Raw genomic sequence first — 57,330 nt, 5'->3', positions numbered from 1 at the left:
GCCCCGAACCAGACCACTAGATTGGTCGGATCGCCGTGACGCCGCAGCCGCGCAATCGCGTAGATCAGCGCGAGCACCGCGCCGAGGACGATGGTGAACTCCAGCACCGGCAGCGTCCAGTTCTCCAATGCGAAAGGATTTCGCACCTCGACGAGTCCACCGGCCTCCTGACAGGAAAAGCCGAGTGCCTTCGCGAGCTGGTCGAAGGTGGGTGCGCAATGATCGGACATCAGTCCCCCTGCCGCGCTGCGATGGTATCGGCGGTATACCAGTGCGATACGTCGTAGCCCGCGTCATAGCGCTCGAACCACACATCGGCGAGTGCGGGCAACTTCTCGTGATGCGGATTGTGCCTGGGCAACTGACTGCGGATGATGCCAACCATCGCGATCAGTTGTTCGCCGAGTCGTAGATCGTCGAATGCGCGCGACATCGGGCCGTTATCTGCGACGGGCAGCCGCAACAACTTCCGCAGCCGCTGTTTGCCGCGGTGCGTCGCGAACATCGCAAGTGCATCGATGCGCCGATCCTCCACCGGCACATGCTTGTTGAAGCCTGCGCAGGCCACCTTGATGACCTTCATGACGTGCCGGAAGATCGACGGGGCCATGCGCATCCGGTAGACGTCGCTGCCGACAACGGAATCGAAGATGATCAGCGCCGAACTCCGATGTTCGACTTCCTCGACGAAGTGCCAGATGAACAGCGACGCGACCCGGTCGTCTCCCGGCTGGAACAGGGTCGAATCGTTGTCGAGCATCAGTTTGAACACCGGGGTGAAGGTGGCCTCCAGGTCGGCGGTGTAGGCGAGCCGATATTCCAGGGAGGTCTGCACCGTGAGGCGGTCGAATTCCCCGATCACTTCATTGAGGGTCTCCTGGAGCCCCGGATATCTCCTGATCAGACCGTTGGCGTGCTGGCGGTGGGCGGTCGAATGCTGCCCCTCCTGGCGCACGAACGCGTCCGCCTCCTCGGCGACCGCGGGATCGGTGATCCGCGGCATGGCCTCGCGAATCATATTGACGATCATCTTCTCGAAGCCGATCGCCAGGAATGACACCGCATTGGCCATGGACGAGAAGGCCGGATTCGCTTCGTTCCACAGGAACGGTACGTCGTAGTCCGCGAATGCGAATCGCATCTTTCGGACTTGTAGATCGGTCACTTGGCTGCACCTCGTGTTTCGAAAAGATCTGGTAGCCGCGCTCACCGGAGCCTCGGATGCGCTGATCATACACAGAACTGCCGGAGTGTATGATAACAATCGCTGCTATTGCCTCGAGCTGGTAAAACGGCGATGGGAGCGCCCTGTGATAGCGTCGAATCCCGGATCCGAAGGGGTCGATTTCGCACGCGACGGACATCGTTCGAGCCGAGGAAGCGAGCAGTGGCAGGAAGGCGCGGGTGGGGCGGGAGTCCACCGAACAGCGATGAAGAAGCGTCCCGTCGAATAGTCGCCGCCGCAGTCGATCTGATCGGACGGACGGGTTCGGAGATCAGTATTGCCGACGTCGCGGAGTCGCTGGGTGTCATCCGTCAGACGGTGTACCGATACTTCCCCAGCGCGGACGCGCTGATGCAGGCCGCGGCGATCGCATCGGTCGATGGTTTTCTGGATCGGCTGACAAAACAGGTCAGCGGTATCGAGGACCCGGTCGAAGCGATGACCGAGGGTGTGGTCTTCACGCTGGCCGATGTCCGCCGCACGCCCCACCTGGGCATTCTGCTGTCGAGCACATATTCGAATGTGCATCCCGAAGGCATGACCTCCGAGGCGGCGCAGACCTTCGGCATGACGATGATCAAACGCTTCGACGTCGATTGGGAGCAGTACGGCTACGACGACGCGTCGCTGCACGAACTCGTCGAATACATTCTGCGAACGATGCAGTCGTTCTTCGTTTCGCCGGGCAATCCGCCGCGCAGCGACGATGAGCTACGTCGATATCTGAGACGCTGGATGGGATCCGCGATCCTGGCCCAACCGAAGCGGGACGGTCACCGCACGGGCTGACACGGTGGTATTGGGCGCGGCAAGCCTCCATTCGACTTCGACGGCGGCCGTGTGCCGTTCGGGTCGGCATTACCGACTGGCGTTGGGTGCGCCGGGGCACTGCTGCGATGCCCAACCGAAGCTGGACCGACAACGCGCGGCTGCGGTCACCGCCCGCACGGCGCTCCGGTCAGCGTTGCTGCCATGGGGCGTTCGGTGCGCCCGGGGCGGGCTGCCACTGCGGGTTGGGTGCGCCCGGGGCGGGTTGCTGGTACTGGCCGGGGCCCGCGGTCTCGGCGTTGGCGCGGGCGAGCAGGTCCGGGATCTGCGGCCCGGCGAGGGGTGAGGATGTGCCGCACCAGGTGCATTCCAGGTAGTGCTTGGTGCTCAGCGGGAACAGCGGGATGAAGAAGAGCGTGAATTTGGTGACGAGTTTGCGCAGCGCGTGTGCGGCGGGATTGCCGCAGCGGCCGCAGGCCAAGGTGATCATGGCGAGTGTGTGGAGACGCTTCTGCCAGCCCCAGATCAGCATGTGAAACCCCCGAAGTTGGATAATCCGATGTCGGTCACAGTAGTAGATCGACCGGCCGGTTGCTCTAGTTAACGGTCGGCCACCTCTGAACCGGTCCGTATATGGCACTTATCCTGCGATATTGCCTGGTTGGCGGTGTTCTATTGCGTTGCTTGTCGATCGCTGTAGTCGCTAGGGAGCGAGGCTGGACATCACGCCGCCGGTGCTGCGCATACTCGGGAACCGGCGACGGCTTCGAAACCGAGGCGAGCGCGAATCATCAAGTACCACACCAGAACTGCGGCCACCGCCAGTAGTGCCCCGACGCAGATCGCCAGGCCGACCCATCCCCCGTTCGCATATGCGATGCCGGTGGAGCTGCCGATAATGGCGGCACCGAGGTAGTAGCTGAACAGGTACAGCGATGATGCGGCGCCGCGGTTTCCGGGAGCCATCGCTCCGACCCAGGTGCTCGCCACCGCGTGCGCGCCGAAAAACCCTGCGGTGCATAGTGATATGCCCAGAACGATCGTGATCAACCGGTCCGGGATGGTCACCAGGACGCCGATCCCCATCATTGTGACGGCGGCCGCGAGCACGCGGTGCTTGCCGATGCGATCGGCCCAACGCCCGGCGGCGGCGGAGGCGAGCGTGCCCGCCAGGTAGAGCAGGAATACCGAACCCGCCACGACCGCAGGCAATTCGAACGGCGCTCGGGTCAACCGGTAGCCGAGGAAGTTGTAGATCGATACGAATCCGCCGACCAAGACGAAGGCCAATCCGAACAGGGCCAGCAGCCCGCCGTGACGCAGCGGCGTGCCGAGATCGCTCAGTACGGTACGCATTCCGGCGGGTCGGGCGACGAACCCGCGCGACGGTGGCAGCGCGCGCACGAACCAGATGGTGCAACCTGCCGCCGCAACGGCAATCGCGGCCTCCGCCCACCGCCACGAGGCCAGATCCAGCGCGAATGCCGGAATCAACCGCCCGCTCAACCCGCCGATCGACGTGCCCGCGACATAAACGCCCATCGCGGCGCCCAGTCCATCGCCGCCGATCTCCTCCGCCAGATACGCCATCGCGACCGCGGGCACCCCGGCCAGCGCGACTCCTTGCAGCGCCCGCCCCGCCAGCAATACCTCCAGCGATGGGCTCAGCGGCAGCAACAAGCCGATGACCGCCGAAACCACCGCCGACCAGGTCATCACCCTGGTCCGCCCGATCCGCGCGGACAACGCACTCACCGGCACGATCGCCGATGCGAGAAATCCGGTGGTCAACGACACCGCCAACGCGGCCCGCGCCGGGGCGACGCCGAAGGCCGCCGACAGGCTCGGCAGCAGCGCCTGTGCGCTGTACATCGACGCGAAGGTGGTCAGCCCTGCGGCGAACAGTGCCGTGGTGATCCGACGTTCGTGCGATGTGCCGGTCGAGCGGATATCCGTGCTGGTCATGGCACCAGGATCGGCACTCGGCATTAGCAATGGAAATGAATAGTAATCTGGTTGCTAATGCGTCTGAAGCATAAGGAAAGGTCCGTGCGTGCTGGGTGACGACCTGCTGTGGTTCACGACACTCGCCGAGCTGGAGCGCGTCGGCGCGGCCGCCGAGCGGTTGCACATCGCCCAGCCGACGCTCTCGCGCATGCTGGCCCGCCTCGAGCGCCGCCTCGGTGTCGACCTGTTCGACCGCCACGGAAAACGCATCGTGCTCAACGAGTTCGGCCGGACCTATTACGAACACGCTCGCCGCGCCCAGTCCGAACTCGATGCCGCCGCCCAGGCGGTCGCCGACCTCGCGGATCCGGCGAGAGGCGTTGTCCGCCTGTCATTTCAGCACTCCTTCGGCAGGTGGCTGATCCCGCAACTGATCGGTGGTTTCCGGCGCGGCTCGCCGCGGATCTCGTTCAGTCTCCGGCAGGGCGCGTTCGACGCGGTGGTCGATCAGATAGTCGACGGCACCACGGATTTGGCGACGGTGTCGCCCCGCCCCACAGCGAGCGTCGGCTGGCGCAAACTGCTCGCGCAACCGCTGGCGCTGGCCGTACCCGCCGAACATCGGCTCGCGTCCCGCCGACAGATCCGTTTCGCCGAACTCGGCGACGCCGAATTCATCACCATGCATACGGGTTTCGGTATGCGCCGCATTTTCGACGAACTCTGCGCCGCCGCGAATATCCGCCCCCGCATCGTCTTCGAATCGAGTGATCTGGTCACCGCCGCCGGACTGGTCGGTGCCGGACTCGGCGTCGCACTGCTGCCGCTGGAAGATCCAACACCCGCGGCCGGTTCGTTATCGGGCATCGTGACGGTCCCGCTCGCCGACGCCGGCGCGGTGCGCGATGTCGGGCTGATCTGGTCGGCGACGGCTCCGCCATCGGATGCCGTGCGTCGATTCCGTGACTTCACCGAGGATTGGGCACGTCGGCGCGGGGGAATCCAGATGCCACGACGGTGAGCAGCGATCAGCAGGCAACCGCCCCGACGCGCTGACAATTTCGGGCGATCGCTACGGCCGAGGTAGCCGTTTATTCACTGCGAGTTGTCAGTCGGGCGCGTTAAACTTTCATCAACGAGCAATTCGAGACCGGAAAGCAGGCTATAGCCACTTTTGAGAACACAAGGCGAGATCGGCGACCCGACCACACCCGCGGCAGGCATGAGCTCACCCACCCGGCCGACTCCGTCGGCTTCCATCTCCGGTGGTGCAGACAACGGTTCGGGCCCGGCAGCACGCACCGTGCGTTCCAGCATCGAACTCGCTCCCGAATCCGTGTTCCCGTTCCTCGGTTCGGCCGACCAGAACCTGCGTGAACTCGAGCAGTTGCTGGATGCGGATATCCATGTCCGCGGCAATTCCGTCACCCTGACCGGCAAGGCGGCCGATGTCGCGCTCGCCGAGCGGGTGATCGAACAGCTCGTCGCGCTGACCGGTCGCAATCGAGTGGTGACCCCGGAGGCGGTGCGCCACACCGTATCCATGCTCACCGAGGGTTCCTCGGAATCCCCGGCCGAGGTGCTGAGCCTGGACATCCTGTCCCGGCGCGGTAAGACCATCCGGCCCAAGACGCTCAACCAGAAGCGCTATGTCGACGCGATCGACGCCAACACCATCGTGTTCGGGATCGGCCCCGCGGGCACCGGCAAGACGTATCTGGCGATGGCCAAGGCCGTGCAGGCATTGCAGACCAAGCAGGTCAACCGGATCATCCTCACCCGTCCCGCGGTGGAGGCGGGTGAGCGGCTCGGCTTCCTGCCCGGCACACTCAACGAGAAGATCGACCCGTATCTGCGCCCGCTTTACGACGCGCTGCACGACATGATGGATCCGGAGGCCATTCCGAAACTGATGGCGGCCGGTGTCATCGAGGTGGCACCGCTGGCATATATGAGAGGTAGAACCCTCAACGATTCGTTCATCATTCTCGATGAAGCGCAGAACACGACCGCCGAGCAGATGAAGATGTTCCTCACCCGGCTCGGATTCGGTTCGAAGATCGTGGTGACCGGTGACGTCACCCAGGTGGACCTGCCCAATGGCGCGCGTTCCGGGCTGCGTGCCGCAAGTGAGATCCTCACCAGTATCGAAGACATCCATTTCGCCACGCTCACCAGCAGCGATGTGGTTCGGCACCGGTTGGTCTCCGATATTGTCGACGCCTACGAGCGGGCCGAGGCCGAGCGGGTCACCCAGGTCGGTCCGCACTATCCGGGCAATCGCGCACAGCGCCGCGCCGCGAGCCGGGGGGATCGGCGGTAATGCTACGGAGCTGTCCGGCCCCGCCGCGCCGAGAGCCGCGCGGTGCGGGATCGGGCACACCGAATACCCTGTTCAGGTGAGCATCGAGATCGCCAACGAATCGGGTGTCGACGTACCCGAAGAAGACCTGGTCAGTGTCGCGCGATTCGTGATCGGCCGGATGGATGTGCATCCGGCGGCCGAGCTGTCGATGGTGCTCGTCGATCTCGACACCATGGCTGATCTGCACATGCGCTGGATGGACCTACCCGGCCCGACCGATGTCATGTCCTTCCCGATGGACGAGCTCGAGCCCGGCGGTCGCCCCGACAGCGCCGAACCGGGTCCGTCCATGCTCGGCGATATCGTGCTGTGCCCCGAATTCGCCGCGGGTCAGGCCCGCAAGGCCGGGCATTCGCTCGAACACGAACTCGCCCTGCTCACCGTGCACGGCGTGCTCCACCTGCTCGGCTACGACCATGCCGAGCCGGAGGAGGAGAAGGAGATGTTCGCGCTGCAGGCGCGGCTGCTCGAGGAATGGTACGAGAGCCTGCGCGAGGCACAGCGGCGTGCCGAATTGGCCGAACGCGATGCCCGGCTGCTGGGGAAGGCCGGTTTCACGACGCCCGGTGAGGCGCTAGGCCCCGCGTGAATTCGCTGACCCTGATCCTGCTGGCGATTCTGCTCGTCCCGGTCGGTGGGGTGTTCGCCGGAGTCGATTCGGCGCTGAATACCATCTCACCGGCGCGGCTCGACGATATGGTCCGGGCCGAGCGGCCCGGCGCGGTGCGGCTGACCAGGATCGTGGCCGATCGGCCGCGGTATGTGAATCTGCTTGTGCTGCTTCGTATTCTGTGCGAGATCTGCGCGACCGTACTGTTGGCGGCGGCGTTGATCCCGCTGTGGGACGACGATTGGGCGCTGCTGTTCACCGCCGCCGTCATGGTGCTGGTGGACTATGTGGTGATCGGGGTCGGTCCGCGCACACTCGGTCGCCAGCATGCCTACTCCATCGCCTTGGCCGCGGCGCTGCCGCTGCAGTTCATCGGCACGGTGCTCGGTCCGGTCAGCAGGCTGCTGATTCTCATCGGTAATGCGATCACTCCCGGTAAGGGATTTCGCAACGGCCCCTTCGCATCCGAGATCGAGCTGCGCGAGGTGGTCGAAATGGCCAGTGAACGCGGGGTGGTGGCCGACGACGAACGCCGGATGATCCAGTCGGTCTTCGAACTCGGCGATACCCCGGCCCGCGCGGTCATGGTGCCGCGCACCGAAATGGTCTGGATCGAGGCGGATAAGACTGCGGCACAGGCGATGTCGCTCGCGGTGCGCAGTGGGCACTCCCGCATTCCGGTGATCGGCGAGAATGTCGACGACATCCTCGGCGTGGTGTACCTGAAAGACCTGGTGCCGTATGCGGACAGAAGTCGCAAGGTGCAGGTGCGCGATGCCATGCGCCCGGCGGTGTTCATGCCCGACTCCAAACCGCTGGACAGCCTGCTCGACGAGATGCAGCGCCGCAGAAACCACATGGCGCTGCTGGTCGACGAATACGGCGGTATTGCCGGGCTGGTGACCATCGAGGATGTGCTCGAGGAGATCGTCGGTGAGATCGCCGACGAATACGACACCGATGAAACCCCACCCATCGAGGACCTCGGCCAGGGCCGCTACCGGGTTTCGGCGCGACTGTCGGTCGATGATCTGGCCGAGCTGTACGGCCTGGAAATCGAGGAGGAGGACGTCGATACCGTCGGCGGCCTACTCGCACACGCACTGGGCCGGGTGCCGCTGCCCGGCTCCAAAGCCGTTGCGCACGGCCTGGTGCTGCGTGGTGAAGGCGGTGCGGACGCACGGGGCCGGGTACGGGTGCACACCGTCGTGGTGCGCAAGGCGCCGGAGAAAACGCAGGCCGAGCCGGTCAACGGCAAACGCAAAAGTAACGGATCGCAGCAGGAGATTCCGCCCGATAGTGATGAGAACGGAGATGGCGAATGACCGAATTGGATGCCGAGGACACCAAACTCGTCGTGCTGGCCAAGGGCGCGCTCGGCCGCACCGGCGGCAGCTCGGGTGCGGCCATCCGCGATACCGACGGCCGCACCTACGCGGCCGGTGATGTCAGCCTGGAGTCTCTGCGTTTGACCGCACTACAGGCCGCCGTCGCGGCCGCGATCTCCAGTGGCGCAGAGGGATTCGAGGCGGCCGTGGTCGTCGGTGGCAGGCTGTCGGATGCGGGTGTTTTCGCGGTTCGCGAGGTTTCGCCCGAGACGCGCATCGTCTTCACCGATCGCTCCGGTGCGGTCTTCGAAATCGTCGACGATGCCGCGGGTGCGGAGGTGCAGGGTGGCTGATAAGTCCACCGAATTCCGTTCCGGCTTTGTCTGTTTCGTCGGCCGTCCGAACACCGGCAAGTCGACGCTGACCAATGCGCTGGTCGGGCAGAAGATCGCGATCACCTCCTCGCGCCCGCAGACCACCCGTCACACCATCCGCGGCATCGTGCACCGCGATCACGCCCAGCTCATCCTGGTCGACACCCCTGGTCTGCACCGTCCGCGCACCCTGCTCGGCCAGCGCCTGAACGATCTTGTCCGCGATACGTATTCCGAAGTCGACGTGATCGCGCTGTGCATTCCGGCCGATGAGAAAATCGGACCCGGTGACAGGTGGATCCTGCAGCAGATCAAGCAGATGGCGCCGAAGACCACGTTGCTCGGTGTGGTCACCAAGATCGACAAGGTGGGCCGCGACCAGGTCGCCGAACAGCTGATGGCGCTGTCGCGACTGCTCGGTCCGGACCACGATGTCGTGCCGGTCTCCGCCGTCAAGGGCGAACAGGTCGAGGTCCTCGTCGACGTGATCGCCTCGAAAATGCCGGAGGGCCCCGCCTTCTACCCGGACGGTGAGCTCACCGACGAACCCGAGGAAACCCTCATGGCCGAGCTCATCCGCGAAGCCGCCCTGGAAGGCGTCCGCGACGAGCTCCCGCATTCGCTCGCCGTGGTCATCGAAGAGGTGCTGCCGCGCGAAGACAACGAGGACATGCTCGACGTGCACGCCCTGCTCTACGTCGAACGCCCCTCGCAGAAGGCCATCGTTATCGGCAAGGGTGGCGCCCGGCTCAAAGAGGTCGGCACCAACGCCCGCAAACAGATCGAACACATCCTCGGCGTCCGCATCTACCTGCACCTGCACGTCAAGGTCGCCAAGGATTGGCAACGGGATCCGAAACAGCTTGGCAAGCTGGGGTTCTGATTCGAGGTGTGGTGTCGCGACCACGCTGTTATAGTCGGCCAGTTGGCGGCGGTTCCGTGGTGACTCCGGGTGGCCGCATCGCGTCGGAAGGGTCCTGACGCTGCTCGGGTAGTTGGAGGCTGAGCTGTGGACGTGGGTGCGGTATTCGCCGGGTACCGAATCGAGCGTCGGCTCGGTGCCGGCGGTATGGGTGCTGTCTACCTCGCTCAACATCCGCGGCTCCCGCGCAAGGATGCGCTGAAGATCCTTTCCGACGCACACGCCGATGATCCGCAGTTCCGGGCCAGGTTCCTGCGGGAGGCCGAAATCGCTGCGCAGCTACAGCATCCCAATCTGGTCGCCGTGCGAGATCGGGGTGAGCACGACGGACAGCTGTGGATAGCCATGCAGTACGTGGACGGCAGCGACGTCGCCGAGCTGATCGAGCGGGGACCGGGCGGACTCGATATCGAGCGTGCCGCCGGGATCGTCGGTGCGGCGGCACATGGTCTCGACGAGATCCACCGAGCGGGCCTGCTGCATCGTGATGTGAAGCCCGCCAATATCTTGATTGCCGAAAAAGACGGCGCACCGGACCGGGTGCTGGTCACCGACTTCGGAATCGCGAGGGCCGCAGACGATTCGACAACACTCGCCGCCAGCGGTGCGACGACCGCGACGCTGGCCTATGCGTCGCCGGAACAGATCAGCGGTGACCCCATGGATCGGCGCGGCGATGTCTACGCATTGGGTTGCACGCTGTTTCAGCTGCTGACCGGCTCGGTTCCGTTCCCACGGGACAATCCCGGGGCGGTGATGTACGCGCATCTGAACGAGGCGCCGCCACGTCCGTCGCTCATGCGGCCCGGTGTGTCGAGTGCGTTCGATGCGGTTATCGCGATGGCGATGGCCAAGAATCCGGAGGATCGGTACTCGAGTTGCGGAGCCCTCGCGGCTGCGGCGACTCGTGCCGCCCTGGTGAGTGGTGACCTCACCGACAGCATGTCGCGGATCGGTCGGACCCGCGCTCGGCAGCGGGGTCCGTTGATCGCGGCGGCAATGCTGGTGATCACCATGGTGGCGGTGCTGATTTCGACCTTTCTCCTGGTCGGCGCCGACCCACCGGCGACGACCGCGGCGGCCACGACGACGGATACCGCACGTCCGAGGAGTGTGAACACCGCCGAGTGGGGCGCCTACGGCTATATCGTGCAAGCATTTCCAGAACTGCTGCCGCCCTCGCCGCTGGCGTCCGGTTATCGCGATATCGCCCAGTGTTTGCCGATGGATAAAGACAACAATGTGGTTTCCTTCGACGAAACCACCGCACAGGGCAGACTGTTCTGCATCGGACCCTTGGATCCGGTGCGAACCATGGCCGTCGAATGCAACGCCGATCGGTCGCCCAAGTATCCGGAGCACTTCTTCGCCAAAGTCGAGGGTGACGAGCGTTGGGTGCGCGCCTCCGGTAGTGGCTGGGTGAACTGGGGCACCGATATCGAATTCGACGGCAAGATCATGGGCCAGTTGGAGGTGTACTTCGACGATCCGGGCCGCAACTTCTGCGCGGTGCGGGTGCACGGCGGTACGTCGGGCACCGAGTTGCACGACAAGTGGTGGCCCGATGCGCCACTGTGACGACGTGCGGAACCGGATCTCGCGGATATTCACCGCCGTGGCGGCTTCGGTGTCGATGCTGGTCTTGATCACCGGCTGCACGGTGCTGGGTCATCCGATGCGGGAACGCCTCGACTTGCATTCGCTCGTCGGCGGATACAGCCTCTATCCGCTGGGTGCGCCTTCGGCTACCGATGAAAGTTACGGCCGTACACTCGAATCGGTCCGGATGGGGGAAGTGGCCGTCGATCCGGTGGCGGTGGATCCGACGCTGACCCTCGGCTTGAACGGATTTCCCGCGGTACCGGTGCCGACTCCGGCCATTGCTGTGGCGTTCTTGGCTGCTCCGGTTCGAGCTGTCCTCGAGAAGCGCGGAATGCTGGCCGGTTTCGCGATCGGGGCCAGCGATAAGGAGGCCGGGCGCGTGCCGGCCGTCGGCGTTGCTCGGCTACTGACCGTGCTGCTGCTGCGCTTTCCGGATGCCGATGCCGCCCGGCATGCGGCCGAGGAGATCGACGCTGTCGACGCTGCCGTCAGTCCGGAGAATGCCGCCGTCACGATCCCGGAATACCCGTCAGCGCACGGCCATTGGCGTCCGAATGTGCCGACGATCGCGGCGTCGCTGGCTCAGGAATCGTTCGTGATAACTGTGCTCGCCGGGGATACGGTCGCGGATCTCGGTGCCTTGACGGGTATGGCGCGCAAGGTTTTCGACGCGCAGGTGCCGCTACTGGGCGGGTTTGCGGCCACGCCGCCGGACAGGTTCGTGGCATTGTCGCTCGATCGTGACGGCATGCTGGGCCGGATGGTGCCGAAAGCTCCGGGCCGGTGGGCGTTTCCGGCCGTGACATTCGGTGCACGACAACAGAATGCGGGCTGGGACAGTGCAATTCAGGCCAGTGGTGTCGTGTACGGTCCACGTGCGACCCAGTTGTTTCGCGGCACCGCCAAGCCGGGTGCGCCAGAGTTGGTTGCCTTCAACGGGTTGGATGCGCTGTACCGCTTCGCAGATGCCGCGGCCGCGCGCCAATCCTTCGACAAGGGCAAGAAGGGCGATGCCGAGCAAGGGCTGCGGGGGATTGCCGGTCCGGCCGGTGTCCCCGATGTCTCCTGTTCTCAGGAGAGGTCGGCCAGCGCGGTCTATCCGTTCAATCTCGTCTGCCGCGTGCTGTACGGGCGTTATGTCGCAACGCTTTTCGGTAGGCAGCCAACAGACTTCCAGCAACGAGCCGCGGCCCAATACGCGGTCTTGGCCAATAGCGAGCCCGCGACATGACGTTCGTTCCGGGCACGGTGTTCGCCGGGTACATCATCGAGCGCGTGCTGGGTGCGGGTGGGATGGGGACGGTGTACGTCGCGCGGCATCCCAGGTTGCCGCGCCGCGATGCACTGAAAGTGCTGTCGGAGACGCACAGCGGTGACTGCGAGTTCCGTGCCAGGTTCATTCGGGAAGCCGAACTGGCGGCACGACTCGACCACCCCAATATCGTTGCGGTGCACGACCGGGGTGTTACGGAGGGGCACCTCTGGATCGCGATGCAGTTCGTCGACGGTTTCGATGCGGCCGCGCTCATCCGCCGCGGTGCCGCCGAACTGCCGCCCGAACGGGCGGTGCACATCGTCGTGGAGGCCGCCCGAGGTCTGGATGCGGCGCATCAGGCCGGATTGCTGCATCGCGACGTCAAACCGGGCAATATTCTGCTGCACGCTCGACCGGGACAGCCGGATCGGGTACTCGTCACCGACTTCGGTATCGCCAGGGCCACTGGACAGGCGACGGTACTCACCGAGGTGGGTTCGGTGTTGGCGACACTCGCCTATGCGGCGCCGGAGCAACTCATGGCGGGCGCGGTCGATCACCGGGCCGATGTGTACGCATTGGGCTGTACGCTCTTCGAATTGCTCACCGGCACAAAGCCTTTCCCTCGCAACAGCACCGTCGCGGTGCTGCAGGCGCATATTCAGGACTCGCCACCGCGACCAACAGCGCTGAATCGGGCGCTGCCGCCGGCGATCGACGATGTGGTTGCCCGCGCGATGGCGAAGAACCCGGACCAGCGATATCCGTCGTGTGGTGCGCTGGCGGACGCCGCGGTGGCGGTGCTGCACGGTCGACCGACCGAATCGGCGGCCGTGCCGCCGCGTCCGGTGCACGAGTCAGGTCGGAAGTTCGCGGTTGCCGGTGTCGTGGGCGCGGTTATCGTGGCCCTCGCCATTGTGGGTGCGGTTGTGCTGCACGGCGTTTCGTCCGACCAATCCTCCGGTGTTGCCGCCTCGGCGACGAGTACGTCGATGCCGACCGGGGCGTCGACGGCCGGAACCGCGTCGTGGGGCAATTACAGCTATATCGCTCAGGCCTTTCCGGCGCTGCTGCCGTCGAGTCCGTTCAGTAGTGGGTATCAGGGCATCCGGTGCGTCGCAGTCGATGCGGACGATAAACCCGTCGACGTGAACCGCCCCGCGGCTGCCGTCGGCCACCTTTCGTGCACCGGAAACCGGGATCCGGTGGTGATGATGTTGTTGTCCTGCAACACGAATCGAAATCCGACCACGGTGCAGCCCTTCACGGATGCGGTTACCGTCGGCGATGAACACTGGCAGCGCGCATTCGGGGACGGCCGGTTGATCTGGTCCGATACGACTACCGCGCCGAATGATCCCAACGGCGGCAACCGGCCGACGGGCGTCATGCAGGTCCAATTCGACGATCCGGCCCGCAAGTTCTGCCAGTTGCAGGTCTATGGCGGAAACTCCGGACAGGACCTGCACGACCGCTGGTGGCCGGACGCACCCATCTGATGGGAGCGCCTCACCACCAGGGATCGGGGCGGTTACGCTCCCAGTGCAGTTCCGATTCCAGTTGTGCCGCAACGGAAACCAGGAGCGGCTCGGTGTTCGCGGTCCCCATCAGTTGCGCGCCGACCGGGAGGCCGGTTTCGGTGAAACCGGCCGGAACATTCACCGCGGGCCAGCCGAGAACGTTCCAGGGCCAGGTGTACGGGCAGGCCGCCGTGATGAGGTCGTTGGTGGCGTTGACGCCGATGCCGTCGATCTCTTCGGCGCGCGGTGGCGGAGTCGCGGTGGTCGGGGCCAGCACCAGATCGTAGTCGCGGAAGAAGCCGCCGATTCGCTTGTGCAGCAGGGTTTCCGCCTGTCGCGCGGCGAACAGTGCCGGTCCGCCGAGTGCACGGCCGAACCGGACGTTCGCGGTCGTGCGCGGATCCACCTGTACGCCAGGCATTTTGTCGTAGACGTGTCGGACGCCCGCCAGCGAGCGGGGCAGGAAGGACGCGCCGATCATGATGCCGTAATGCAGATCCGCCACGGTCACCGAATGACCGAGGCGACGCAATGCGGTGGCGATGCGTTGCACCGCGACCTCGACCTGTGGATGCAGCGCGGTGCTGGTGGCGGTGAACGGGATGCGCAGCGAGAGGGCGATACGCAACCGTCCCGGATCACGGCCGACGGCGTCGGAGACGGTGAGCGGTTCGGGGGTGTGCAGATCACCGGGATGCGGTCCGGCGGCGGTGTCGAGCAGCAGCGCGGCATCGGCGACGGTGCGTGCCAACGGTCCGTTCACGGTGAGACCGTGGAATGCCTCGGCCGCGGGCCAGGTGGAGATGCGGCCGCGCTGTGGTTTGATCCCGACGAGATTGGTCCATGCGGTCGGGATGCGGACCGAACCCGCGCCGTCGGAACCCAGTGCGGCGGGTACCAATCCGGCCGCGACTGCGGCCGCCGAACCGCCGGATGAGCCGCCCGGGGTGTATTCGGCACCCCATGGGTTGCGGGTGTGGCCGAAGGCGGCACCGCTGGTGAACGGCAGTTGGCCGAGTTCGCAGGTATTGGTCTTGCCGACGATCACCGCACCGGCCGCGCGCAGCCGTCGAACCGATTCCGCGTCTTCGGTTTTCGGTGGGAGATCGCCGCCGCAGCCGAAAGCCGTTGGCTCGCCTGCGATATCGGTATCATCCTTGATCGCGATCGGCACGCCGAGCAGTGGGAGTCGCTTGCCCGCGGCCAAGCGTTCGTCGGCCGCGGCCGCCTCGGCGAGTGCCTTTTCGCGCCGGACGATGCGGAAGGCGTTCAGGGTGGGCTGGCTCGCCTCGATCCGGTCCAGGGCGGCACCGACCGCGGCCACGGAGCTGATCCTGCCCTGCGCGAGGGCGGTCACGAAGTCGGCGAGGCCGAGTTCGGCGGTTTCGAATGGGCGCAGGGAGGGGTCCGACACCGTCATGTGAGCTCTGTCTCCTTCGTTGGTCGTTGCACCGTAGCGCGCGATCTGGTCAATCGTCCACATTCAGGAGCGAATCTCCACCCGAGGTAGGAGGCTCGGACTATAGACATACATACCGTATGTATGTAATGGTGGACACGCACTGCGAGCACATGGAGGAACCATGGGAATCAGTACGTCACTCGGCCGCACGCATGAGGTGGATCTCCCCGGCGGCCGCATTCGATATCACGACACGGGGGAGGGTGCGCCGGTCGTTTTCGTGCACGGCCTGCTCGTCAACTCCGATCTCTGGCGCAATGTCGTCCCCACCGTCGCGGCGGCGGGTTATCGCTGCCTCAGTCCGGACCTGCCGCTCGGCTCACACGAAATTCCGGTCCCCGCAGCGGATCTCACGCCCACCGGGGTCGCCGATCTGATCGCAGACTTCCTGGAGCGGCTCGACCTCACCGACGTCACCGTGGTCGCCAACGACACCGGCGGCGCGATCACCCAGTTGTTGCTGACCCGTCGGCCGGAGCGGATCGGCCGCGTCGTCTTGACATCGTGCGACGCCTACGAGGCGTTCTTCCCGCCTGCCTTCGCGGCGCTGCCGGTGCTGGCGCGGGTTCCCGGCTCGCTGCGGCCGCTGACCGAGTTGATGCGCATTCGTGCGCTGCACCGGCTGCCGATCGCCTTCGGCTGGGTGACCAAGCGTCCGGTCCCGCCGGAGATCGCCGACTCCTATCTGCTGCCGAGCCGGAATTCGGCGGCGATCCGCAAGGATCTGCGCCGGTTCCTGAAGACCGTGCATCGCCGCTACACGCTCGACGCCGCCACCCGATTCCCGTCGGTGCGGATTCCGGTGCTGATCGTCTGGGCGCGCGAGGACAAGATCTTCCCGGTCTCGTTCGCCGAACGCCTGGCCGCCGACCTGCCCAACGCCACTGTGAAATTCATCGACGACTCCTACACGTTCCTCTCCGAAGATCAGCCCGAGTTGCTCTCCGAAACGATTCTGGAGTTCACTCGGCTGCATGCAACGCCGTAGTCAGGAGGATCGCTCCCGTGCCACCCGAGCCGCGCTCGAGCAGGCCGGTCGCCGGTTGTTCGCCGAGCGCGGTTTCGCGGCGACCTCGGCCGAGGAACTCGTGACCGAGGCGGGCGTCACCCGCGGCGCCCTGCACCACCACTACGGCGATAAGCGCGGGCTGTTTCTCGCCGTGCTCGAACAACTAGAGGTCGAGAGCACCCAGGAAATCGAAAACGCCATCGGCGCAGGGGATCCCGATGACATTCTCACCTCGATGGCCATCGGGCTGAACGTCTTCTTGGAGATCTGCCAGCGCCCCGAGATGATCCGCATCACCCTCTACGACGCGCCCGCCGTTCTCGGCTGGCAGGCCTTTCGCGAATTCGAGGCGCGCCATGGGCTCGGGTTGGTCATCGCCGAGTTGGAACGCGCCCGCGACGCCGGACTGATCGCCGATGCCCCGATTCCGGTCCTGGCCCAGCTCATCTTCAGCGCCGTCGCCGAAGCGGGCCTGATCGTCGCCCACGCCACGGACAAAGCAGCCGCACAGGCCCAGGCCCAACAGTCCCTGCTGCTGCTCATCGGCGGCATCCTCCGCACCTGATGTGTGTCGCAGAGCTAGTGCATTGTGTGCGGAGGGCACTGGTTATGCGGGATCGGGCATGGGGCGTTATTTGATCGGGAAGTCGAAGTATGTGGTCGGGAACGGCTCGTCTTTCAAGGTGAAGTGCCACCACTCCTCGGCGAGGTTTTTGAAACCGTGCTCATCCATGAGGGTCACCAACAGCTCCCGGAGTGCGCGCTGATTACCGCTCGGCGCTGGATCGGCCGTATGCGCGAGTGGATCGAAGCAGTCGTAGCCCGTGCCGAAGTCCAGGCTGTTGTCCCGGAAGCGCTGGTCGGTGGGGAGTGTGCAGGCGCGCAGCGGATCACCGGGGTGATACTGCTCCTGATCGGTGGGCGGTAGCGCGACGATCGTGAGATCCAGGGTGCTGCCCCGGCTGTGACCGGACTTCTCCGCGATGTACCCGTCCCGGAACAGATTCGCTTTGTCCACCGTCGGATAGAACTCGGCCCGCATCTTGGTGTCGCCGAGATCCTTTGCCCAACTGACGAATTGGTCCACCGCCCGCTGCGGCCGGTAGCAGTCGTAGGTTTTCAGCCCCAGGCCCATGGGCCGCAGTTCCCGCTGTACTTCCACCACCGCCGCGGCGGCCTGCTTCGTCAACAAGCACTTCGGCGCTTCATACCCGTTGATCCGTCCACCGATGAAATTGTGCTCCCCGAAGTACCGCGCATCGACAACGATCGTCGGATCCAGTTCCGTCACCGAAACGAACGCCGTCTCATCCGCCGCAGGCGAACTCGGCTGCTTCGCACACCCCGCGACCCCGGCAGCCGCGACCGCCGCCAAAACCACTGAGCAGAACCGAATTCCGCGCATCAGCAGATCATAGCCGCGGATCTACGTTCGGCGAACCGAGTTCCCTCCGCAACCGCTCGCCCAACTCTGCGGCCTCCGCATCCGACCACGGAATCACCCCGTGCTCCGCCATCAACGCATGAAACTGCTGATGCTCATACGGCGTGCCGGGCGTGAGTGGCTGCACGTGCCAGTGCACATGCGCATTCCCCTGCTGGCTACCGAGCGAGAGCAGATAAGTGCGCTCGGCGGGCACCACGGCTTCTACCGCCCGCGCGACCCGATGAATCAACGCCTGCAATCGCAGGTACGCGTCGGGCTCGAAATCCCGAACCACATGCTCGATATGCGTCTTCGGAGCCACCAGTACGTGGCCGTACATCGTCGGATATCTCCCGAGAAATGCGATGTGCGTGCCGTCATCGAAGACGACCTCATGCGCCGAACCGGGTGCACCCGCGACCAGGTCACAGATGAAGCAGCCGCCCGATCGCACCCGCTCTCGGTAGGCCGTCATATCGAACGGAACTCGATCTTCACGCACGTTTCCCTCCAGCTGGATCCATGACCGAGACATGTTCTGTCACAACGACGAATCGGATGACCGATGGCTTGTCGAGTACTCGGTCCGTACGACGCCTGCATACAGGATCTGCGGAACCCCCGAATTACGCGGAACGGGGGTCAGCGGGTCGGGAGTTTCACCACCGGATCGGGGCCGAGGTCGGTGATGTACACGTCGCCCGCCGAGTCGACCGCCACACCCTGGGGATTCTTCAGGCCGGTGAACGGCAGCGGGGTCGGCGTCGACGCGCCCGCCGCCAACATCACCACCCATTTGTTACCCCAGTCGACGACGTAGACATTTCCCGCCGTGTCGACCGCCAAGCCCTGGGGATCCTTGAGCCCGGTGAACGGGAACATGGTCGGTGCCGGTGCGCCCGCCGCCAACATCTTCACCTGCTCGGTACCCAATTCGGTGACGTATACGTTGCCCGCCGGGTCGACCGCCACGCCATCGGGACCTTGGAGCCCCGTCAACGGCAGTGTCGTCGGCGTCGCCGCGCCCGCCGCCAACCGCACCACCCGATCATTACCCCGGTCGGCGACGTATACGTCGCCCGCGCTGTCGACCGCCACACCGTGGGGATCCTTCAGGCCGGTGAACGGCAGCGGGGTCGGCGTCGACGCGCCGGCCGCCAATTTCAGTACCCGATCGTTGCTCGTGTCGCTGACGTATACGTTGCCCGCCGGGTCGACCGCCACATCCTGGGGATTCTTCAGGCCGGTGAACGGCAGCGGGGTCGGCGTCGACGCGCCGGCCGCCAATTTCAGTACCCGATCGTCACCCATGTCGGTGATGTATACGTTGCCCGCTGGGTCGACCGCCACACCGGTGGGCAGGCTGACGCCGGTGAACGGCAGCGGAGTCTGTGACGAGTAGGCCGGGGAGGCGGGTGTGGGCGAGTTGCCACCGCCGCCTGATTCCCGTTGGACACCGAGAACGACAGCAACGGCGGCCACCACCGCAACCGCGACCGCAGCGACGAGCAGCCCGGCGGTCTTGGGTGACAATCTGATTCGCCGCCCATGGCGCGCAGCCACGCCCCCGGTGGCGCCGACCGCGGAATCGCCCACCGCGGCGCTGGCCGCCGCGGCCAGCTCGCGCACGGTCTGGTAACGATGGTCGGGGTTTTTGGCCATTCCCTTGGCGATGACCGCATCGAAAGCGGCCGGTACATCGGGTGTAGCGGTGCTGGGACGCGGGGGCGGGGTATGCAGGTGATGGGCGATCACACCCTGCATCCCCAATGTGCTCGCAAACGGCGGCCGTCCGGTCAGGCACTCATGCAGCACGCACGTCAACGCGTACACGTCCACTCGGGCATCGGCCTTGACCTCCGCGCCGATCTCCTCCGGTGCCATGTAGGCGACGGTGCCGATGGTCTCGCCGGTCGTGGTCAGCGTGCGGTCGTCGGCGGCGTGGGCGATCCCGAAGTCGATCAGGTAGGCGAACTCATCGGCCCCCAGCAGGATGTTGGTGGGTTTCACATCGCGGTGGACCAGCCCGACGTCGTGGGCCGCCTGCAGCGCGCCGGCCACCTGCGCGACGATCGCCACTGCCCGCCGCGGCGACAAGGCTCCTTCTCGCGTGATCACCTTGCGCAGGTCGGTGCCCTCGATCAAGCGCATATTCAGATAGAGCCGACCGTCGATGTCGCCGAAGTCGTGGATGGGGATCACATGCGGCTCGGTCAATTGCGCCACCGCCCGGCACTCCCGGCGGAACCGCTCGCGCAGCTGCTCGTCATCGGCGAAGCGCTCGGGCAACAGCTTGAGCGCCACCACCCGATTGGTCAGCGAATCATGCGCCCGCCACACCTGGCCCATGCCGCCCTGACCCAGCAGCGACAGCAGCCGATAGCGTCCGAACGCCTGCTCTGGCCCCCACGTGGCGTCCCCGCCACCCACTGACATGTCATCCATTGTGCCGTCCTGTGACCACCCGACTGGCAAACGGTGTACTTGCTTGCATTCCAACCCTCGCCCGCGAGCGGGTAGTCCCACACTAGTTGATTAGCCAGGCCAGACAGTCGAGAGTAGACGCTATTGTCGGCGCGCGATTTCCCAGCCATGCTCGTGCCGGCAAGTACGCGGCAACCGGGCCGGTGCTGCAGGGCGATATGTGCCGATGGCCGCGCCTGGGGTGCGGGGCCGGGGGTTCGTGGGAGGATGACGGGGTGCGGTTGTATCGGGATGAGGCGGTTGTGGTTCGCCAGCACAAGCTGGGGGAGGCGGATCGCATTGTCACGTTGTTGACGCGGCAGCACGGGTTGGTGCGGGCGGTGGCCAAGGGGGTGCGGCGGACCAAATCGCGGTTCGGGGCGCGGCTGGAGCCGTTCGCGTATGTGGATGTGCAGCTGCATCCGGGCCGCAATCTCGACACGGTCACCCAGGTGCACACCATGGAGGCATTCGCCGCCGATATCGTCGACGACTACGGCCGCTACACCACGGCCTGCGCGGTGCTGGAGACCGCGGAGCGGCTGGCCGGTGAGGAGCGCGCGCCCGCACCGAAGCTGCATGCGTTGACCGCGAGCGCGCTGCGGGCGATCGCCGCCAAACAGCGCCCGCACGAGCTGATCCTCGACGCATACCTGTTGCGCGCCATGGGTTTTGCCGGTTGGGCTCCCGCACTGGACGAATGCGCGCGCTGTGCGACACCCGGCCCGCATCGCGCCTTCCATGTCGCCGCCGGTGGCGCTGTCTGCGTGCATTGCCGCCCGCCGGGTTCGGCCACTCCGGCCCCGGGCGTGCTGGATCTGTTGATCGCACTGCTGAAGGGCGAGTGGGACTACGTCGAGCAGGTGCCCGAGCAGATCCGCAGACAGGCCAGCGGCCTGGTCGCGGCACACCTGCAGTGGCATCTGGAACGTCAGCTGCGCACTCTGCCGCTGGTCGAGCGGTCGCGCTCGACCAGCGTGGAGCCGGCTACCGCGGGGCAGGCGGGCTGAACAGCGCCGACTGCGCGGGAGCGCTCATTCTCTTGCTACTCACGCGGGATCGGCGCGGATTTCGGTGTTGAATGGGGTGGTCGGACCAACCTGTCCAGTGCATCGGGTGGTCCGCACAATCCCTCCACAACCATCAGGCAGGATAGGTGCCGTGATCCTCCGTCGAGACTCCGCCGCGCCGACCAGCTCGACCAGCGCACGGTCGGGTGCCGAACGCACCGTCCGTCCGCCGTCGCCGCATCCGTCGGGGGCGACGCCGCCGGAATTGCCGCCGGAGTTTGTGCCCAATCATGTGGCGCTGGTGATGGATGGCAATGGGCGCTGGGCGCAGGAGCGCGGGCTGCCGCGCACCGCGGGACACGAGCGTGGTGAGGCGGTGTTGATGGACACCGTCGAGGGTTGTATCGAGATCGGCGTGAAGTGGCTCTCGGCCTACGCCTTCTCCACCGAGAACTGGCGGCGCAGTCCGGAGGAGGTGCGCTTCCTCATGGGGTTCAATCGGGATGTCATCCGCCGCCGTCGCGACGAGATGCACGAGATGGGGGTGCGGGTGCGTTGGGCGGGGCGGCGCCCGCGCCTGTGGCGCAGCGTGATCAAGGAACTGGAGATCGCGCAGGAAATGACCAAAGACAACACGGTGATGACCCTCACCATGTGCGTCAACTACGGTGGTCGCGCCGAAATCGCCGATGCGGCAAGGGAAATCGCGCGTCGTGTGGCCGCGGGCGAAATCGACCCGGAGCGGGTGACCGAGGCGACGGTCGCCGCGTACCTGGACGAGCCGGATATGCCGGACGTCGATCTGTTCCTGCGCCCCTCCGGCGAATTCCGCAGTTCGAACTTCCTCATCTGGCAGTCCGCCTACGCCGAATACGTCTACCAGGACACGCTGTTTCCCGATTTCGACAGGCGCAACTTGTGGGAGGCCTGTCTCCAGTACGCTTCGCGTGACCGTCGCTTCGGGGGGACCAAGTGAACGGCGGCAGCAAATGAACGGCGGCACCGATATGGACGCAGCAGTGACCCCCGAACAAGAGCTACAGGCCCGCGCCGGCGCCTGCCTATCGCTCTACGACGTCGATGTGCGCGTCGACCCGGAGGGCTCGATCGGCTTCGAATACGAGGGCGCGCTGTGCTCATTGCGCGCTGTGACGCTGGCACCCGGCCTGGACGTGCTGACGCTGACCTGCGTGCTGGCCTGGGACCGCCCGCTCAAGCCGCAGCTGCACAAGCGAGTCGCCGAGCGCAACAGCGCAATTCAGTTCGGATCGATCACGCTGATCAGCCGCGGCAATCAGGCCGACGTCATGTTGCGCTACACCTTCCCGGCCGCCGGTCTGGACGATCAGGCGCTGGCCACCATGCTGCTGCTGGTGCTCTCCGGTGCGGGTAAGGCGAGGCAGGGACTGCTGCCCTGAACCGCTGACCGCATGACAGATGTCATGGCAGCTTCGTGACACTCAGGCGAGGTGCCCGACCCCGGTTCGGGCGACCGTTGAGTCATGACATCGGCACTGACATCCACGGCCATCTTCGCCGCGGCAGGCGGCTCGGGCAGGCACCGGGCATCGTCCGCGATCGAACTGCGCGGTCTGCACAAGAGCTTCCGACTCCCGGGCGGCGGCGAGGTGCATGCCGTCGACGGACTCGACCTGGTGGTCGCGCCAGGCGAGATCGTGGCCTTCCTCGGCCCCAATGGCGCGGGCAAAACAACCACCATCGATATGTTGCTCGGGTTGGCGACGCCGGACTCCGGCAGCGTCCGGGTTTTCGGCGGCACACCGGCGGAAGCGCTTGTGGCAGGGCGTGTTTCGGCGGTACTGCAATCCGGCGGGCTGCTGCCCGAGCTGACCGTCGCCGAGACCGTGCAGCTGGTGGCCACGCTGCACGCGCATCCGCGTCCGGTCGATGCGGTACTCGCCCGCGCCGGTATCGCCGATATCGGCGGTCGGCTGGTCGGCAAATGTTCGGGCGGGCAGAAGCAGCGGCTGCGGTTCGCGCTCGCGCTGCTGCCGAATCCGGACCTCATCGTGCTCGACGAGCCGACCACCGGCATGGATGTGGAAGGGCGCCGGGAGTTCTGGAATGCGATGCGCGAGGATTCCGATCGCGGCCGCACCGTTGTCTTCGCCACCCACTACCTCGACGAGGCCGACGCCTACGCCGACCGGATCGTGCTGGTGCGCGCGGGCCGGGTGGTCGCCGACGGCAGTGCCGCCGAGATCAAGAACCTGGCCACGGGACGCGCCGTCAGCGCAACCCTGCCCGGTGCCGATCCGACCCGGCTGCTCACGGCCCCCGGCATCGACGATGTCGAACTGCGCGGTGACCGAATCATCGTGCACACCAAGGATTCCGACGCGGTGGCCCGCTATCTGCTCACCGAAACCGCTGCGGTCGATCTCGAAATCACCTCGCACAATCTCGAGTCCGCGTTCCTGGCGCTCACCACCGGAGACAACTGATATGACCACACTTGCCCCGCAAGCTGTTTCGGCGCGAGTTCCGCTCGGCGGCTTCAGCCTCGGCTTCCTGCGCCTGGAACTGCGCCGCATGCTGCGCAATCGGCGCACCATGATCTTCACGCTGGTCATGCCGCCACTGTTCTTCGTCATCTTCGGGCTGCAATCCGATTTCCGGACACAGTCTTTCGGCTCGGGCAATGTCACCGGCTACGTGATGGTGTCGATGGCGGTGTACGGCGCGATGTTGGCCACCACCAGCGGCGGCGCGATGGTCGCGATCGAACGTGCGCAGGGCTGGAGCCGGCAATTGCGGCTCACCCCATTGCGCCCCGTCGCCTATATCGCCACCAAGGTCGCCGTCGCAATGGTGCTCGGCCTGGTTTCGGTCACCGCGGTCTTCGTCGTCGGCGGAATCTTCGGCGCCCACCTGACGGTCACCGCCTGGGTGAGCTGCTTCCTGCTCGCGTGGGTCTGCTCGCTGGTGTTCGCCGCCTTCGGCCTGTTCGTCGGCTACCTGCTGCCCTCGGAGAATGTCATGCAGCTGCTCGGTCCGGCCCTTGCGGGCCTGTCCTTCGCGGGCGGGCTGTTCATGCCGCTGCACGGTTGGTTCGAAACGGTCTCCAAGATCTTCCCGACCAATGGCGTCGCCACCCTGGCCCGCATGCCCTTCGGCGACACCAGCGCAGGTTCGATCGCACTGGCCGTCCTCAATGTCGTTGTCTGGGCCACGATCTTCGTCGGCGGCGCGGCCATCCTGTTCCGCCGTGACACCGCACGCTGAACCATCCGGCACCGGCCGCCTACCCGTGCGGGCGGGCGGTGATGCCGCCTGGGTTGGCCATGTAGTGCGTGGTGAGGGGGCGCAGAGGCGCGGTGATGCCGCGTGGGTTGGCCGGACGTTGTGTGTTGAGGATGCGCTGGTGCTGTGGTGGGGCGTGCCCAGATGATGCGAGGTGGGGGTGTGCGGTTGTTTGGTGGTGCGGTGTGGGTTGGTCAGGTGGTGTGTGGTGGGGGTGTGCGGTTGTTCGGTGGTGCGGTGTGGGTTGGTCAGGTGGTGTGTGGTGGGGGTGTGCGGTTGTTCGGTGGTGCGGTGTGGGTTGGTCAGGTGGTGTGTGGTCGGGGTGTGCGGTTGTTTGGTGGTGCGGTGTGGGTTGGTCAGGCGGTGCGCGGCGGGGGAGCGCGGGTGCTCGGTCAGGTCGTGCGAGTGATCGAGAGGCTGCCGGGAGCGCCGATGGCGGCCCGTTCGGTAGCGTCGACCCCTGTGGTCGAGCACTTCGCGCGCATCCGGGGCCGGGTTTCGGTGTGTGCGTCGTCGGTGTGGGAGTGCCGATGGGTGTGAAGTCCGCGCTGCGGGGTGCTACGGCATCCGAATTGCTCGATCGGCTGGTCCGGGACGGTCGAATCGGGGTGAACGGGCGGCGGCGCGGATGGTTCGGCGGGTTCATGTCGGTCATCTGGCTGTCGTTCATGATCGGACCGATCATCCAGAGTTGGCGGCGTGCGGATCAGCCGACGGCGAGTGTGGCGACCGCCGCATTGCTCGCCTACGCGGCGCTGATCTTCGGTTCCTTCATCGTTTTCCGGCGGACCGACGGCACCAGCCGCTTGGTGGAGCCCCCGATCGACCGGCGTATGTGGGCCGCGCTCGCCGGAATGGCGGTGTGCAGCGCGGGGTTGATGGCATTGCTCGGGCCGATCGCGCTGGCGACGCCGATCTTCATCGGCGTGATCGCGATCTTCCATATGCCCGCACGCGAATCCGGCTACGTCGCGTGCACGGTGACACTCGCGATGCTGCTCGTACCGGTGGTGCTGCCGAGCCTGTCCGGGATGCCGTTTTACGTCTCCTTCGTACCCGCCCTGATCTGGGTGGCCAGGCAGCTCGGCCTGCGCGGCGAGCAGTTGGCCGAGCTGACTCGCCGGCAGCAGTCCGAACTCGCGATCGTCGAGGAGCGCAACCGGGTGGCGCGCGACGTGCACGATATCCTCGGCCATTCGCTGACCGTGATCACGGTGAAAACCGAACTTGCGCAACGTCTTATCGATGTGGATCTGGTGCGGGCCAGGGCCGAGATGGCCGATGTCGAGCGGCTGGCGCGGGAGGCGCTGGCCGGGGTCCGGGATACCGTCGGCGGTCTGCGCGAGGTATCGCTGCGCGGTGAATTGGCCAATGCGCGGACCGCGTTGGCGGCCGCCGATATCGACACCGTACTGCCGGATGCCGTGCCCGATACCCGCCACAGTGAGTTGTTCGGTTGGGTGCTGCGCGAGGCCGTCACCAACGTGATCCGACACAGTGCCGCCCGACACTGCACGGTCACGGTGACCGAGACGAGTATCGAGGTGGTCGACGACGGTCGCGGGCTGGGGACCGTCGAATCCGGATCCGGACTGTCCGGCCTGCGCGAACGGGTGCGGGCCGCCGGGGGAACATTGACGCTGTCGTCGTCCGAGGGAGGTGTTCGTGTGCGTGCAGCGGTGCCCGAGTGAAATGGTTCTGGGCGTGTACATTTCGGGCTTCTCCGCCCCGATTCGGTCGAACCCGCATCCTCGGATCCACTCCCGTCATCGAAGGGCCAGGTCGTATGATTCGCCTTCTGCTCGCCGACGACCAAGCACTCGTCCGCGGTGCGCTCGCCGCACTGCTCGGTCTGGAATCCGATCTGGAAGTTGTCGCGGAGGTGGGTCGCGGTGACGAAGTCCTGGATGCGGTCGCACGCACCACTCCCGATGTGGTGCTGCTGGATGTGGAAATGCCGGGCATGGATGGCATCGCCGTCGCGGCACGACTGCACGCCGCCCATCCGGATGTCCGCATCCTCATGGTCACGACCTTCGGCCGTCCCGGATATCTGCGGCGCGCAATCGACGCGGGCGCGAGCGGATTCGTCGTGAAGGACACCCCGGCCCGCGAGCTCGCCGATGCGGTGCGCCGAGTTCACCTGGGCCTACGTGTTGTCGATCCCGCCCTCGCCACCGAAACCCTGACCGTCGGCACCTCGCCACTGACCGCCCGCGAACGCGAGGTCCTAGCCGCCGCAGCCGACGGTGCCACCGCAGGCGCCATCGCCAAACAGCTACATCTGTCCGAAGGCACAGTCCGCAACCACCTGTCGTCCGCCATCGGCAAAACCGGAACCAGCACCCGCGCCGAAGCCGTCCGCACCGCCGAACGCCTCGGCTGGCTTTGAGCACTGGCGCAGCCGTCGGATTGCACTGCCGCACAATGTGCGCCGCCTCGCACAAGCCGCAACTTGCGCGAGGAAGCGACTTGATATGTGGCCCTGCCTCGGATCGGGCTGAACCTGCGCCGAGGTTGTCCGTGCCGTTGTGCCGTTGTGCCGTTGTGCCGCTGTCTGGCTTTGAGCGTGCGGCGCGGCAGTCGGAGTGCGTTTGTCACATAATCAGCGCTTGCATCGCAGAGGTTGCAGCTTGCAGCTTGCGTGAGGGAGCGACTGGGTGTGTGACCCCGCCTCGCTCGGACTGAATCTGTGCCGAGGTCGCCGTGCGCCTGAGCTCGCCAGCGTGCGGTGACGCACTCCGGGCGGCCGTCGGAGCGCAACCAGCCTCTGCCTCACACAGGTTGCAGCTTGCAGCTTGTGCGAGATAGGCACTGGGTATGTGACGCTCGCCTCGGACCGGTGCCTCGCGGATTCGAGGCCAGCGCCGAACGGGCGGAGTGCAATCTCCGACTACGCGTTGTTCGGGTGCGCGCCGGGTGGGCCGTAGGGGAGCAGGGTCGCTACGCCACGAGCCAGGGCTTCCGGGTCCACGTCGCTGACGATCAAGTGCTGCAACATGAATCCCGGCACCAGGCCGATGAGCGCCATCGCGACCGCATGGACATCGGTATCAGGCGGCAGCCAGCCGACCTCCACCATGCGCTCGACGTATTCGTACCAGCGTTCGCGCATCGCGCGCACGGCGTCCTTGATGTATTCGGCCGCCTCCTCGTGCACCAGCGCCAGCGCCCATGCCTGTGGTGCGAGCCGGACCGGACCATCCGGGCCGCTGCGCTCGACTATGTACTCGGCGATGACCCGGACGAGCTGGGCCGGGGTAGGCAGTGGATCGGACCGGATTGCCTCGGCCATGGTGGCGCGTAGTTCGACCGTCGACTCGGTGGCCAGGGCGGCGATGATGTCGTTCTTGCTCTTGAAGTACCGGTAGACCGCCCCGGCGGACAGGTCCGATTCGGTGAAGATGTCCTGCATCGAGGTCTCGTAGAAACCCTTGCGGGCAAAACAGAGCTGCGCCGCGTCGAGGATCTGCTGCCTGCGACGTTCCAGGTGTTCTGCACTGACTCTCGGCATGGTTCCAAAGTAAAACGAATGCTCGTTCTTGACAACCTGAATGGGCCGTGCGACCGTATCTCTATCGAAAGAGAACGATCATTCGATTTATGGGAGAACGTCATGAATACGACCCAGCGGGCAGTCGGGGTCGGCGTCGCAGCGGCCCTGCTCCAGGCGTTGATGCTGATCGCCTTCGCCTGGCCTGCGGCCCATATCGCGCCGCGCGATCTGCCCATCGCCGTCAGCGGCCCACAGGCCGCCGCGGTCGCCGACAAACTGACCCAGCACGATCCGGATGCCTTCGATATCAGCAATCCCGCCGACGAAGCGGCGGCGCGCGATGCGATCGAGAACCGGGACGTCTACGGCGCCATCATCACCGGTGCCGGCGCACCGCGTGTGTTGGTCGCCTCCGGTGCGAGTCCCGTTGTGGCACAACAGCTCACCGCGATCGCCCAGCAGCTGTCCGGCGCGCCCGGCGCGCCGGTCGAGGATGTGGTGGCCGCCGATCCGGACGATCCGCGCGGCACCGCCTTCGGCGCGATGGTATTGCCGCTGGTCATGTCGGGTATCGCGGCGGGTGTCGTGCTCAGCCTGTTGATTCCGTCGGTCGGTGGTAAGGCGATCGGTCTGATCACCTTCGGCATCGCGGGTGGGCTGTCGAGCATCGTGATCATTCAGACCTGGATGTCGGTGGTCCCTGGTCCCTATCTGACGCTGGCCGCCGTCGCCGGTCTGGTGTCGTTCGCGGTCTCCGGTGCGGTCGTCGGCCTGTCCGGTGCGATCGGCCGCGCGGGCATCGGCATCGCCGCGCTGACCATGCTGCTGGTCGGCAACCCATTCTCGGCCGCGACCTCGGCCCCGGAGCTCCTGCCGCAGCCGTGGGGTGCCGTCGGCCAACTGCTGCCACCGGGTGCCGCCGCGTCACTGCTGCGCTCGGTCGCCTTCTTCGACGGTGCCGCTGCTACCAAACCCCTTGTGGTCCTGGTCATCTGGGCTCTGGCCGCGCTGATCCTGCTCGGCCTCGGCGCACTCCGCGGACGGCGTCCGGCGACAGATTCCACCCCGGTCCGCTCGGGCGACCCGGTCGCCGTCTGATCCATACCGCTCCGAAAATCGACCGCGGGCCGCCACTCAGTGGCGGCCCGCGGCCACGGCGCCGGCGAGGAGGCCACGAGGCGCGTCGCCGCGCCGAAACGGTGAAACACCCTGATCGGGTACACAGCACTGCCGCATACTCGTGCGCCAGCCGCCGAATCGCCTCGACGTCGACACCGGTGAGCGGCGCGGCGAGGGCGCGGATCCGATACGGCGAGACCACTGGGCCACCATCGCTCGGCCATCCGAATGATGGTGGCCCGCTGGGGCTCTCAGGAGATGGTGAAGGCGAAGTTCGGGGCGGCCCCCTCACCCCTGTTCGCGTCGTAGGTCACCACGTAGGTGCCGGTGGCCGGGGACGGAACCACGAAAATGACGTAATTCTTCGCGTTGTCGATGGTTTCGTTGGTGTTCAGCAGCTCGTTGATCGGCCCGCGGACATCGGCGGGAGTCGTTTGGCCGTCCGGGGTTTTCACGGTGAAGTAGTCGTAGAAGACATTCAGTCCGCCCGCGGATATCCCGGGTCCACCAATGATTTTGACGTGCAACGAGAGATCCATTTTGTCGCGCTCGTTCTTGGTGTAACTGGGAGTCAGTGTGCCACCGGTGATTTCGATCGTCGTCTGATCCTGCACCAGTTTGCCGGTGACAGTCAGCGTCTTCGGCGCGACACCCTCGACCTGCGCCGAGGCCTTCAGCGGAATCTTGGTCTGATTATCCGACGCTTGTCCGTAGATCACGGTAATGGTGTCGAGCAGATGCTCGGCATCGTGCAGCGTCTTGACCGAGGTGCTGACTTTGCCGGTGGCCGAACCCTTTCCGGGCACGGTCGGTGAGTCGAAGCTCGCCCCGGCATCGACCTCCTTGTCGACCTGCAGGTAGGTGTTATTGCTGATGGTCTTGTTGTCGGGGGTGGTGTTCTTGTAGGTGATGTCGATCAGCACCTTGGCGCCGCCGTATTCGTCGGGCACCACGGTCGCCTTGTCCACCGTGATATCGAAACCCTCGTACCACCCGGTCTTGCCGATGGTACGGATGGTCGATTGGCCGCTTTTCGCCCCCGGTTGCCCCTGGCCGATGGTGCTCTGCGCGGACGCTGTCGTCGTCGGACCCGACTTGCTGTCCTTGTCATCGCACGCCGTCATGAGCAGGGCGGAACTGCCGATGAGTACGGCCGCTCCGATTGTAGTGATTTTCCGGCGTCTGTCCGCCGCGAAAATGGTCGATCGCACGCTGCCTCCCAGAAGATTTCGATCTCAGTGCGCGCCGCCCGGAACGTCCGGACGTCAGGTGATTCGCAGTGAAATCTTCCTCGGTGCCAGCGCCGTTAACTAACTGGCCGCCATCATATTTCGGAGCGGTCTGCCTTGGCGCATTCGCAGCAGGTACCGAAGATCTCCATGGTGTGGCTGACCTCGGTGAATCCGTGTTCGCCCGCGATGGTTTCGGCCCATGCCTCGACCGTTGGTCCCTCGACCTCGACGGTACGTCCGCAGTGGCGGCAGACCAGATGGTGGTGGTGTCCGGTGGAGCACTGTCGATAGACGGACTCCCCGGTGTCGGTGCGCAATACATCGACGAGTCCGGCATCGGCCAGCGACTGCAGCGTGCGGTAGACGGTGGTCAGTCCGATGCCCTCGCCGCGGCGGCGCAATTCGTCGTGCAACTCCTGTGCGGAGCGGAACTCGTCGATATCACCGAGCAGCGCGGCGATCGCACTACGCTGCCGGGTGCTGCGAATGCCAACCGGTTTCTCCGGCAAGGCCGTCTTATCCGGCACGATCACCCTTCCTCGGCATGGGCCACGGCATCGACCACGATATGCGCCAGGTGGTCGTCGACGAGTTCGTACAGCACTTCGCGGCCCGAGCGTTCCCCGTGCACCACGCCCGCGGACTTGAGAATCCGCAGATGCTGGCTGACCAGCGGTTGGGTGACGCCGAGCACATCGACCAATTCGTGCACACAACGCGGCGATTCACGCAATTGCAGCACAATGGCGATGCGCACCGGGGCGGCGAGGGCGCGCAGTAGCTCGCCCGCGTCCTCCAGGACGCTCCGCGTCGGCACCGGCACCGGCGCGGGTGATCGGTACGGGTTGTGCGGATGGGCGGTAGCGGTCTCGGCCGTCATCGAACCAACTCCTTATTGGAAAGCGATTCCATTTTGATATGCACAGTTGCGCATGTCAAACGAGCGCGCCGACTACTAGGTGTGTGCGGTGCAAAACCGGTTGGCCGGTGCCGATAGGCTGGAGGGCAATCTTCAGCCGAGTCGAGCGACTCGGCGCAATCGAATCCGACTCGCAGTGGATGGAGAATTCTCGAGTGGCACCCAAGTCGAAGGTGGACACCGTTGCCAACCTCGCCAAGCGCCGGGGTCTGGTGTACCCGTGTGGTGAGATCTACGGCGGCACCAAATCGGCGTGGGACTACGGTCCGCTGGGTGTCGAGCTCAAGGAGAACATCAAGAAGCAGTGGTGGCGCTCCACGGTCACCAGTCGCGAGGATGTGGTCGGCCTCGACTCGTCGGTGATTCTGCCGCGTCAGGTGTGGGTCGCATCCGGCCACGTCGGTGTCTTCAACGATCCGCTGGTCGAATGCCTGAACTGTCACCACCGGCACCGGCAGGACCACCTGCAGGAGGCATACGCGCTCAAGCACAAGATCGACGACCCGGATTCGGTCTCGATGGAACTGGTGGCGTGCCCGGACTGTGGCACCGTCGGTCGCTGGACCGAACCGCGCGACTTCAACATGATGCTCAAGACCTACCTCGGCCCTGTCGAGTCCGAAGAGGGTCTGCACTACCTGCGCCCGGAGACCGCGCAGGGCATCTTCGTCAACTTCGCCAATGTGATGACCACCGCGCGCAAGAAGCCGCCGTTCGGCATCGCGCAGATCGGCAAGAGCTTCCGCAACGAGATCACCCCCGGCAACTTCATCTTCCGTACCCGTGAGTTCGAGCAGATGGAGATGGAGTTCTTCGTCAAGCCGGGTGAGGACGCGGAGTGGTACAAGTACTGGATCGACACTCGGCTCGCCTGGTACACCGACCTCGGCATCGACCCGGAGAACCTGCGGCTCTTCGATCATCCGAAGGACAAGCTGTCGCACTACTCGGCGGGCACCACCGATATCGAGTACCGCTTCGGCTTCCAGGGTAATGAGTGGGGTGAGCTGGAGGGCATCGCCAACCGCACCGACTTCGACCTGAAGACCCATTCGGAGCATTCCGGCAACGACCTGAGCTACTTCGACCAGACCACCAATGAGCGCTACATCCCGTATGTCATCGAGCCCGCAGCCGGGCTGACCCGCTCGCTGATGGCGTTCCTGGTCGATGCGTACACCGTCGACCAGGCGCCCAATGCCAAGGGCGTGATGGAGGAGCGGATCAGTCTGCGGCTGGACCGCAGGCTCGCACCGGTCAAGGCGGCGGTGCTGCCGCTGTCGCGCAATGCGGATCTGACGCCGAAGGCGAAAGATCTTGCCGCACAGCTGCGCAAGAACTGGAATGTGGAATTCGACGATGCCGGTGCCATCGGCCGCCGCTACCGGCGCCAGGACGAAATCGGTACGCCGTTCTGTATCACCGTCGACTTCGAAACCCTCGAAGACCAGGCGGTCACCGTTCGCGAGCGCGATTCCATGGCGCAGGAGCGGATCGCGCTGGACAAGGTCGAGGGCTACTTGGCGCAGCATCTCATCGGCGCCTGAATTCGATGACGAGCGATGCCCTGCCGCGCCGCGGTAGGGCATCGCTCGTCGGTCAATGCTCCCGGATCGCCTGCGCCGCAGGTGAATTCAGCGTCTGTCCGGTTTCTGGTTCGACTGCAGGAGCAGCCCGATCGCGCTCGGGATCAGCAGCGCGCAGCCCCAGGGCACCGCGACCCAGAACGGCCAGAAGTATCCGGCGCCGGTCGCCACCCAGATCGTGAGGCACAGTGCGTTCACCGCGGCCCACGGAATCCACATGATGACGACCCACTGCGGCACCCGTCGGACCGCCGGGACCGCTTTGCGCGGTACGGGCAGATCCGACAGGAGCGGAGTCAGCTCGCCATAGGTCTTGGCGGCGTATACCTGTTTGAGTCGATCGTCGTATTCGTGCAGCGACAACCGGCCGTCGTTCATCGCCACCCGTAATTGTTCGGCGATTTTGTCGCGGTCTGCGTCCGATGCCCGCAGCCTTTCCTCACCCACGGGTGTCAGCTTAGGGGCTGGTGGGCGTCCGTGGCAGTGCGTCTCGAGAATCACCGGGCATGGAAATATCCGGCGGGGTTACTCGGTTGAGGGGCGATGTGCCGTATGTCACCGAGTAGGCGGGAGCCGGACATGGCAAGAGCTGTGAAGTTCGATCGTTATGGCGGAATCGAAGAACTGAAGGTGGTCGAGGCGCCGACGCCCAAGGCGGGACCCGGTCGGGTCGTCGTCGAGGTCGTCGCGGCCGGTATCAATCCGGGGGAGGCGTTGATCCGTTCGGGCGCGCTGCACGAGCGGTGGCCCGCGACATTTCCGTCGGGTGAGGGGTCCGATTTCGCGGGTCGCATCGTCGAGCTCGGATCCGGCGTCGGCGGGCTCGAGGTCGGCGCCGAGGTGCTCGGATTCACCGATGAGCGGGCCAGTCATGCCACCCATGTGGTCGTGCCCGCCGAGCAGGTGACGCTCAAGCCCGCGAAACTGGATTGGGATGTCGCGGGATCGTTGTATGTGGCCGGGACAACAGCTTTCGCCGCCGTGCGGGCGGTCGATCCGCAAGCTGGCGATACGGTCGCGGTTTCGGGTGCCGCGGGTGGTGTCGGCTCGATCGCCGTACAGCTCCTGCGCGCGAGGGACGCAACGGTTCTCGGTATCGCGAGCGAGGCGAATCACGATTGGCTGCGCAAGTTCGGGGTGGTACCGGTGGCCTATGGGGCGGGTCTGATCGACCGGATCCGGGCGGCCGCCCCCGCGGGTGCGGATGCGTTCATCGACACCTTTGGTGCCGAATATGTCGATATCGCAATCGAACTCGGCATTGCGGTCGAACGCATCGATACGATCATCAACTTCGAGGCCGCCGAGAAATATGGCGTGAAGGCCGACGGCAATGCCGCCGCGGGCACCATCGATGTGCTCGCCGAACTCGCCGATCTGGCCGCCGCGGGCACGGTGGAGGTGCCCATCGCGGGCGTCTATCCGCTGGACAAGGTCCAGGATGCCTATCGCGAACTGGAGCAGCGCCACACGCGCGGCAAGATCGTGCTGCGCCCCTAGCCGGGCACATCCCAGAACTCGTATTCGTGGCGCATGCCCTGGCGGAAGAGCTCTTCCGCACGCGCCGGATCGCCACCCGCCTCATCGATCATCTGCCCGCAGCGGCGGGTGAGCGCCACGAATCCGGGATCGGCGTAGGTGTCGACCCAGCGCCGGTAGCGCGGTTCCGACGGCGGATTCTCGGCCAGGATCGCGCCCAGGGTCGAATACCCCCACATGCACGGGTACAGCGCCGCCAGTCCGTCGGCATAGGACGCGGCGGACTCGAGCAGGAACGCGGTGTAGGCCGCGCACGGCGCACCCTTCGTCGCACCATCGAGATCCGCGCCGAATTCGGCGGCCAGCGACCGATGCAGGGACAGCTCCTCGTGATAGGTCGCGTGCGCGAGATCCACCAGATCGCCGAGATGTGACGCGGGCGCCTGCCAGGCGAGCCGGGCGAAGACCCGCACATAGTCCAGCAGGAAAAGATAGTCCTGTTCGAGCCAGGACCGGAAGACCGGTTCGGGCAGATCGCCTTTGGCGATGCCCGCCACGGTCGGATGCGCCAGTTGGCGTACCACCAGCGGAAAACCGATCTCCTCCAGCTGCGCCGTCAGACTGATGTGTGCCGCGGGACTCATGTGGGCAGTCTCTCTCAGTCGGAGTGGCTGCATTTACCCACCCCGCCGGCTCTGCCGGCTGCCAACCCCTGGCGGGTTTGCGTCCCGTCTGTAGTTGCCGCACGCTGAGCGATGTGTTGTGGGATGAGGAGGATTTGGTGCGGGTGTTGGGTGCCTCGGAACAACGTTTCGTGCGCGCGGGGACCTACACCGGACGATCCGTCACGGTCGTCGGTGCTCTCGATACGCATGCCTTGGGCGCGGCCTTCACCGCACTGCAGCGTGCCTATCCGGTGGTGACCTGCCGGATCGGTGAGGACGCTACCGGCCGCGGCTATCTGCTGCGTCGCGGCGATGCCCCGCTGCTCGGCATGACGTCGAGTCTCGGTGATCCCGATCCCGTCCGCATTCCGGAACCGATCGATCCGGCCGGACAGCTGGCCTATCTGGATGTCGTGCGCTCCGAGCGGGGCCGCGCGCGCGTCACCCTTTTCGCCCACCACAGCATCGCCGACGCGGGCCACTGCGTCGAACTGCTGTCGCGACTATGGGACTTCTACACCGATTACATCGAATCCGGTACGACAACCGTTGTGCCGCACGACTATCCACAGTCGCTGGAATGGCATGTATCGGCGCGCGGGATCGTTCGCCATTCGGTCTCCGGTTTCGAGGATGTCATCAAGCCGCTGCAACCCGTGGTCATTCCACCCGCACCCGCCATCCCCGCACCCGCCGCGCTGGTCCGGCCGCAACGCATCATCTTGGACGAGGAGGCGAGCGCCCGCATCATCGGTCGCGGCCGCTACCCGGGGGTGACGGTCAACGGGCTGGTCACCGCCGCGCTGCTGCGCGCCTTCGCCTCGGAAAGGGCCAGGGCCACCGGCGATCCGGTACCCCTCGGCTGCCTGTATCCGGTGGACATGCGTACCCGTCTGGAACCGCCCGTCGCGCGCGCCGAGGGCACCAATATGGCGGGCCTTGCCTCGTTCGCCGCGGAGGTCGACCTTTCCGCGGACATCCTCGAACTGGCCCAACGCATTTCGACTCGATTGCGACATGATCTCGCCGAGGGCGTCGTCGGGCAGTCGGTGCTGCACTTCCCGGATTACTTCGGCCCCACCCGGATCCACTCCCTGGCCGGGCACGTCGCGGTGACGAATACCGGTGCCGTGCCCGCCTTCCGCATCCCCGCGAATATCGCGCTCACCGACTACGAGATCGTCTATGTCTCCGCCCATCCGCGTCCTTCCGCGGGCGCCTCGGCGGCAATCACCTTCCTGGTCTACACCTTCGAAGGCCGATTGACCGTCGGTGTGCTCGGCGGCTGTGCCGACCATCTCGTCCAGGCGGTGCGCAACGAGTTGACGGCCCTCGCGGAGGAGGCCGTCAACTCCTGAACGCGCGGTCCACTATTGGTAGGTGGCGTGCGTCGGGCGCATGACCAGCACGACCCGGCGCTGATGGTCGGCGACCGGGCGCTGATACGGCAGGTCGTAGCGGCGCGCGAGCACATCGAAGAAGTCGCCGTTCGGATCGGGTTCGATGGCCTCGATGACGCCGCGGACCTCGAGGTAGCGGTAGGGCTTCTCCGGATCGTTGATGCTCACCGCGACTTCGGGATTCTGTTTGGTATTGACGGCCTTGCGCCGATCGATCGTGGTGGTGAAGCGCAGGTGCCCGCCATCCCAAACCTGCCACACCGGCGTCACCTGCGGAGTGCCGTCCGGGTTGAGCGTGGCGAGATGGGCGAACAGCGGCCGCGACAGCAAATCGGCGTGGCTCTCGGGGATTACGGGGTTGTCCATGCCCCAAAGACTATCAAGGCTTTGATAGGTCAGCTATCTTTGACACTTATGAAATTGCCCGCGGACCAGCGCCTCGGTCTGGACCTCAAGCGCGCCGAGCAGGAGCTGATGGCGGTCAAACATGAGGCGGTCAAACCGCTTACGGTGCCGCAGTACGCGGCGCTCTACGCGCTGTCGGAGAATCCGGGCATCTCCGCCGCCGCCCTTGCCCGCGAATGTCTGGTGACACCGCAGGCGATGACGGTGGTCCTGAAGAACCTGCAGGAGCGCGGTTTCGTGGAGCGCACACCGCATCCCTGGCATCGCGGTGTGCTCGAAACCCGCCTGACCCCCGCCGGTCGCAAGGCCTTCGCCAAGGCCGATGCCAAGGCCGCCGCCATCGAGCGGCGCGTGGCCGCCGCCTTCAGCGCGAAAGAGCGCGAACAGTTGCGAGAGTTGTTGGCCCGGTTCACCGAGGCGCTGCAGGAGTGAGGGCGCTGGGCGTGGGAAAAGGGCGGTCGGGTCGGTAGGTTCGTAGCGAATGCTGATTTGCACGGCTGTGATCGAGGAAAGCGGGTGTTCGAACGGTGCGGACCAACGGAGACCGACGGCGCGGAGGCGGGCTGGGCGCCGCCGCGATCGGTGTCGGGGCACTCGGCGTCGGTGAGTTGATCGCGGCCTCGCGCGGCGATTCACTGATCGACGCGATCGGCCGGGCCATGGCCGACACCGCGCCGGTGCCGGTGGTCGAGACGACCGTCGCCCTATCCGGTAAGCACGACAAGGCCGCAACACGTCTGGGCGTGGGTGCCGGTGCGGTCGCCGCGACGGTCGGGCTCGGGGCGCTGTCCGATCGAGCGCGTACACCCGCCGTCGCCGCCTTCGGCACCGCCGCAGCCGCTTTGGGGCTGCGGCGACCGACCCGATCACCGGCCACCGTCGCCGGTGCAATCGCTGCCGCGGGTGTGCTCGGCCTCGGGCTGCCTCGGCGGCCGCATGGGCTGTTCGGCGCGCTGCTGTGGGCGGGGGCCGGTGCCGGACTGTTGGTCGGGGCACGGGCGCTTATCGGTGATTACGACCGCAGACAGCGTGATGCGATCCGTCGGGTCGGCCCGCTGGGTGGGATCTCGATGGTGCCGCGGGATGGATTGGAGGACGAGCCCGGCCTGCCGTCGCTGATCACCGGGAAGCGGAGTTTCTATGTCGCCGATGTCAATCTGAATCCGCCGCGAATCGATCCGACCCGCTGGCGGTTGTCGGTCACCGGTAAGGTCGCGCATCCGCTGCGCCTGTCGCTGGCCGAATTGGCCACGGATGCGGTGGAATTCGACGCGGTCATGGTGTGTGTGCACAATCGGCCCGGTGAGCGTCGCGCGGGGAACGGCCGCTGGTATGGGGTTCCGCTCGCCAAGGTGCTCGAGCACGCCATCCCCGAAACCGGTGCGACCCGGTTGGTTACCAGGGCCGTCGACGGCTACACCATTTCGCTGCCGGTGCAGCCGCTGCGCTCCGGCGCGTGGCCCGGATATCTGGTGATCGGCGTGAACGGCGAACCGCTCGCCCCGGAACACGGATTCCCGGCCCGCGTTTTCGTGCCCGGCCTCTACGGCCAGTACACCGGCGCGAAATGGCTCGCCGAACTGGAACTCACCGACGACAGCCACGTCGACTACTGGTGGAAGCGCGGTTGGCCGTCGGAACCGATCTGGGTGACACCGCAGGCCCGCGTCGACGTCACCGCCCCTGGCCGTGCGGCCGCGGGCGCCACCAGCATCGCCGGAGTCGCGTGGGCGCCGCCGCACGGCGTCGAGTCCGTCGAGATCCGCATCGGCGGCGGCGAATGGCGCCGAGTGGATCTCGGCACCGAACTCGCTCCTGCCGCTTGGCGCCGTTGGCGCACCACCGTCGACCTGACCCCGGGTGAGCACACCATCCAGGCCCGCGCCATCAGCCGCTCCGGCGAGATCCAGGACGGCACCCCGCGCGCACCCTTCCCGTCCGGACCGACCGGCTTCCACACCGTCACGATCAAAATCTGACTGCTGCGTCAGGTGTGGATGGGTTCCTGGATACTGCCATGGTTCCCTCGTCCCGGGCGCGAACGCCGCTGATCCGCCGCTCCAGCTCCGTGCGGCGCAGAGCGCGCAGTTCCGCGGTGTCGACCTCAGAACCGACCGCCCCGGCCGATGCGTCGGGATCCGCTGGAACCGCCGTATGAGCCGGGGGTGTAGCCGCCGGAGCGTTGGCGGGTGGCGCTGCCCGCGCCGCGCAGCAGCCCCTCGATCAGAATTCCGCCGAGTACCGCACCCGCCTGTGCTGTGCCCGATGGCGGCTGGCTGTTCTCCCAGGCCCGCACACTGGCTTGGGCCTGCTGCAGTGCGCGCCCACCCAGGTCGGCGGCGGTCTGCGCGCTGATCAGGGCCTGAGCCGGATCGGTCGTGGAAAGCTGTTGTGCCGCGTCGAGATTGCGCTGGGCCTCGGACAAGCGGGTGCGGGCCTGTGCGTCGATGCCGCCGCGGCGGGTACCGATGTAGTCGGATGCCGCGCCGATCCTGGCGCGGGCATCGGTGAGCGCTCGGTCGAGTCGGCGCTGTAGATCCTCGGCGGCCAGTTTGCGGTCGGTGGCTGCGGCATTGGCAAGATCCAGTGCGTTATCGGCCGCGATGGCGTTGTGGAAGGCGTCCAATGGATCGCTGGTCACGGTGGCGGCCGCGGTGGTCAGCGCCGTCTCCGCGGCAATGACGGCGGCCTGCAGGTCGACACCGCCGTAGCCCGACAGCGCCTTCGCGGTCGCGATATCCGAGCGCAGTTCGGCGAGTACGGCGGGCAGCCCGTCGGTCGCCTGCTGGATATTCGCCGCCGCGTTGTCGACGGCATCGAGCAGCGTACGAGCCTGTCCCACCGCCCCTTCCGCGGCACGGATAGCGGCGACCGCACCACCCTGCTTGCCAACCGGCTGGGTGAGAGCGGCACGTCCCGCGTCGATATTCGCCTCCGCGAAGGTGATTCGCTCGCGCGCCATGGTCACGTTGTCTCGAACCGGCGCGAGCACACTGGCCGGATACGCGGTCGTGAGCCGGGTGAGTTCGGTCTCCGAAGCCGGTATACGCCCGGTCGACTCGACCAAATCCCGTGTCAGCCCGTCCAATCGAGCGGACGCATTGATGAGCAGATCGCGCATCGCATCGAATTCGGCCACCTGAGCGTCGAGTTCCCGATCGGCCCGCCCGACCGTGCCGATCAGATCGACCAACATGGTGCGCTGCTGATCGGGTGTCTCGGGAATATCGTCATCGAGCTGCTGCCTGATCGAGAATGCCTTGGCGGCAGCTGATTTCGCATTCGCCAACGCTGTTCCGAATGGGGTGACCGCGGTATCGCCGAATTCACCGGTCGCCAACGCCAACTCCTCGGCACTGGTCCGCACGGCATTGTCGATCTCGACCAGCACCTCCTTCGAACGAGCCTGCAATGCGTCCAGTGACAGCGCCGCGAGCGCGGTGGAATTGTCCGGATCCAGCCGTCGCGCCGCCGCCAGCTCGGCGCGCCGTCGATCAGCGCGCCGCCTGCGTGAATACAGCACCAGACCAACGACACCCAGCACGATCAGCGCGGCGACGACCACCAGCGTCCATCCGCTGACCCCACCACCACGCATCGCCGAATCCAACCCATCGGCCGTGGCGACCCCGGCATCGGCCCACCGGCCGTCCCGCAGCGCGGGCTCCACATCGTGGGTCAACACGGTGTCCAACTCGGAATCGCTGACATTCTTGGGCAACTCGCCGTCGAACCAATAGGAGCGATCCTCGGTGGCGACGGCGAGCAAAAGATCACGACGACCGAGTCCGGACATGGTCGCGGTGCGATCGGCCCACTGCTGCGGACTCATCCCGTTGAAATCTCGCACATAGACAACCCAGAGCCGCATCTGTTGATCGGCGTAGAGATCGTCAACTGCCGCCGACACCCGATCGAGTTGACCTTGATCGAGCACCTGCGCCGAGTCGACGACATACGGCCCCATCCGCAGCGGCGGCTCGGCGCCGACCGGGCCGCCGGCCAGCGCGAGACAGAAAAACGCCACGCTCAGGACCACCGCGGCAACCCAGCGGGTTCGACGAAACGGGGCTAAGAACGGCATGGGATGAATCTAGCTCGATAGCATCGAACCGTGATCACGATCGACCTACCGTACACCGGTCACGTGTCCCCTGGATCGAATCCGCAACAGCGGGACGTCCCCGGTGCCCGGATCATCAAAATGTCCGTCGGCGGCATGGACAACAACTGCTATCTGGTGCAGTGCACCGCCACCGGTGCGGCACTGCTCATCGACGCCGCCAACGAAGCCGACCGCATAATCGAACTCGTCGACCAGGAGACGCCCGACCGGGTCGCCCTGGTCGTCACCACCCATCAGCATCGCGACCACTGGTTTGCCCTGGAAAAGGTCGCCGCCGCCACCGGCGCACCGACCGCCGCGCATCCGCTCGATGCCGAACGGCTCCCGGTGCGCCCCGACCGTTTACTCGCCGACGGCGACCTCGTCGAGATCGGCGATCTGGCCTTCGAGGTTGTCCACCTGCGCGGACATACCCCCGGCTCGGTTGCCCTCGCCCTGGTCGACGGCCCCGGCGTGCATCTGTTCACCGGCGACTCCCTATTCCCGGGCGGCGTCGGCCGCACCACCAACCCGGACGATTTCACCTCTCTCTACACCGACGTCACCACCAAGATCTTCGATCGCTATCCGGATGACGCCGTCGTCTATCCCGGACACGGTGACGACACCACGCTCGGCGTAGAACGCCCGCACCTCGGTGCGTGGCGCGACCGCGGCTGGTAGTCGCGGTCAGGCGGCGCGTGGGTTGAGGCTTTCGAACATCCGCTCGCTGCTGTCCGCACGATGGCCGGCGGCGACCTGGCGGTCGACGAGGTTCTTGATCGCGCCGATGATGTCCAGGTCGACGCCCGCATCGCGGCTGGCCGACACGATGGCGTCCACGGCGGCCTTGGTGAAATCCAAGGGCTGGAACGGTTTCGAGTAGTCGCCGGAGTCGATGGTGGCTCCGGCTCTCGGGAGGGATTCGGTCATGGCGGCGATCCAGCCCGACGCGCGCTGTCCGAAGTCCTCGGCCGACATGCCGATCGCGCGCACCATGGCGGCACCGTGATAGAAGCCCGCGAACATGGCGTACATTCCGGCGAGCAGGGCGAAGTCGACCAGTGCGGCCCGCCCGGCGTCTGCGCCGAAATACTCTGCGCTGCCGAGTAATTCGAGGGTAGCGCGGTGGTCGTCGAAGAGTTGGCGGGAGCCGCTGTAGAGCAGGGATGAGCCGGGTCGGCCGATCATCGGCGGAACGGCCATGATGCCGCCGTCGAGGAAGTCGATGCCGTGGTTCGCGGCCCAATCGGCCAGCTCACGCGATCCGCGCGGCTCCGTGCTGGTCAGGTTGACCAGCGCGCGCTCGGCGAGGATCTCGGCCACCGGGTCCAGTACCTCGTGCACGGACCGAAGGTCCAACAGGCAGGCCACCACGAGGTCGCTCGCCGACACCGCCTCTGCTATAGTCCGCGCCGACTTCGCCCCTGCCGCAACGAGTTCCGTGTCGCGACCGGCACTGCGATTCCACACTGTCGTCGGGTGTCCGGCCCGGACGAAGGCCGCGGCCAGCGCCTGTCCCATCGCGCCGAGGCCGAGGACCGTCACGGATGTCGTCATGTATTCACTCCTGGAAAGTATCGAGATCGGGTTGGCGCCGGAATTCATTCTCGATACGCACTGCGTCACCAACAAGTACCTACTAATAAGTTCAGTACTTACCAAGAGGTAAGTATGGCAGATCGATATCCGCCGGTTACGTTCTCCTAGAGGGTGACCTGGCAAACTTGGTGAGGTGTATTCGGCGACCCTGGCCTCGGCTCCCGGATCCGGCCCGTCCCACGGTGTCGGAGGTGGGCTGCTGCGCTGGGCGCGACGGCTGGTCCTCGGCGCGATCTTGATGGGGGCGGTGCTGGTCGGCGGCACGGCATTCCGGGTCTGGCAGGTCGCGCGCATCGACGATTACACCAAGGCCGATGCGATCGTCGTACTCGGTGCCGCGCAATACTCCGGCACACCGTCGACGGTGTTCGAGGCGCGATTGGACCAGGCCTACAAGCTGTTCAAGGCCGGCGTCGCGCCCAAGGTGATCACCGTGGGCGGTAAGCAGGAGGGCGATCTGTACACCGAGGCCGCCTCCGGCAAGAACTATCTGGAGGAGCGCGGCATACCGAGCGACCGGATCCTCGCGGTGGAAACGGGTTCGGACACGCTGCGCAGCATCGAGGCCGTCGCGACCGCCATGAGCGCCCGCGAGATGTCCTCGGCGGTGCTGGTCAGCGATCCGTGGCATTCGCTGCGCACCAGGACGATGGCCCGCGATGCCGGGCTGGAGGCCTGGACCGCGCCGACTCGGACCGGTCCCGCTGTGTACACCAGAGAGTCGCAGGCGCACGGAATCGCAAGGGAGACCGGCGCTTTGCTCTGGTATCAGCTCACGCACTTCTCTTCGGACTTCAAATACTCGGCGGGGCAGTGAGATTCGATGTATAACGAGCACGACCGCGAGCGAATGGTGGTGGAGGGCGCCAAGACCGCCGGACTCGGCCCGCCGCGCAGCGAATTCGAAACCGGCCACCGCACCGAATTCGCCCGCGACCGCGCCCGCGTGCTGCACTCCGCCGCCCTGCGCAGACTCGCCGACAAAACCCAGGTCATGGGGCCGCGTGACGGTGACACCCCGCGCACCCGCTTGACCCATTCGATCGAAGTGGCCCAGATCGGGCGCAGCATCGCCGACGGTCTCGGCTGCGATCCGGATCTGGTCGATCTGGCCGGATTGGCGCACGACATCGGCCATCCGCCGTATGGCCACAATGGCGAGAAGGCCCTCGATCTCTTCGCCGACGCGTATGGCGGATTCGAGGGCAATGCGCAAAATCTGCGCATCCTCACCCGGCTGGAACCGAAGGTATTGGATGCGGACGGCACCAGCGCGGGCTTGAATCTCACCCGTGCAGCACTCGACGCGGCCATCAAATACCCTTGGGGCAGAACAGGTTCGGGCACAAAATTCGGTGCCTATGATATCGATCTGGATCGGCTGGAGTGGGTGCGCAAGGATGCACCGGATCGGCGCAAGAGCCTCGAATGCCAGATCATGGATTGGTCCGACGACGTCGCGTATTCGGTGCACGATGTGGAGGACGGCGTGATCGCCGGGCGCATCGAATTGCGGGCCCTGGCCGATCCGTCCGAACAGGCGGCATTGGCCGAGCTCGGGCACGGCCAGCATCCCACGCTTTCGGTGGACGACCTGGTCGGTGCCGCGCAACGGCTCTCCGAACTGCCCGTGGTGGCCGAAGCCGCCTCCTATGACGGCACCCTCACCAGTTCGGTTGCGTTGAAGCGTCTCACCAGTGAACTGGTCGGGCGGTTCGCTACGGCCGCGATCATGGCCACGCGGAAGGTCGCTGGGGGAGGGGCATTGTCCCGATACGCCGCGGATCTCGAAATTCCGCCGATCGTCGCCGCCGAGGTCGCGATGCTCAAGACGGTCGCCCTGCGCTACGTCATGTCCGATCTCCAGCACAAGCAGCGGCAGGCCGTGCAGCGCGAGCGGATGCTGGCGGTCGCGCACCGACTGCTGGCGACGGCGCCGCACGGGCTGGATCCACTGCTGCTGCCGTGGTGGCACGCCGCGAGCGACGACACCGCGCGGGTGCGGGTGATCGTCGACCAGATCGCGTCGTACACCGAGAGTCGGCTGGAACGGGTAGACGCGTGACCAGCCGCTGAGCGTGTCGAGGCCGGACTAGTCCGCAGTGCGCTTTACGCAACAATGATTCGACCAACGGTGCGCCTGGTCGGAACAAGCGAAGGTTCGGCAGGAGATGGTCGACCTTGTCATCAACGTCCGCCGACGGGAAGGCGCTGGCTCACACGTCCGTGTGGGTGAAACCAGCCCGAGTGAAGCGGACACCAACGCTCACACCGCACCAGTGTGAGTCGAGGACGTCCGAGAAGGACGGTGTTCACCGGCCCTCACCAGGTCGGAAGACACTCTGTAGACTGACCGCCGTGGCCGGACGACTCCCAGATCGCGATATCGCGGCAATACGCGAACGCGTCCGGATCGAGGATGTGGTGGGGGAGTATGTCGCCCTCAAGCGAGCGGGCGCGGACTCCATGAAGGGCCTGTGCCCATTCCACGACGAGAAATCGCCGTCGTTCCACGTGCGGCCCAACCACGGTCTGTACCACTGCTTCGGCTGCGGTGAGGGCGGTGACGTCTTCGCCTTCCTGCAGAAGGTCGAGCACCTCGGCTTCGTCGAGGCGGTCGAGCACCTCGCCGATCGGATCGGCTACCAGATCAACTACGAGGGCGGCGGCACTTCGGTACAGCGCGACCGCGGCACCAGGGCCAGGTTGGTCGCCGCCAATGCCGCCGCACACGAGTTCTATATGGCCAAACTGCGCGAGCCCGACGCCGAGGTGGCGCGCAAGTATTTGACCGACCGCAACTTCGACGGCAACGCCGCCCAGCTCTTCGGCTGCGGCTATGCCCCGCAGGGCTGGGACACGCTCACGAAGCATCTGCTGCGCAAGGGCTTCGACTTCAAGGAGCTCGAGGCGGCCGGGCTGTCGCGGCAGGGGCAGCGCGGCCCGATCGACCGCTTCCACCGGCGGCTGCTGTGGCCGATCCGCAATCTCGGCGGCGATGTCATCGGCTTCGGCGCGCGCAAACTCTTCGACGACGACACCATGCCCGGCAAGTACATCAATACGCCGGAAACGTTGCTGTACAAGAAGTCTCAGGTACTTTTCGGTTTGGACCATGCCAAGCGTGAGATCGCCAAGGGACACCAGGCGGTGGTGGTCGAGGGCTACACCGATGTCATGGCCATGCACCTGGCCGGGGTGAAAACCGCCGTCGCCTCGTGCGGTACCGCCTTCGGTGACGAACATCTCGCCCTGCTGCGCCGCCTGCTCATGGACGACAACTTCTGGCGCGGCGAAATCATCTACACCTTCGACGGTGACGCGGCCGGTCAGGCGGCGGCGCTGAAAGCGTTTGCGGGCGACCAGAAGTTGGCCGGACAGACCTATATCGCCATCGCCCCCGATGGCCAGGATCCGTGCGAACTGCGCCAGCGCTCCGGCGACGGTGCCGTGCGTGATCTGGTCGCCAGGCGAACCCCGTTGTACGAGTTCGTTATTCGCGGTCTGCTCGCCGACCACAACCTGGATACGGCTGAGGGACAGGTGGAGGCGCTGCGCCGCGCCGTGCCGGTGGTGGCGCAGATCAAGGACAACGCACTGCGCAAGGCGTATGCGACGAAGCTGGCGGGCTGGGTCGGCTGGGACGATATCCAGACCGTGGTGCGGCGGGTCGGTGAGGAAGCCAAACGCAATCGTAACGGCGGGCGTCCCGCCGGTCGTGGCGCAGCGGCCGGCGCGCCGCAGCCCACCGCGATCGTCGCCGAACATCCCGCTGCCCGCCCCAACCCGAATGATCCGACGCTGCTGCCGCAGCGGCAAGCTCTCGGTGCGGCACTGCAGTATCCGGCGATGGCGGGTGCGGTTTTCGATTCGATCGAGACCGAGGCGTTCACGCATCCGGCCTACGCCGCCGTGCGCGCCATGATCGCCGAGGCCGGTGGCACGGCCTCCGGGCTCAGCGGTGCGGAGTGGGTCAACGCGGTATCGGACGGTACCGAGGATCTGACCATGCGGGCGCTGGTTTCCGAGCTGTCGGGCGAGCAGATGCCGGTGAAGTCCGCCAACGACATCCAGCGCTTCGTCACGGGCGTGCTGGCCCGCGTTCAGGAAGCCTGGGTCGGCCGCCAGATCGCCGAACTGAAGTCGAAGCTGCAGCGTGTGTCCTCGACCGAGCAGACCGACGCGTATATGGCGCTGTTCGGTGATCTTGTGGCGTTGGAGCAGTACCGGAAGAGTCTGCTCACCCAGGCGATGGGAAATCACGACGATTTCGCCCCGGCCTGAGCACTACTGCGATTTCGTTGTCGGCCTGAGGCGCGTCAGCGTCCTGCGGCATGCCCGACTGGCCGTACCTGGCCGAAGCTCTTGCAGTGCAGGCAGATCCAGCAGGGCCGGCTAGTCGATCCGTCGACATGGATGTGTCGACGGTGAACCTCCAGGGCAGTTCTCGGCCGCGCTGACATCAGCCGGCCTCTCGTGGCCGAGACCCGCGAGCACCTGGCCGACATTCACCCCGAAACCGCGCTGGAATTCGTCTGTAAAGCCGCGGGGATCTGGTGGTGTGGCGGGGCCTGGTGATACGGACGGGCTTGGCCGCATGGCATGGACCGAGTGACATGCGAACGTGTACGACAGCCGACTGCCGATCGGCAGGTTCCTGATCCGATCCCGCGAACTCAGCGCCGCAGCTGATCCTGCGGCACCAGGATCGTGGTCCGCTCATCCAACGGCACCATCGGCTCCAACTTCGCGCGGGTGCTGAGCTTGTCCGACAGCTTCTGCCTGCCCACGAGCATCAGCTTGCGAGTCACCGGGCTCCCGGTCACCGCGCGGGTAGCCGCGCTGATCTGCTCATAGCGACCCCGCCCGGCCTTCGTCCCGAGCACGTATCCGGCCGCAATGCCGATGATCAACCGCAGCATCTCGTAGAGCTCCTCCCAATTGCCTGTGCGCGCGGCTACCATCCTGCCCGACGCCCGGTACGCCTGTCGATCCGGATCCACCCCCACCGCGCGCCACTTTCAGACACGCCGACACCTCACATGTCTCCAGGTAGAGACGCGATTTGGGAAGGCGCCAGCCGATACGCTAGAGTTTCTCCTCGGCCCGCCCAGTACGGACGAGCCACCCAGGATAGTCCCCTATAGCTCAATTGGCAGAGCAGCCGACTGTTAATCGGCAGGTTTCTGGTTCGAGTCCAGATGGGGGAGCTTTGACCAGGGCGAACGCTGCAGTTTGACCCTGGTTTTTCCTTTTGGTGCCCGTGAGCGTCACGGAAACGTCACGCTTTCAGCTCACAAGTTTGCCCAGCGCAGTCGTGAAATCGGGAGCCTCGGTCGGTCGGTCGATGTAGTGCCGCTTGGTGGTGGCAGTGTTCGCGTGACCTAGTTGCTGGGCTGCGGCCTGTGGGCTGTACTGGTCGGCGATGAGGGATGCGACGGTCTTGCGGAAGGTCTTCGGTGTGACCCACGCGAACTTCTCGCCGCGTGCCTGACGCCACAGTCGGTTGAAGTTGTGGGGATCCCAAATCCCGCCGTCGCGGTTCGGAAACACCAGGTCCAACGTGTTGTCCACCGCTTCGGCTTTGACGCGCTCGAGCGTGTCGACGACGAACTGCGGCAGGATCACCGTCCGGAATCCGGAATCGGTCTTCGTCCACTCCTGACGGATCAATCCCTTGCCCTTGATGCGAATAATGGTGCCGGAGAAGGTAAGTCGTGGTGGCGTCGACTCCAGATCCACATCAGACCAGCGCAACGCCAGCGCCTCCCCGGGGCGGGGTCCGGTGCCCAACTCGACATCGGCGACGTCCAAGACCCGGGGATTACGCTTGGGACCGCTCGTGTATCCAGGGGTGCCGTCGATGTTCTCGCCCGCCAGCCACGATCTGAGCTGCTCTCGGAGCTCGGTCAGCGTCTCGAGATCGGCCGCCCGCGGCTTCTGGCGTTTGCGGGGCAGGTCGGCCACCTCGCGGACCGGGTTCTGGTCGATGGCGTCGTGACGAACGGCCATGCTCATCATTTCCGAGAGGATCACCCGCTGCCGCCGTGCCTTCTCCCGATGGCCGTTCAGCATGATCCGCTTCAGGTGTGCGTCGATGCGCGAGGTGGTTGCCTCCCACAGCCGGAGTCCACCCAGTGCGGATTTGATCTTGATGGTGTCCTTGCTGGCTCGAATATCGTTGGATACTTCGATTTCCGATCGGTACAGGTCCAGCGACTGCTCGGTCACACCTTCCTGCAGCGACTTCTCGGCCAGCCAGAGATCGGCGAGTTCGGACAGCTTCGTGTCCCGTGTGATCAGCTCGCCGCGCCCACCGTCACGGTTCTTCAGGGCTTCGCGGAGGTTGTCTTCGGCCTTGCCTTTGGTAGGGCCGTAGTTGTTCACCATTCGCGTGATTCCGTCATGGTCGCGAAAGCGCGTAACGGCGCGCCAGCTGCCGTTCGGCTGTTTCTTGGTGGTGATCCGGCCGTACGTACCGATCGGAAGAGATTGTCTGGGCAAGTTTGTCCTTCCTGCGGGGAGTGGTGGTCAGGTGGCCGCCGACCTCGAGGCGAACGGCCCGGTGTGTACGCGAGGAGTTTGCGACACATGCGAGAGCGTCGGGTGTGGGATCGGGCACGCCTGATTTCGATGGTTGAGTCACCGCACAAACTGCTAGACCTCAGCAATACAGACAAGAGCCAATCAGTTGCTGAAAGATAGCTGTGATGATCGACTGTGCTTACCGGTCCCGGTGGTGGCCACGGTCTTCCTTCGATGGTGGCCGACGTCGAGAGTCCTGTGCGCGGTCGGTCGACGCATCAGGATCGGGCCGTCCACTCTTATCGAGTTGTTCCTGCTCCCACGCGAGCAGATCGCTCAACCGATACCGCCGGTATCGCCCTATTCGCGCATATCTGGGACCCCGCCCAGCAGAAGCCCAGACTGCGAGCGTCTTCGCCGGAATCTTGAGCCGTGCGGCTAGTTCGTCCGTGCTGAGCCACACGTCATCGGAGTTCAACGGAGTCCCTCGAGGAAGCTGAATCTCTGTCTCGTGCAGGGCTGACCGACTGCAGTCGGCGCAGAGACGGCGGCGTGTACTAGTCGCGAGTCAGCTTGTCTCGGAAGAGGAGTGATGGCAGGCATCGGGGCGGGAAACGTGCGCTCGAGGCTGCGGTGATGATTATTGGGAGTCCGCCTCAACGGAGTTCCCTCCTTCTCGGGTGTCTGCCGCGCGCGTGTCAGCGGCAGTGTGTGCTGAAAGACGCCCTGAGAAGCTAATTCCCTTGGTACCACGGTCGTTCGGGTCCAGCAAGATCGGACGGTCGTCGGAACTCGCAGCCGTTCGGGAACATAGCTGGCAGCGAGCCGGACCTGGTCGCTGTTCACCATCTTTCCCGAATGAAACACCATGTCCCAGTTGGCCCTCGACATGCTCGTTGCCAAGCCGGTAGCGGTCTGAACGTGAGGCCGCCTCGGGCTGGGCTGTTCTCGCGAGCACATAGGGGAGTCGAGCCTTCGGAACGAGCCGGTGCCAAGCTGTGCGCGTGGGGCTGCGGCGATGAATGGCGGCCGAGCGGCGCTGGGCAGACCATTGCGGAACGAATACATGCATAACTCATTTCTGAGCCGGTCCGCAGATTCATCCCCAAGTCCATGAAACCCTAAATCCCAGATCTATGCCACCGGCAGCGGATTCGCGCGCAATGGTGCGTGCTCAACGGCATGGATCAAGTGCTCGTGAGGGACCGGGCGACAGCCGATAGGCAGTGCTGTGTGCCGCGCGATGCGGATGCACGATGCGACTACTGCCGATCCGTAAAGAATCGAGAGCGCGGCGCACTCCTGGAACGGTGCGGGCACCGCGGCGCGTCGGCGGCGCACGAATCGGCCGACATCCGTTCGTGGGGCCTGGCTGTCATTGCCTAGCCGGTCAAGAATCGGATGATTCGCTCTCCAGCACAGCTGATTCGCGTGCCTTCAGCGCCCGTACATACTTCGCCAACGCCGACACCCCATCAACGCCATGGCTCTTCAGAGCCTTGTCGGCAGCGCGCAGGTAGATGCAGTCTCGCAGGACGCGCAGACCCATCACGACAGCCGGGGCGGCCAGAATCATCGATGCAGCGGACACTCGGTTCACTCCTGAACATGGAGAATGAACCGGTTCCGTTGACCAGACTTTCCGGTGAGTCAGCGAGATTTACGGCCTCCGGAGAAAATGGTCCCCTTCGCACCCGTCCGGCCCTCCCGCGCGTGGAAGCTCGCGTGTAGAAGCTACCACCCCCGCTCTACTCGAAGTTTGCGCACCCTTCCAGCCGCGTGGCACTGCTGTCTGGTGGCCCGGCGTTGTGGTTCGTACGTCCCTCCAGCGTCGAGAGCGCCTACGGCGTGCCTACGGGATGGCTCGCCAGTCTTGGCACCGGAGCCGCTGCGCGCGAAAGGCAGGCCGATAAGGGGCAGGTGCAGGCAGCCCGCCTCTGGGGGCAACCCACCACACAGCAGGGCCAGCCGCACGGACATTCGCACGTCAGCGGGTAGTGGTGTACTTGGCTGTCATGGACGGGAACAACCAGTTGACTGCCAAGGTAACCAAATGGCTACGCGAGCAGGGATATCCCCTTGAGATGCGCACAGCCAGAGAACTCAAATCCAGGAAGATATCGGCGACACTCGGTTGGTACTACACCGACATAGAGTCTGGCCAACAGCGCGAGACTGACATCTACGCGTACGCCCGCCGCCACTACCCGGATGACGAATACGCAGTAGTTTGAATCGCCCGGGGCTGCTGCGGAATGCCGCTTGCGTCCTGCCATGTCCCTCACTGTCCCTTCCAGCCCTGACCAGGGCCAACAGGGACTCTAATACCGAGTGGTCTCATTCTCTGGGAACAGGCCACGACGACCAACCGGCGCGGGAGGAGGATACAGGTGTCCTAACAGTGGTGGACTCCGAGGCAGACCGACGTCGACGGAAGTTGATGCCGAGGGATCCAGGGACGTGGCGATCGTCGTGTTGACCTTCACCGGCACACCAGTCTGGACGCAGCGCTGCGGCGCGCCGATCACCTGGGGGAGATCGTCCACCCCGCACAGCTCATGGTGCAGTTGCGGGTCCAGGGTGTCGATGCTCATGTTGAACTGCGTAACGCCCAGCGCCGCAAGGTGTTCGGCCGGATACTCGATGTTCGAGTGGCGCGAGATTATCCTGATCCCGGTGAACCCGGCCTTGCCCCCGCAGCCGCGTGACAGTCAGCTCCAGCGGCTCGTACAGGGCAGGACCTCTGCCGGTCAGCTTGATGCCATCGATCCCTGCCATCCGCATCTGCTTGGCCACGGCCACAGGCTGATCCACGGACAATTCCCTGCCCGCACCGTTGGTCACGGCCTCACCGGACGGGCGACAGAAGAAGCAGGCACGACCGCGCCGCGCGTTCAACGTGACCCGGCTCGGCCAGCAACCGCTTCAACCGGGCGCTCGACGAATATCACCCGGACTCAATTACGGGGTGGTCTCGTTATCGGGTCCGGTCAGCAGCTTGACAGTCGATCAACTCTTGTTAGCCGCCTCGATGTAGAACTGTTTCAGGTCACCAGTCCTTCTGAGGATGCGGACTCGTTGTTCATTGTCTGTTCTGTTCGCGCGCATGTAGTCGGCGATGGTCTCGCCGGTGATGATGGCTCTGATTCCGTTGTGTAGAGCCTGACTTGCGAGGCTAAACGCGAAGTCAACGATGGAGTCACATGCCGCTTTCGACAGTGGTCCTCCGTGGATCGCGGCGTTACGTGATCGTGTGAGGCGCGCAACTCGTGCTTCGACTCGCCTTTGTTCGGTATCAAACGCGGCGCTGATCGAGCTACCTGCTGCGAGGATGTCGTCGAGCTCGGATAACCGCCGTACGAGTGGATGATCGGCGTAGATCGCTTTGAGAGCGGCTATGTGTTCGATGGCAACCTGACGGTCGAATCGACGTCCCCACGATCCTTCACTGACAGCTTCGTGGATCTGGCGCAGTAGCGGTTGCGGCGTCGCGCCGGGTGATTTGTCGGGTAGCTCCCGGATGATGGCATCAAAAGTGGCTTCTGTCGCTCGCCGCAGGAACGCGATCCGGGTGAACTCGTCTCTCAAGTACAGGTCGATAAACTCGCCCCACTCTTTGCGCCCCTTGGTTGTCCAAGAATTGCAGTGTTCGATTGCACGCACGGCAGCCATCACGACCGCTTCCGGATCGGAGCGCGAGGCGCTTTCGAGTGCCTGCGCGAGTTGCAAAACCGGCTGCAGCCGCCGAGCTGTCTCAAGTGTGATCACATGACCTTCGTCGTTGAGCATCCTGAGATCATCTGCGACATAGTCATTTTCATGGAATATTGTCGGCTCGCGGTCCTGCTTCGGTCCCCATGCGAGCGGACGAGGATTGTAGCGTCCGTCAAAGACGAGGTAGCCTTTGAGGATTACCCACATATCCTCGTGCGATTCGAGGACCGCCAGTAGAGCCTGCAGATGCGCGCGAGCCTCTGCTACGGCTCTGTGGCTCTCGATGTCTCGAACCAATACACGCACGTAGACCAGTCCCGGCAGATGCTCGAGGCCGTCGTACTTATTGACATCAGCAGCGGTCGACTGCTGCTGGCTGATCTTGTCGGTCAGCAGCTCTTCGGGCACGACCGACAACGCGGCGCGGGCGACATCGTGGTCGATGATCACACCTGCGAGAACCTGGGCCGGGTAGAAGGTGACGTCTCCGTGCGAGACGCAGTCTCCGCCCAGGACGTACGCGTTTGCGATGCGAAACCAGACGATGATGTCTTTCCTCCGCGGGGGGCGCACGATCCAGCGTTCCGCCAAGTTCATTCGCTCTTCGTCGGTAAGTCCAGTGGGCTCTGATTGGTTCTGTGGGTCGAAATCAATGGGATAGTCACCGACTGCGCTCTGTGCCCGGGCGACGCTGTGCCGTATGTCGAAGAGTATTTCGACCGCTGTTGTGGTCGAACCCCAATATCCGGGGTCTTGCCGCCTGTGCTCCTGTAGCGCGATTACGTTATCGCGAAAGAACGCAATGCGGTCGTAAGGATAGGCGACATGATCGGAATCCTGGCACCCAGCGAGGAGGTCGCGCCAAGCAGCAACGAGAACATCGTCGCTATCTAGCCTGGCGAGCAGGGCCGCAGCATATTTCGTGACCTGCGGCCTCTTGTCGTTGTCGATGCATGTCTGCATCCTGCCGGTGTCGTCCAGCTTTTCGTACAGGAGGTCGTTGTTAATCGCACCGACGAGTGAGGTAACTTCGGACCGAACCGCACCGGCTGCCTCAGCGCCAAGGTAGTCGAGGGTGTCCTCTAGATCCCTTGCCATTGACTGCCAGTTCGGTATGTGAATTCGTTTCTGCTTTCGTTCGTCGGCGCACGCATCCGCAATTTCTGCCGTGATTGCGACCAGGTTCATGTGGCCAGTAGTGCTGGTGACAGACTCCTTATGGTCGACGTGATCGTGCATTTCCTCAAGCCATCGCTCGCGCTGTTCGAACATCGGGGCAGCCTACTCGTACGTTGCCAGGCGACGGCGGAGCGCAAGGTTTTCGCCCTGAGCGACCTCGATCGCCTTTTTGAGTTCCGCGATCTCTGGCGTCACGAATGCTGATTAACCAGGGCTGGGGAGGGGGATCTACCCCTCCTCCGCTGTCTGCATAAAAGTCGATAGTGCCTGTGGGTGCGCTAAGGAAATCGTGTGAGGGGTGGGTTCCAGGGTTCGCATCGACATCATTCAGGATCGATCGCCATTGAATCGTTCGATCCCCTTTGCGATCTAGGATGCGTGAGCCTAGGAGAGAGCGTTTCAGCGGCGCAGTAACGGAGGTAGGGCCTTCCGTCGAGAACAGCTCTACCTCCGCCTATATTTGTTCGAACTATTGCGTAAGCCCGGTAAGAATCTGTCCCCAGGCTTCCATTGCTTTCGCAACCTCAGGGCCGGACATGGCTGCGGACTTGAATGATGAAAGAATCGACCTGATTACACCACGTTTGCGCTCCTCGGGTGAAGTCTGAGCCTGTTCGGTAAGCGTCTCAAGGTTGTCAAACAGATCGCGTCGGAGTTCTTCGTCATTGGCAGTGTCGGCAAGGATTGCTTCTTTGAGCTCCCCAAGCGCCCGGCCCAGTTCGGGATCTCCCTGTTGCAGTACTCCTGCAATGTTCGAGTTGATGTTGTCAATTTTCATTGCTGCTTGCCCATAGACCGGAGCATTGAATATTTGAGAATAATGGGGCGCGTTGGACGATTGAACCGATGGGTCCGTGAAGTCCTGCATGTTTCGTTCCAATCTTTCTAAATAGATGGTACCGAGCTCCAGGCATGCGCCGGTAAACCCGTACTCAGTTAGTAGTTGATTTCCGCCGACTTTCCAAGCATGAATTAGCTGTAGGAAATCGTCCAGGGGATTCTTTCCGTCATCTGGCGAATCAGGGATCACTTGGACGGACCGCAATAGGGATATGCATTCGAGAATCCAATGTTCTATCTTCGACTCAAGAACGCTCCACGCTGACCCGATATCCCATGGCAGGCTGCTAGCCTTCGCATACTCATCGGCAAGTGCACTCAAATAATTTCGGAATATGTCCCGGCCTTCTGCTACTACGTCGGAAAGATGCTTCGAAAACAGATTGCTACGAACACGCGGCGGAAGCTGAGCATACCGCGGAGGTTCCCTCCACGCCCTTATCTCCTGCAATGGGTGCGCATTCTCGTAAAGCTCCGCGAGGTCGGTGATTGGCCATACTATATCATCGCAGGTTCCGCTATTGAACAGGTAATCGGAAGCCAGGCACGTTAGGTTTCCGGCAATTGTTTCAAAAGGGTCCTTACCTTCGTGCGGAGGAAGGCCATACAGGTCACTACGAAGTGTCTTGCCCGTATCTCGTATCCAGGCCATAACCTCTGCCTCGGTGGTCTCCTCGAATGGATTTGACAGCACGCGGTCGGTCCACTTGCTCGCTTCCGTCTCCAGGGTTCGAAGCAGCGCACCCACCCTTCGGCTGAGTCGTCCACCATCCTTGGCGATGGTTCTCAGCGCCGTATCTGCGCCCACCCACGCAATCCTGCTGCGAGTTTGGTTAGGATGCAAGACTTTTGGAGACATCAGGTTGCCGCCGATAGCTACGCTTGTGATAGGCGTCGGCGGACGAGGCGGTTGCTTGGGCATCCGAGCATCTTCGCGATATCCGACGTCGCATCCATTATGGCGAGTTCAGGCCCGGAGCGACTCTTCCAGCTGATCACAAGCCCTGACGCTTCACTCGGGAACCCAATTAGAACGTGAGCCCATCTAGCACTCTCCCCCAAGTCTCGAAGGCTTTCCCGATCTCCGGACCAGACCAAGCTGTGTTCTTGAGTGATTCGAGCATTGCCTTCAGCACAGCACGCTTGCGCCTTTCAGTCGGGGTGCTTGCCCCTTCCGCTACTGTTTCCAGGATCTCAAGCAGCTCGTCGCAACCCGCTTTGTTGTTGGCCGTGTCGGCCAGTACGGCTGATTCAAGTGCCTTTAGCGCCTCGGCTACATCGGTGTCACCCTGTTGCATGATGGTTGATATTGTCGAGTTGACGTTCGCGATCCTCATCGCAGCCTGGTTAACTGGGCCGTAGAACTGTTGAAGGTACTGCTGCCCCGTAGATTCTGGTGGGTCCGAGAAATTCGCCATGGTCTCTTTGATTGTCATTAGATAGTCATTGCCTAGTGTTATATACGCCGAAATAAGCGCTGTTTGATCGCTTATGTCCGAATGGTTGAACACCTCCCACCCAGTGACAATGCCTCGGAAATCGTGAGCTGGATCAGCATCGCTGTCGGGCGAGCCTGCTATCGCTTGTATGCATGAAAGTAGTCCGCATCCTTCGCGTCGCCACTCTGAAAGGTAGCCATCAATTAAGGGGGGTGGCAATCGAAGTTCCGCTTTTGCGCGGTCTTCAACTATTTGTTGAAGAGTTCTCGCATGTTGAATTTGACGATCCAGGTCTTCTTTGAAGAGTTGACGAGGAACTCGATTTCGAAAGAATGCATATCTAGGAGGTTTAGGCATGTGTCGAGGACCAAATGAATAGGCCTTCTCCGGTATGTGATCGAGATGATTGATCAAAATATTAAGGAGGCCTTGTGGGTAGGAATAGCCTTTCAAGTCGTCTACTAAGCCGGTAATATTTGCTCGGCGAAACATTCTCCAGTATTCGAAGTCGATGAGCTCTTCGATGCTGTCGGTCATCCGTGTGCGAATCTCTGCTGACCAAGCATCGAATTCGTCAGGTACGATTTTGAATAGGTCGACTTGCGGGTCCTGGCGGTCCAGCCACCAGCTGGCCTGGTCTGACACCTCCAGCAGCATCTTCTGGATGCCGCGCCGCAACCCATCTTCTTGCTCCTGGATCGTCCTCAGTGCCTCCCATGTGTTCACCTTGCAATCGTCTTGTCAAACCGACTCTGGTGCAAGACATCGACATATGAGGCGAGCCTGAGGCCGCGCGGTCAAACGGATACGGCTCCGCAATCAGGCCAACGGTGACGGATCCGGCGAGGTCGCCGACTTCCTGCACATCGCCGACGACGGAGCGCTCACGTTCATCAACGTCAAGGCAGCAGACAACGCAAGTCCTCAGCGAAGCATCGCCGTTGACGGCGCTCGCCGAAGTTCCCCACCCGTACTCGTAAAAATTCCCCACCCGTGAGCGGTGTCGATTATAGGGGTTCGCGGTTTCCGGTGGTGGCTCGGCGGAGGTTGTCGGCGGTGGCTTGGTGGTCGCGGA

Annotated in this window: 53 protein-coding genes and 1 tRNA gene (1 of these 54 only partly in view); 30 read left to right on the top strand and 24 right to left on the bottom strand. The window is 64.7% G+C overall.

Going from position 1 to position 57,330, the window contains the following annotated elements:
* A protein-coding gene (locus AB0L58_RS11110; protein ID WP_364384762.1) for a hypothetical protein crosses the window boundary here: on the bottom strand, positions 1–230 show its beginning. Its footprint begins 988 nt before the window's first position; 230 of the gene's 1,218 nt are visible here — the first part of the coding sequence; it begins with the start codon at positions 228–230; its stop codon lies off the left edge, out of view.
* On the bottom strand, positions 230–1,165 hold the full coding sequence (locus AB0L58_RS11105; RefSeq protein ID WP_364384759.1) for a metal-dependent hydrolase: 936 nt from the start codon (positions 1,163–1,165) through the stop codon (positions 230–232). The genes AB0L58_RS11110 and AB0L58_RS11105 overlap by 1 nt, the downstream gene beginning before the upstream one ends.
* 222 nt (positions 1,166–1,387) lie before the next feature.
* Between AB0L58_RS11105 and AB0L58_RS11100 the strand changes: the two genes are divergently transcribed.
* A complete protein-coding gene (locus AB0L58_RS11100) occupies positions 1,388–2,014 on the top strand; it encodes a TetR/AcrR family transcriptional regulator (protein ID WP_364384756.1) in 627 nt (208 codons plus the stop codon).
* A 169-nt stretch (positions 2,015–2,183) separates the two neighbouring features.
* Here AB0L58_RS11100 and AB0L58_RS11095 read toward each other — a convergent pair whose 3' ends face one another.
* Together AB0L58_RS11095 and AB0L58_RS11090 are read right to left on the bottom strand one after the other, a co-directional pair.
* On the bottom strand, positions 2,184–2,525 hold the full coding sequence (locus AB0L58_RS11095) for a zinc-ribbon domain-containing protein (RefSeq protein ID WP_364384753.1): 342 nt from the start codon (positions 2,523–2,525) through the stop codon (positions 2,184–2,186).
* A 191-nt stretch (positions 2,526–2,716) separates the two neighbouring features.
* The gene (locus tag AB0L58_RS11090) at positions 2,717–3,958 is read right to left on the bottom strand and encodes an MFS transporter (RefSeq protein ID WP_364384750.1); all 1,242 of its coding nucleotides are present in this window, start codon (positions 3,956–3,958) and stop codon (positions 2,717–2,719) included.
* A gap of 88 nt (positions 3,959–4,046) precedes the next feature.
* On the opposite strand from AB0L58_RS11090, the gene AB0L58_RS11085 reads away from it, so the two are divergent.
* From AB0L58_RS11085 to AB0L58_RS11045, 9 genes are all read left to right on the top strand, one after another.
* A complete protein-coding gene (locus AB0L58_RS11085) occupies positions 4,047–4,961 on the top strand; it encodes a LysR family transcriptional regulator (RefSeq protein WP_364384747.1) in 915 nt (304 codons plus the stop codon).
* Between the two features lie 201 nt (positions 4,962–5,162).
* Complete coding sequence (locus AB0L58_RS11080) at positions 5,163–6,263, top strand: PhoH family protein (protein WP_364385616.1); 1,101 nt, start codon at positions 5,163–5,165, stop codon at positions 6,261–6,263.
* A gap of 76 nt (positions 6,264–6,339) precedes the next feature.
* On the top strand, positions 6,340–6,894 hold the full coding sequence (gene ybeY / locus AB0L58_RS11075; protein ID WP_364384744.1) for an rRNA maturation RNase YbeY: 555 nt from the start codon (positions 6,340–6,342) through the stop codon (positions 6,892–6,894).
* Positions 6,891–8,240: a hemolysin family protein gene (locus tag AB0L58_RS11070; protein WP_364384741.1), complete on the top strand. Its 1,350-nt coding sequence runs from the start codon at positions 6,891–6,893 to the stop codon at positions 8,238–8,240. Before ybeY ends, AB0L58_RS11070 begins: the two co-directional genes overlap by 4 nt.
* Complete coding sequence (locus AB0L58_RS11065; protein WP_364384739.1) at positions 8,237–8,596, top strand: cytidine deaminase; 360 nt, start codon at positions 8,237–8,239, stop codon at positions 8,594–8,596. The genes AB0L58_RS11070 and AB0L58_RS11065 overlap by 4 nt, the downstream gene beginning before the upstream one ends.
* Positions 8,589–9,500, top strand: a complete 912-nt coding sequence (era, locus tag AB0L58_RS11060) for a GTPase Era (RefSeq protein ID WP_364384736.1) — start codon at positions 8,589–8,591, stop codon at positions 9,498–9,500. The genes AB0L58_RS11065 and era overlap by 8 nt, the downstream gene beginning before the upstream one ends.
* Before the next feature lie 126 nt (positions 9,501–9,626).
* The gene (locus tag AB0L58_RS11055; RefSeq protein ID WP_364384733.1) at positions 9,627–11,117 is read left to right on the top strand and encodes a serine/threonine-protein kinase; all 1,491 of its coding nucleotides are present in this window, start codon (positions 9,627–9,629) and stop codon (positions 11,115–11,117) included.
* 4 nt (positions 11,118–11,121) lie between these two features.
* The gene (locus AB0L58_RS11050; RefSeq protein WP_364384730.1) at positions 11,122–12,372 is read left to right on the top strand and encodes a hypothetical protein; all 1,251 of its coding nucleotides are present in this window, start codon (positions 11,122–11,124) and stop codon (positions 12,370–12,372) included.
* Positions 12,369–13,895: a serine/threonine-protein kinase gene (locus tag AB0L58_RS11045; protein WP_364384728.1), complete on the top strand. Its 1,527-nt coding sequence runs from the start codon at positions 12,369–12,371 to the stop codon at positions 13,893–13,895. The genes AB0L58_RS11050 and AB0L58_RS11045 overlap by 4 nt, the downstream gene beginning before the upstream one ends.
* Positions 13,896–13,905: 10 nt before the next feature.
* Here the strand turns inward: AB0L58_RS11045 and AB0L58_RS11040 are convergent, their stop codons facing one another.
* On the bottom strand, positions 13,906–15,336 hold the full coding sequence (locus AB0L58_RS11040) for an amidase (protein WP_364384725.1): 1,431 nt from the start codon (positions 15,334–15,336) through the stop codon (positions 13,906–13,908).
* Positions 15,337–15,499: 163 nt separating this feature from the next.
* Here AB0L58_RS11040 and AB0L58_RS11035 point away from each other — a divergent pair, with 163 nt between their 5' ends.
* Positions 15,500–16,366, top strand: coding sequence for an alpha/beta hydrolase (locus AB0L58_RS11035; protein WP_364384722.1), 867 nt, complete (start codon positions 15,500–15,502; stop codon positions 16,364–16,366).
* Positions 16,353–16,952, top strand: coding sequence for a TetR/AcrR family transcriptional regulator (locus AB0L58_RS11030; protein WP_364384719.1), 600 nt, complete (start codon positions 16,353–16,355; stop codon positions 16,950–16,952). The genes AB0L58_RS11035 and AB0L58_RS11030 overlap by 14 nt, the downstream gene beginning before the upstream one ends.
* Positions 16,953–17,018: 66 nt before the next feature.
* Here AB0L58_RS11030 and AB0L58_RS11025 read toward each other — a convergent pair whose 3' ends face one another.
* The 3 genes from AB0L58_RS11025 to AB0L58_RS11015 form a co-directional block, all read right to left on the bottom strand.
* A complete protein-coding gene (locus AB0L58_RS11025; protein WP_364384717.1) occupies positions 17,019–17,792 on the bottom strand; it encodes a M15 family metallopeptidase in 774 nt (257 codons plus the stop codon).
* 7 nt (positions 17,793–17,799) lie between these two features.
* The gene (locus AB0L58_RS11020; protein WP_364384714.1) at positions 17,800–18,315 is read right to left on the bottom strand and encodes an HIT family protein; all 516 of its coding nucleotides are present in this window, start codon (positions 18,313–18,315) and stop codon (positions 17,800–17,802) included.
* A 140-nt stretch (positions 18,316–18,455) separates the two neighbouring features.
* Positions 18,456–20,258, bottom strand: a complete 1,803-nt coding sequence (locus AB0L58_RS11015) for a serine/threonine-protein kinase PknD (RefSeq protein WP_364384712.1) — start codon at positions 20,256–20,258, stop codon at positions 18,456–18,458.
* A 254-nt stretch (positions 20,259–20,512) separates the two neighbouring features.
* Between AB0L58_RS11015 and recO the strand changes: the two genes are divergently transcribed.
* From recO to AB0L58_RS10980, 7 genes are all read left to right on the top strand, one after another.
* Positions 20,513–21,286 (top strand): DNA repair protein RecO, encoded by a 774-nt coding sequence (gene recO, locus AB0L58_RS11010; RefSeq protein ID WP_364384709.1) that lies wholly within the window; start codon positions 20,513–20,515, stop codon positions 21,284–21,286.
* 154 nt (positions 21,287–21,440) lie between these two features.
* Positions 21,441–22,262 (top strand): isoprenyl transferase, encoded by an 822-nt coding sequence (locus AB0L58_RS11005; protein ID WP_364385613.1) that lies wholly within the window; start codon positions 21,441–21,443, stop codon positions 22,260–22,262.
* A gap of 31 nt (positions 22,263–22,293) precedes the next feature.
* Complete coding sequence (locus AB0L58_RS11000; protein WP_364384707.1) at positions 22,294–22,704, top strand: hypothetical protein; 411 nt, start codon at positions 22,294–22,296, stop codon at positions 22,702–22,704.
* 84 nt (positions 22,705–22,788) lie between these two features.
* Positions 22,789–23,751, top strand: a complete 963-nt coding sequence (locus AB0L58_RS10995) for an ABC transporter ATP-binding protein (protein ID WP_364384704.1) — start codon at positions 22,789–22,791, stop codon at positions 23,749–23,751.
* Between the two features lies 1 nt (position 23,752).
* Entirely contained in the window at positions 23,753–24,532 is a 780-nt protein-coding gene (locus tag AB0L58_RS10990; protein ID WP_364384701.1) for an ABC transporter permease, read from the top strand.
* Positions 24,533–25,080: 548 nt separating this feature from the next.
* The gene (locus AB0L58_RS10985) at positions 25,081–26,241 is read left to right on the top strand and encodes a sensor histidine kinase (protein WP_364384698.1); all 1,161 of its coding nucleotides are present in this window, start codon (positions 25,081–25,083) and stop codon (positions 26,239–26,241) included.
* Between the two features lie 95 nt (positions 26,242–26,336).
* The gene (locus tag AB0L58_RS10980) at positions 26,337–26,942 is read left to right on the top strand and encodes a response regulator transcription factor (RefSeq protein ID WP_364384695.1); all 606 of its coding nucleotides are present in this window, start codon (positions 26,337–26,339) and stop codon (positions 26,940–26,942) included.
* 501 nt (positions 26,943–27,443) lie between these two features.
* On the opposite strand, the gene AB0L58_RS10975 is transcribed toward AB0L58_RS10980, so the two are convergent.
* Positions 27,444–28,064, bottom strand: a complete 621-nt coding sequence (locus tag AB0L58_RS10975; RefSeq protein ID WP_364384693.1) for a TetR/AcrR family transcriptional regulator — start codon at positions 28,062–28,064, stop codon at positions 27,444–27,446.
* 102 nt (positions 28,065–28,166) lie between these two features.
* On the opposite strand from AB0L58_RS10975, the gene AB0L58_RS10970 reads away from it, so the two are divergent.
* Positions 28,167–29,144 carry a hypothetical protein gene (locus AB0L58_RS10970; protein WP_364384690.1) on the top strand — a complete coding sequence of 326 codons (978 nt, stop codon included), beginning with the start codon at positions 28,167–28,169 and terminating at the stop codon, positions 29,142–29,144.
* Between the two features lie 272 nt (positions 29,145–29,416).
* Here AB0L58_RS10970 and AB0L58_RS10965 read toward each other — a convergent pair whose 3' ends face one another.
* From AB0L58_RS10965 to AB0L58_RS10955, 3 genes are all read right to left on the bottom strand, one after another.
* Complete coding sequence (locus tag AB0L58_RS10965; protein WP_364384687.1) at positions 29,417–30,289, bottom strand: hypothetical protein; 873 nt, start codon at positions 30,287–30,289, stop codon at positions 29,417–29,419.
* A gap of 200 nt (positions 30,290–30,489) precedes the next feature.
* The gene (locus AB0L58_RS10960) at positions 30,490–30,924 is read right to left on the bottom strand and encodes a Fur family transcriptional regulator (protein WP_364384684.1); all 435 of its coding nucleotides are present in this window, start codon (positions 30,922–30,924) and stop codon (positions 30,490–30,492) included.
* A gap of 2 nt (positions 30,925–30,926) precedes the next feature.
* Complete coding sequence (locus tag AB0L58_RS10955; protein WP_062991218.1) at positions 30,927–31,277, bottom strand: metalloregulator ArsR/SmtB family transcription factor; 351 nt, start codon at positions 31,275–31,277, stop codon at positions 30,927–30,929.
* A gap of 194 nt (positions 31,278–31,471) precedes the next feature.
* Here AB0L58_RS10955 and AB0L58_RS10950 point away from each other — a divergent pair, with 194 nt between their 5' ends.
* The gene (locus tag AB0L58_RS10950) at positions 31,472–32,863 is read left to right on the top strand and encodes a glycine--tRNA ligase (RefSeq protein WP_364384681.1); all 1,392 of its coding nucleotides are present in this window, start codon (positions 31,472–31,474) and stop codon (positions 32,861–32,863) included.
* Positions 32,864–32,950: 87 nt separating this feature from the next.
* Here the strand turns inward: AB0L58_RS10950 and AB0L58_RS10945 are convergent, their stop codons facing one another.
* Positions 32,951–33,349: a DUF1707 domain-containing protein gene (locus AB0L58_RS10945; protein WP_364384679.1), complete on the bottom strand. Its 399-nt coding sequence runs from the start codon at positions 33,347–33,349 to the stop codon at positions 32,951–32,953.
* 132 nt (positions 33,350–33,481) lie between these two features.
* On the opposite strand from AB0L58_RS10945, the gene AB0L58_RS10940 reads away from it, so the two are divergent.
* Positions 33,482–34,402 (top strand): NADP-dependent oxidoreductase, encoded by a 921-nt coding sequence (locus AB0L58_RS10940; protein WP_364384676.1) that lies wholly within the window; start codon positions 33,482–33,484, stop codon positions 34,400–34,402.
* Here the strand turns inward: AB0L58_RS10940 and AB0L58_RS10935 are convergent.
* Complete coding sequence (locus AB0L58_RS10935) at positions 34,399–35,025, bottom strand: transcriptional regulator (RefSeq protein ID WP_364384673.1); 627 nt, start codon at positions 35,023–35,025, stop codon at positions 34,399–34,401. The genes AB0L58_RS10940 and AB0L58_RS10935 overlap by 4 nt on opposite strands.
* 113 nt (positions 35,026–35,138) lie before the next feature.
* On the opposite strand from AB0L58_RS10935, the gene AB0L58_RS10930 reads away from it, so the two are divergent.
* Positions 35,139–36,404: an acyltransferase gene (locus AB0L58_RS10930; RefSeq protein ID WP_364384670.1), complete on the top strand. Its 1,266-nt coding sequence runs from the start codon at positions 35,139–35,141 to the stop codon at positions 36,402–36,404.
* Between the two features lie 12 nt (positions 36,405–36,416).
* On the opposite strand, the gene AB0L58_RS10925 is transcribed toward AB0L58_RS10930, so the two are convergent.
* Positions 36,417–36,812: a PPOX class F420-dependent oxidoreductase gene (locus AB0L58_RS10925; protein ID WP_364384667.1), complete on the bottom strand. Its 396-nt coding sequence runs from the start codon at positions 36,810–36,812 to the stop codon at positions 36,417–36,419.
* Between the two features lie 48 nt (positions 36,813–36,860).
* On the opposite strand from AB0L58_RS10925, the gene AB0L58_RS10920 reads away from it, so the two are divergent.
* Both AB0L58_RS10920 and AB0L58_RS10915 read left to right on the top strand, forming a co-directional pair.
* A complete protein-coding gene (locus AB0L58_RS10920) occupies positions 36,861–37,283 on the top strand; it encodes a MarR family transcriptional regulator (protein ID WP_364384664.1) in 423 nt (140 codons plus the stop codon).
* A 95-nt stretch (positions 37,284–37,378) separates the two neighbouring features.
* Positions 37,379–38,830, top strand: coding sequence for a molybdopterin-dependent oxidoreductase (locus tag AB0L58_RS10915; RefSeq protein ID WP_364384661.1), 1,452 nt, complete (start codon positions 37,379–37,381; stop codon positions 38,828–38,830).
* 125 nt (positions 38,831–38,955) lie between these two features.
* On the opposite strand, the gene AB0L58_RS10910 is transcribed toward AB0L58_RS10915, so the two are convergent.
* Positions 38,956–40,935, bottom strand: coding sequence for a TPM domain-containing protein (locus AB0L58_RS10910; RefSeq protein ID WP_364384658.1), 1,980 nt, complete (start codon positions 40,933–40,935; stop codon positions 38,956–38,958).
* Positions 40,936–40,965: 30 nt separating this feature from the next.
* On the opposite strand from AB0L58_RS10910, the gene AB0L58_RS10905 reads away from it, so the two are divergent.
* Positions 40,966–41,640 (top strand): MBL fold metallo-hydrolase, encoded by a 675-nt coding sequence (locus AB0L58_RS10905; RefSeq protein ID WP_364384655.1) that lies wholly within the window; start codon positions 40,966–40,968, stop codon positions 41,638–41,640.
* A gap of 6 nt (positions 41,641–41,646) precedes the next feature.
* Here the strand turns inward: AB0L58_RS10905 and AB0L58_RS10900 are convergent, their stop codons facing one another.
* Positions 41,647–42,516 (bottom strand): NAD(P)-binding domain-containing protein, encoded by an 870-nt coding sequence (locus AB0L58_RS10900; protein WP_364384652.1) that lies wholly within the window; start codon positions 42,514–42,516, stop codon positions 41,647–41,649.
* A 280-nt stretch (positions 42,517–42,796) separates the two neighbouring features.
* Between AB0L58_RS10900 and AB0L58_RS10895 the strand changes: the two genes are divergently transcribed.
* From AB0L58_RS10895 to dnaG, 3 genes are all read left to right on the top strand, one after another.
* On the top strand, positions 42,797–43,375 hold the full coding sequence (locus AB0L58_RS10895) for a YdcF family protein (protein WP_364385610.1): 579 nt from the start codon (positions 42,797–42,799) through the stop codon (positions 43,373–43,375).
* A gap of 6 nt (positions 43,376–43,381) precedes the next feature.
* Positions 43,382–44,623: a deoxyguanosinetriphosphate triphosphohydrolase gene (locus AB0L58_RS10890; protein WP_364384650.1), complete on the top strand. Its 1,242-nt coding sequence runs from the start codon at positions 43,382–43,384 to the stop codon at positions 44,621–44,623.
* A gap of 293 nt (positions 44,624–44,916) precedes the next feature.
* Positions 44,917–46,842, top strand: coding sequence for a DNA primase (dnaG, locus tag AB0L58_RS10885; protein WP_364384647.1), 1,926 nt, complete (start codon positions 44,917–44,919; stop codon positions 46,840–46,842).
* A gap of 392 nt (positions 46,843–47,234) precedes the next feature.
* Here dnaG and AB0L58_RS10880 read toward each other — a convergent pair whose 3' ends face one another.
* A complete protein-coding gene (locus AB0L58_RS10880; RefSeq protein WP_364384644.1) occupies positions 47,235–47,480 on the bottom strand; it encodes a hypothetical protein in 246 nt (81 codons plus the stop codon).
* A 215-nt stretch (positions 47,481–47,695) separates the two neighbouring features.
* On the opposite strand from AB0L58_RS10880, the gene AB0L58_RS10875 reads away from it, so the two are divergent.
* Positions 47,696–47,768 (top strand) — tRNA-Asn (locus AB0L58_RS10875).
* Between the two features lie 79 nt (positions 47,769–47,847).
* On the opposite strand, the gene AB0L58_RS10870 is transcribed toward AB0L58_RS10875, so the two are convergent.
* From AB0L58_RS10870 to AB0L58_RS10845, 6 genes are all read right to left on the bottom strand, one after another.
* Positions 47,848–48,948, bottom strand: a complete 1,101-nt coding sequence (locus tag AB0L58_RS10870; protein WP_364384641.1) for a site-specific integrase — start codon at positions 48,946–48,948, stop codon at positions 47,848–47,850.
* 334 nt (positions 48,949–49,282) lie between these two features.
* A complete protein-coding gene (locus AB0L58_RS10865) occupies positions 49,283–49,546 on the bottom strand; it encodes a helix-turn-helix domain-containing protein (protein WP_364385607.1) in 264 nt (87 codons plus the stop codon).
* Between the two features lie 927 nt (positions 49,547–50,473).
* A complete protein-coding gene (locus AB0L58_RS10860) occupies positions 50,474–50,674 on the bottom strand; it encodes a hypothetical protein (protein WP_364384638.1) in 201 nt (66 codons plus the stop codon).
* A 1,418-nt stretch (positions 50,675–52,092) separates the two neighbouring features.
* Positions 52,093–54,069, bottom strand: a complete 1,977-nt coding sequence (locus AB0L58_RS10855) for a hypothetical protein (protein ID WP_364384635.1) — start codon at positions 54,067–54,069, stop codon at positions 52,093–52,095.
* Positions 54,070–54,445: 376 nt separating this feature from the next.
* Positions 54,446–55,738 (bottom strand): hypothetical protein, encoded by a 1,293-nt coding sequence (locus AB0L58_RS10850; RefSeq protein ID WP_364384632.1) that lies wholly within the window; start codon positions 55,736–55,738, stop codon positions 54,446–54,448.
* Positions 55,739–55,844: 106 nt separating this feature from the next.
* On the bottom strand, positions 55,845–56,981 hold the full coding sequence (locus AB0L58_RS10845; RefSeq protein ID WP_364384629.1) for a hypothetical protein: 1,137 nt from the start codon (positions 56,979–56,981) through the stop codon (positions 55,845–55,847).
* Positions 56,982–57,330: the final 349 nt, after the last annotated feature.

Source organism: Nocardia sp. NPDC052112, assembly GCF_040680135.1.
Lineage (GTDB): Bacteria > Actinomycetota > Actinomycetes > Mycobacteriales > Mycobacteriaceae > Nocardia.
This window is presented reverse-complemented; position numbering and strand designations above follow the sequence as displayed.

Bases quoted from the DNA above. Each gene is read 5' to 3' on its own strand.
- AB0L58_RS11095 (WP_364384753.1), bottom strand. From the start codon at position 2,525: ATGCTGATCTGGGGCTGGCAGAAGCGTCTCCACACACTCGCCATGATC.
- AB0L58_RS11090 (WP_364384750.1), bottom strand. From the start codon at position 3,958: ATGACCAGCACGGATATCCGCTCGACCGGCACATCGCACGAACGTCGG.
- AB0L58_RS11080 (WP_364385616.1), top strand. From the start codon at position 5,163: ATGAGCTCACCCACCCGGCCGACTCCGTCGGCTTCCATCTCCGGTGGT.
- AB0L58_RS11065 (WP_364384739.1), top strand. From the start codon at position 8,237: ATGACCGAATTGGATGCCGAGGACACCAAACTCGTCGTGCTGGCCAAG.
- AB0L58_RS11045 (WP_364384728.1), top strand. From the start codon at position 12,369: ATGACGTTCGTTCCGGGCACGGTGTTCGCCGGGTACATCATCGAGCGC.
- AB0L58_RS11040 (WP_364384725.1), bottom strand. From the start codon at position 15,336: ATGACGGTGTCGGACCCCTCCCTGCGCCCATTCGAAACCGCCGAACTC.
- AB0L58_RS11035 (WP_364384722.1), top strand. From the start codon at position 15,500: ATGGGAATCAGTACGTCACTCGGCCGCACGCATGAGGTGGATCTCCCC.
- AB0L58_RS11030 (WP_364384719.1), top strand. From the start codon at position 16,353: ATGCAACGCCGTAGTCAGGAGGATCGCTCCCGTGCCACCCGAGCCGCG.
- AB0L58_RS11025 (WP_364384717.1), bottom strand. From the start codon at position 17,792: ATGCGCGGAATTCGGTTCTGCTCAGTGGTTTTGGCGGCGGTCGCGGCT.
- AB0L58_RS11015 (WP_364384712.1), bottom strand. From the start codon at position 20,258: ATGGATGACATGTCAGTGGGTGGCGGGGACGCCACGTGGGGGCCAGAG.
- AB0L58_RS11000 (WP_364384707.1), top strand. From the start codon at position 22,294: ATGGACGCAGCAGTGACCCCCGAACAAGAGCTACAGGCCCGCGCCGGC.
- AB0L58_RS10995 (WP_364384704.1), top strand. From the start codon at position 22,789: ATGACATCGGCACTGACATCCACGGCCATCTTCGCCGCGGCAGGCGGC.
- AB0L58_RS10990 (WP_364384701.1), top strand. From the start codon at position 23,753: ATGACCACACTTGCCCCGCAAGCTGTTTCGGCGCGAGTTCCGCTCGGC.
- AB0L58_RS10985 (WP_364384698.1), top strand. From the start codon at position 25,081: ATGGGTGTGAAGTCCGCGCTGCGGGGTGCTACGGCATCCGAATTGCTC.
- AB0L58_RS10980 (WP_364384695.1), top strand. From the start codon at position 26,337: ATGATTCGCCTTCTGCTCGCCGACGACCAAGCACTCGTCCGCGGTGCG.
- AB0L58_RS10975 (WP_364384693.1), bottom strand. From the start codon at position 28,064: ATGCCGAGAGTCAGTGCAGAACACCTGGAACGTCGCAGGCAGCAGATC.
- AB0L58_RS10970 (WP_364384690.1), top strand. From the start codon at position 28,167: ATGAATACGACCCAGCGGGCAGTCGGGGTCGGCGTCGCAGCGGCCCTG.
- AB0L58_RS10965 (WP_364384687.1), bottom strand. From the start codon at position 30,289: ATGACGGCGTGCGATGACAAGGACAGCAAGTCGGGTCCGACGACGACA.
- AB0L58_RS10955 (WP_062991218.1), bottom strand. From the start codon at position 31,277: ATGACGGCCGAGACCGCTACCGCCCATCCGCACAACCCGTACCGATCA.
- AB0L58_RS10940 (WP_364384676.1), top strand. From the start codon at position 33,482: ATGGCAAGAGCTGTGAAGTTCGATCGTTATGGCGGAATCGAAGAACTG.
- AB0L58_RS10935 (WP_364384673.1), bottom strand. From the start codon at position 35,025: ATGAGTCCCGCGGCACACATCAGTCTGACGGCGCAGCTGGAGGAGATC.
- AB0L58_RS10925 (WP_364384667.1), bottom strand. From the start codon at position 36,812: ATGGACAACCCCGTAATCCCCGAGAGCCACGCCGATTTGCTGTCGCGG.
- AB0L58_RS10920 (WP_364384664.1), top strand. From the start codon at position 36,861: ATGAAATTGCCCGCGGACCAGCGCCTCGGTCTGGACCTCAAGCGCGCC.
- AB0L58_RS10910 (WP_364384658.1), bottom strand. From the start codon at position 40,935: ATGCCGTTCTTAGCCCCGTTTCGTCGAACCCGCTGGGTTGCCGCGGTG.
- AB0L58_RS10900 (WP_364384652.1), bottom strand. From the start codon at position 42,516: ATGACGACATCCGTGACGGTCCTCGGCCTCGGCGCGATGGGACAGGCG.
- AB0L58_RS10895 (WP_364385610.1), top strand. From the start codon at position 42,797: ATGGGGGCGGTGCTGGTCGGCGGCACGGCATTCCGGGTCTGGCAGGTC.
- AB0L58_RS10890 (WP_364384650.1), top strand. From the start codon at position 43,382: ATGTATAACGAGCACGACCGCGAGCGAATGGTGGTGGAGGGCGCCAAG.
- AB0L58_RS10880 (WP_364384644.1), bottom strand. From the start codon at position 47,480: ATGCTGCGGTTGATCATCGGCATTGCGGCCGGATACGTGCTCGGGACG.
- AB0L58_RS10870 (WP_364384641.1), bottom strand. From the start codon at position 48,948: ATGGTGAACAACTACGGCCCTACCAAAGGCAAGGCCGAAGACAACCTC.
- AB0L58_RS10855 (WP_364384635.1), bottom strand. From the start codon at position 54,069: ATGTTCGAACAGCGCGAGCGATGGCTTGAGGAAATGCACGATCACGTC.
- AB0L58_RS10850 (WP_364384632.1), bottom strand. From the start codon at position 55,738: ATGCCCAAGCAACCGCCTCGTCCGCCGACGCCTATCACAAGCGTAGCT.